Source organism: Perlabentimonas gracilis, assembly GCF_011174675.1.
In the GTDB taxonomy this organism is placed as follows: domain Bacteria; phylum Bacteroidota; class Bacteroidia; order Bacteroidales; family Tenuifilaceae; genus Perlabentimonas; species Perlabentimonas gracilis.
Genome location: NZ_JAANIG010000004.1, coordinates 115,344 through 170,095, shown reverse-complemented (window position 1 = coordinate 170,095; position 54,752 = coordinate 115,344). Strand labels below are relative to the sequence as shown.

48 protein-coding genes and 1 pseudogene (1 of these 49 only partly in view) are annotated in these 54,752 nt (G+C 42.6%); 38 read left to right on the top strand and 11 right to left on the bottom strand.

Translation table 11 applies throughout. The annotated features are described in order from the left end of the window. Window positions 1-210: 210 nt before the first annotated feature. A complete protein-coding gene (locus G8O23_RS03420) occupies window positions 211-480 on the bottom strand; it encodes a hypothetical protein (RefSeq protein WP_166361768.1) in 270 nt (89 codons plus the stop codon). A gap of 189 nt (window positions 481-669) precedes the next feature. On the opposite strand from G8O23_RS03420, the gene G8O23_RS03415 reads away from it, so the two are divergent. From G8O23_RS03415 to G8O23_RS03335, 19 genes and pseudogenes are all read left to right on the top strand, one after another. Then, the gene (locus G8O23_RS03415; protein ID WP_166361766.1) at window positions 670-1,551 is read left to right on the top strand and encodes a carbon-nitrogen hydrolase family protein; all 882 of its coding nucleotides are present in this window, start codon (window positions 670-672) and stop codon (window positions 1,549-1,551) included. 1 nt (window position 1,552) lies between these two features. Then, a complete protein-coding gene (locus G8O23_RS03410; RefSeq protein ID WP_166361764.1) occupies window positions 1,553-3,100 on the top strand; it encodes a hypothetical protein in 1,548 nt (515 codons plus the stop codon). 9 nt (window positions 3,101-3,109) lie between these two features. Next, window positions 3,110-3,832 (top strand): MBL fold metallo-hydrolase, encoded by a 723-nt coding sequence (locus G8O23_RS03405; protein ID WP_166361762.1) that lies wholly within the window; start codon window positions 3,110-3,112, stop codon window positions 3,830-3,832. A gap of 10 nt (window positions 3,833-3,842) precedes the next feature. Then, window positions 3,843-4,274 carry a DUF3795 domain-containing protein gene (locus G8O23_RS03400; RefSeq protein WP_166361760.1) on the top strand — a complete coding sequence of 144 codons (432 nt, stop codon included), beginning with the start codon at window positions 3,843-3,845 and terminating at the stop codon, window positions 4,272-4,274. A gap of 15 nt (window positions 4,275-4,289) precedes the next feature. Further along, window positions 4,290-5,183, top strand: a complete 894-nt coding sequence (locus tag G8O23_RS03395) for a CPBP family intramembrane glutamic endopeptidase (protein WP_166361758.1) — start codon at window positions 4,290-4,292, stop codon at window positions 5,181-5,183. Between the two features lies 1 nt (window position 5,184). After that, window positions 5,185-5,499, top strand: coding sequence for a YbjQ family protein (locus G8O23_RS03390; protein ID WP_166361756.1), 315 nt, complete (start codon window positions 5,185-5,187; stop codon window positions 5,497-5,499). A 1-nt stretch (window position 5,500) separates the two neighbouring features. Next, window positions 5,501-5,632: a hypothetical protein gene (locus G8O23_RS17525; RefSeq protein ID WP_262888052.1), complete on the top strand. Its 132-nt coding sequence runs from the start codon at window positions 5,501-5,503 to the stop codon at window positions 5,630-5,632. A gap of 2 nt (window positions 5,633-5,634) precedes the next feature. After that, window positions 5,635-6,366, top strand: coding sequence for a CPBP family intramembrane glutamic endopeptidase (locus G8O23_RS03385; protein ID WP_166361754.1), 732 nt, complete (start codon window positions 5,635-5,637; stop codon window positions 6,364-6,366). 28 nt (window positions 6,367-6,394) lie between these two features. Then, a complete protein-coding gene (locus G8O23_RS03380) occupies window positions 6,395-8,755 on the top strand; it encodes a TonB-dependent receptor (RefSeq protein ID WP_166361752.1) in 2,361 nt (786 codons plus the stop codon). 56 nt (window positions 8,756-8,811) lie between these two features. Next, entirely contained in the window at window positions 8,812-9,204 is a 393-nt protein-coding gene (locus G8O23_RS03375; protein ID WP_166361750.1) for a YybH family protein, read from the top strand. Window positions 9,205-9,216: 12 nt separating this feature from the next. Then, window positions 9,217-9,708 carry an isochorismatase family protein gene (locus G8O23_RS03370; protein ID WP_166361748.1) on the top strand — a complete coding sequence of 164 codons (492 nt, stop codon included), beginning with the start codon at window positions 9,217-9,219 and terminating at the stop codon, window positions 9,706-9,708. A 184-nt stretch (window positions 9,709-9,892) separates the two neighbouring features. Further along, complete coding sequence (locus G8O23_RS03365) at window positions 9,893-10,441, top strand: GyrI-like domain-containing protein (protein ID WP_166361746.1); 549 nt, start codon at window positions 9,893-9,895, stop codon at window positions 10,439-10,441. A gap of 8 nt (window positions 10,442-10,449) precedes the next feature. Next, window positions 10,450-11,025, top strand: a complete 576-nt coding sequence (locus tag G8O23_RS03360) for a class I SAM-dependent methyltransferase (protein WP_166361744.1) — start codon at window positions 10,450-10,452, stop codon at window positions 11,023-11,025. A gap of 16 nt (window positions 11,026-11,041) precedes the next feature. Then, window positions 11,042-11,689: a phosphoribosylanthranilate isomerase gene (locus G8O23_RS03355; RefSeq protein ID WP_166361742.1), complete on the top strand. Its 648-nt coding sequence runs from the start codon at window positions 11,042-11,044 to the stop codon at window positions 11,687-11,689. Window positions 11,690-11,733: 44 nt separating this feature from the next. Next, complete coding sequence (locus G8O23_RS03350) at window positions 11,734-12,198, top strand: hypothetical protein (RefSeq protein ID WP_166361740.1); 465 nt, start codon at window positions 11,734-11,736, stop codon at window positions 12,196-12,198. Between the two features lie 252 nt (window positions 12,199-12,450). Beyond that, window positions 12,451-12,675: pseudogene (locus G8O23_RS17680) on the top strand (DUF6544 family protein); the annotation flags it as partial. A 92-nt stretch (window positions 12,676-12,767) separates the two neighbouring features. Continuing rightward, a complete protein-coding gene (locus tag G8O23_RS03345; protein ID WP_166361738.1) occupies window positions 12,768-13,124 on the top strand; it encodes a VOC family protein in 357 nt (118 codons plus the stop codon). A 105-nt stretch (window positions 13,125-13,229) separates the two neighbouring features. Next, the gene (locus G8O23_RS03340; protein ID WP_166361736.1) at window positions 13,230-14,036 is read left to right on the top strand and encodes a helix-turn-helix domain-containing protein; all 807 of its coding nucleotides are present in this window, start codon (window positions 13,230-13,232) and stop codon (window positions 14,034-14,036) included. A 29-nt stretch (window positions 14,037-14,065) separates the two neighbouring features. Further along, window positions 14,066-14,671: a tetratricopeptide repeat protein gene (locus G8O23_RS03335; RefSeq protein WP_166361734.1), complete on the top strand. Its 606-nt coding sequence runs from the start codon at window positions 14,066-14,068 to the stop codon at window positions 14,669-14,671. Window positions 14,672-14,685: 14 nt separating this feature from the next. Here the strand turns inward: G8O23_RS03335 and G8O23_RS03330 are convergent, their stop codons facing one another. Both G8O23_RS03330 and G8O23_RS03325 read right to left on the bottom strand, forming a co-directional pair. After that, entirely contained in the window at window positions 14,686-15,462 is a 777-nt protein-coding gene (locus G8O23_RS03330; RefSeq protein ID WP_166361732.1) for a histidinol-phosphatase HisJ family protein, read from the bottom strand. 163 nt (window positions 15,463-15,625) lie between these two features. Then, window positions 15,626-17,470 (bottom strand): methyl-accepting chemotaxis protein, encoded by a 1,845-nt coding sequence (locus G8O23_RS03325; RefSeq protein WP_166361730.1) that lies wholly within the window; start codon window positions 17,468-17,470, stop codon window positions 15,626-15,628. 602 nt (window positions 17,471-18,072) lie between these two features. On the opposite strand from G8O23_RS03325, the gene G8O23_RS03320 reads away from it, so the two are divergent. The 4 genes from G8O23_RS03320 (at window position 18,073) to G8O23_RS03305 (ending at window position 23,127) form a co-directional block, all read left to right on the top strand. Continuing rightward, the gene (locus G8O23_RS03320; protein WP_166361728.1) at window positions 18,073-19,428 is read left to right on the top strand and encodes an exonuclease domain-containing protein; all 1,356 of its coding nucleotides are present in this window, start codon (window positions 18,073-18,075) and stop codon (window positions 19,426-19,428) included. A gap of 452 nt (window positions 19,429-19,880) precedes the next feature. After that, window positions 19,881-20,783, top strand: coding sequence for a sugar phosphate nucleotidyltransferase (locus G8O23_RS03315; protein ID WP_166361784.1), 903 nt, complete (start codon window positions 19,881-19,883; stop codon window positions 20,781-20,783). Between the two features lie 87 nt (window positions 20,784-20,870). Then, the gene (locus G8O23_RS03310; RefSeq protein ID WP_166361726.1) at window positions 20,871-21,554 is read left to right on the top strand and encodes a response regulator transcription factor; all 684 of its coding nucleotides are present in this window, start codon (window positions 20,871-20,873) and stop codon (window positions 21,552-21,554) included. A 193-nt stretch (window positions 21,555-21,747) separates the two neighbouring features. Next, entirely contained in the window at window positions 21,748-23,127 is a 1,380-nt protein-coding gene (locus G8O23_RS03305; protein WP_166361724.1) for a sensor histidine kinase, read from the top strand. Between the two features lie 93 nt (window positions 23,128-23,220). On the opposite strand, the gene G8O23_RS03300 is transcribed toward G8O23_RS03305, so the two are convergent. Further along, on the bottom strand, window positions 23,221-24,363 hold the full coding sequence (locus tag G8O23_RS03300) for an ATP-binding protein (RefSeq protein ID WP_166361722.1): 1,143 nt from the start codon (window positions 24,361-24,363) through the stop codon (window positions 23,221-23,223). 264 nt (window positions 24,364-24,627) lie between these two features. On the opposite strand from G8O23_RS03300, the gene G8O23_RS03295 reads away from it, so the two are divergent. From G8O23_RS03295 to nadB, 8 genes are all read left to right on the top strand, one after another. Then, entirely contained in the window at window positions 24,628-25,773 is a 1,146-nt protein-coding gene (locus G8O23_RS03295; RefSeq protein ID WP_166361720.1) for an efflux RND transporter periplasmic adaptor subunit, read from the top strand. A 123-nt stretch (window positions 25,774-25,896) separates the two neighbouring features. After that, complete coding sequence (locus G8O23_RS03290) at window positions 25,897-28,977, top strand: efflux RND transporter permease subunit (RefSeq protein WP_166361718.1); 3,081 nt, start codon at window positions 25,897-25,899, stop codon at window positions 28,975-28,977. Window positions 28,978-29,118: 141 nt separating this feature from the next. Then, on the top strand, window positions 29,119-30,372 hold the full coding sequence (locus G8O23_RS03285; protein WP_166361716.1) for a TolC family protein: 1,254 nt from the start codon (window positions 29,119-29,121) through the stop codon (window positions 30,370-30,372). Between the two features lie 110 nt (window positions 30,373-30,482). Further along, window positions 30,483-30,773 carry a LysO family transporter gene (locus tag G8O23_RS03280; RefSeq protein WP_166361714.1) on the top strand — a complete coding sequence of 97 codons (291 nt, stop codon included), beginning with the start codon at window positions 30,483-30,485 and terminating at the stop codon, window positions 30,771-30,773. Then, entirely contained in the window at window positions 30,763-31,368 is a 606-nt protein-coding gene (locus tag G8O23_RS03275; protein WP_166361712.1) for a lysine exporter LysO family protein, read from the top strand. The genes G8O23_RS03280 and G8O23_RS03275 overlap by 11 nt, the downstream gene beginning before the upstream one ends. A gap of 21 nt (window positions 31,369-31,389) precedes the next feature. Continuing rightward, window positions 31,390-31,923, top strand: a complete 534-nt coding sequence (locus tag G8O23_RS03270; RefSeq protein WP_166361710.1) for a phosphatase PAP2 family protein — start codon at window positions 31,390-31,392, stop codon at window positions 31,921-31,923. A gap of 21 nt (window positions 31,924-31,944) precedes the next feature. Beyond that, a complete protein-coding gene (locus G8O23_RS03265) occupies window positions 31,945-33,270 on the top strand; it encodes a S28 family serine protease (protein WP_166361708.1) in 1,326 nt (441 codons plus the stop codon). 240 nt (window positions 33,271-33,510) lie between these two features. Beyond that, entirely contained in the window at window positions 33,511-35,091 is a 1,581-nt protein-coding gene (gene nadB / locus G8O23_RS03260) for an L-aspartate oxidase (protein WP_166361706.1), read from the top strand. Between the two features lie 455 nt (window positions 35,092-35,546). Here the strand turns inward: nadB and tnpA are convergent, their stop codons facing one another. Then, the gene (tnpA, locus tag G8O23_RS03255) at window positions 35,547-36,032 is read right to left on the bottom strand and encodes an IS200/IS605 family transposase (protein ID WP_219932385.1); all 486 of its coding nucleotides are present in this window, start codon (window positions 36,030-36,032) and stop codon (window positions 35,547-35,549) included. Between the two features lie 583 nt (window positions 36,033-36,615). On the opposite strand from tnpA, the gene G8O23_RS03250 reads away from it, so the two are divergent. After that, on the top strand, window positions 36,616-38,997 hold the full coding sequence (locus G8O23_RS03250) for an ABC transporter permease (protein ID WP_166361704.1): 2,382 nt from the start codon (window positions 36,616-36,618) through the stop codon (window positions 38,995-38,997). Window positions 38,998-39,079: 82 nt separating this feature from the next. Here G8O23_RS03250 and G8O23_RS03245 read toward each other — a convergent pair whose 3' ends face one another. Further along, complete coding sequence (locus tag G8O23_RS03245) at window positions 39,080-39,283, bottom strand: DUF1858 domain-containing protein (protein WP_166361702.1); 204 nt, start codon at window positions 39,281-39,283, stop codon at window positions 39,080-39,082. Between the two features lie 185 nt (window positions 39,284-39,468). On the opposite strand from G8O23_RS03245, the gene G8O23_RS03240 reads away from it, so the two are divergent. Beyond that, window positions 39,469-40,869, top strand: a complete 1,401-nt coding sequence (locus G8O23_RS03240) for an MBL fold metallo-hydrolase (RefSeq protein WP_166361700.1) — start codon at window positions 39,469-39,471, stop codon at window positions 40,867-40,869. Here G8O23_RS03240 and G8O23_RS03235 read toward each other — a convergent pair. Continuing rightward, a complete protein-coding gene (locus tag G8O23_RS03235; protein WP_219932383.1) occupies window positions 40,866-41,396 on the bottom strand; it encodes an SRPBCC family protein in 531 nt (176 codons plus the stop codon). The two genes, G8O23_RS03240 and G8O23_RS03235, sit on opposite strands and share 4 nt — an antisense overlap. Before the next feature lie 135 nt (window positions 41,397-41,531). On the opposite strand from G8O23_RS03235, the gene G8O23_RS03230 reads away from it, so the two are divergent. Beyond that, window positions 41,532-44,582 (top strand): glycosyltransferase family 117 protein, encoded by a 3,051-nt coding sequence (locus G8O23_RS03230; RefSeq protein ID WP_166361698.1) that lies wholly within the window; start codon window positions 41,532-41,534, stop codon window positions 44,580-44,582. Window positions 44,583-44,605: 23 nt separating this feature from the next. After that, window positions 44,606-45,229, top strand: coding sequence for a polysaccharide deacetylase family protein (locus G8O23_RS03225; RefSeq protein ID WP_166361696.1), 624 nt, complete (start codon window positions 44,606-44,608; stop codon window positions 45,227-45,229). Here G8O23_RS03225 and G8O23_RS03220 read toward each other — a convergent pair. Both G8O23_RS03220 and G8O23_RS03215 read right to left on the bottom strand, forming a co-directional pair. Further along, on the bottom strand, window positions 45,180-46,286 hold the full coding sequence (locus G8O23_RS03220) for a glycosyltransferase family 4 protein (RefSeq protein WP_166361694.1): 1,107 nt from the start codon (window positions 46,284-46,286) through the stop codon (window positions 45,180-45,182). The genes G8O23_RS03225 and G8O23_RS03220 overlap by 50 nt on opposite strands. A gap of 61 nt (window positions 46,287-46,347) precedes the next feature. Then, window positions 46,348-47,526, bottom strand: coding sequence for a glycosyltransferase family 4 protein (locus tag G8O23_RS03215; protein WP_166361692.1), 1,179 nt, complete (start codon window positions 47,524-47,526; stop codon window positions 46,348-46,350). A gap of 15 nt (window positions 47,527-47,541) precedes the next feature. On the opposite strand from G8O23_RS03215, the gene G8O23_RS03210 reads away from it, so the two are divergent. Continuing rightward, entirely contained in the window at window positions 47,542-48,357 is an 816-nt protein-coding gene (locus G8O23_RS03210; RefSeq protein ID WP_166361690.1) for a glycosyltransferase family 2 protein, read from the top strand. On the opposite strand, the gene G8O23_RS03205 is transcribed toward G8O23_RS03210, so the two are convergent. Next, window positions 48,312-49,298, bottom strand: a complete 987-nt coding sequence (locus G8O23_RS03205; RefSeq protein WP_166361688.1) for a sulfotransferase — start codon at window positions 49,296-49,298, stop codon at window positions 48,312-48,314. The two genes, G8O23_RS03210 and G8O23_RS03205, sit on opposite strands and share 46 nt — an antisense overlap. Beyond that, a complete protein-coding gene (locus G8O23_RS03200; protein ID WP_166361686.1) occupies window positions 49,288-50,139 on the bottom strand; it encodes a sulfotransferase domain-containing protein in 852 nt (283 codons plus the stop codon). The genes G8O23_RS03205 and G8O23_RS03200 overlap by 11 nt, the downstream gene beginning before the upstream one ends. 198 nt (window positions 50,140-50,337) lie before the next feature. Here G8O23_RS03200 and G8O23_RS03195 point away from each other — a divergent pair, with 198 nt between their 5' ends. Continuing rightward, a complete protein-coding gene (locus tag G8O23_RS03195; protein WP_166361684.1) occupies window positions 50,338-54,282 on the top strand; it encodes a T9SS type A sorting domain-containing protein in 3,945 nt (1,314 codons plus the stop codon). Window positions 54,283-54,417: 135 nt separating this feature from the next. Beyond that, window positions 54,418-54,752: the 5' portion of a phosphoribosylamine--glycine ligase gene (gene purD / locus G8O23_RS03190; protein WP_166361682.1), read on the top strand. Its footprint extends 937 nt past the window's final position; 335 of the gene's 1,272 nt are visible here — the first part of the coding sequence; it begins with the start codon at window positions 54,418-54,420; its stop codon lies beyond the right edge, outside the window.

Here is a 54,752-nt window from a genome sequence, read left to right as displayed (position 1 = left end):
ATCGCCGTCGGTTGTTCCTTGCCGTTGCAAAGTTAGAAAAGAATGTTTATGTTTGTTTAACCATCTATACAAAAGTCCGATTGATAGGGGGCTAAACCAAGTACAAGTAAATGGGTGTTGAAATTTAGTATGAACACAAGAACCCAGAACGATACTATTGCCAACCAACCATTTATTTCGGTAATGTAATCGAAGGCACTCTTAGGCACGTTAACTCTTGGGCGATTGCTCATTTTTGAATTTCTTTAGCCCCTTTCGGTGGTTTGCCCAAATCCTAAAAATGTGAAATACAGCTAGGGCAAAAGCCAACACACCAAGCCCAATGGCTATGTATAGGAACCATTGCGTTGGGTTCTCGGAGTAAATTTTTTGATATCCCCAAAGCACTAGAGACATTGTAGCTGCAAGAATAAGCGATATGTACTTGGTGTTGAAACCTGAGTTTCGGTCGTAGCGGTTGGGTCGGCGGAGGTTTACCATGGATTTACTATTTGCCCCCAAATATAAGTTAAATTCAACGTTCACCAAAGGGGGTGTTCGTTTATGAACACTTTTTGATCGAATTTGAACAAATATATCCAAGTCAATATAGGGGCAATCTATTGTATTCCAACTACAAACGTTTTGTGGTATAAGATGTGAAGTGTGAGGGGCAAAACAAATATAATTATGCCATTCACAAAAGGAAAGCAAACATCTATTCTTCTCATCTTTCTAACGATTGCTCTATTGTACTCCTGCCAAAAGGACGATACCATTGTGCAAAGCCTTTTCGACCTGTCGGGTGCACCCCTACAATACGACGACAGCAATGCCTCAAGGCATTTGAATGTGGTGGCAGTAAGTATGATTTGCTCAAAAGATAAATCGGAAAACATTAGTACAGTTCGGCAAAAGGCCACTGAGGCCAAAGAGCAACACCCCAATGCTGAGCTAATTCTGTTTAGCGAATCGGTTCTAGGCTGGTATATCGACGATGATAACCCCGAGCCCTATCAGCGTAGCATAGCCGAAACTATACCTGGCCCAGCCACCGACAGCATTGCCAAAACAGCAAAAGAACTAGGATGTTACATAGGGCTGGGGTTAACCGAACTTAATACCGGAAACCATTACAACTCATTTGTACTAATTGATCCTAACGGTGAGATAATGGCAATACACCGTAAGGTAAATATTACTCCCGAGGATATTTTAAGCGGAATAACACCAGCCGCTAAGGTCGATTCGAGCGTTACGCTTGTTACCATTAACAACATAAAAATTGGGATGATTATCTGTGCCGATGTGAATGGGTTCTGGCTTACCAAGCAGCTCACCGATCGCAAGGCAGAGGTAATTCTTCACCCCATGGCATCGGAAGTTTCTATGTTTAAAATCGATGCAGTAAGCCGTCAGTTCAATGCCTGGGAGGTTTTTGCCAACCGTTACGGAACTGAACTCAACCGAAAGTATAGCGGCACAACGTTTATTGCCGATCCAGCTGGAACAATTCGTGTTGGCGATAGCCAGATGGAAGGGTTTTACTATTACAGAATAGGAGTGAACTAGCATGAAATACACAAACATAATATTTATAGTATTAGCCACGGTCATACTTACTATTGGTGTTAAGAACAATAATGCTTATGCTCAAAACAAAACTGATTATGGCACAGCATGGTATATTGGAACTAACCCAGTGGCCATTCCCCTAGGGTTTTCGATAAAGGATGAGGCAAAACGTTTTCTCCCCATAGCCGCAGGCAACGAGTATGGAGCAAATGTTGTGGGAGGCTACTTTTTTCGTCCCAATCAGAATATTGAGGGAAGGCTTTCGTTATCAAACATCCATCAGGTGGCATTTGTGGGGCAGTTTCATTTGGGCACAAATTATTACTTTCATAAGGGCAAAATCAACAATAGTAAAATGGGCTGGTACATTGGCGGCTTTGCCAAGTATTGGGATTTTTACAATAGACAAACCGATATTCACTTCCACAATATTTCACCATACATCGGTGCTGGATATACCTTTTCGGCTAAACGATTTCTGCTAGACTTACGAATTAACCAAACCCTAGCGGTATATTCCTGGTCTAGCCTTGAGCAAACAAAGGGCAATGCAGCCTGGATGTTCTCGCCATGGCCCGAGTTTATTCCTGTGATTCCTACCATTTCATTAACTATTTCATACAAACATAAAAAGAGTAAAGCTATGAACAAGCATATTTTTTTCGATAATCTAACAGCATCGGTTGGTGCTATGGTAGCTGGTAAGAAGAAGTTTTTTGCCAATAGTATACAAAGCCCAACCTTCGAGGAGCAGGTTGCAGCAGTAGAGCTTGAGTTTCCCAAAATTGCTGGCGAGGGCGTTTACGAAGTGCGCGCTAGAACCAAGGCGGGCGATCTCGATCCAGCGTTCTGTGTAGCTCAATGGAAAGGTCCCGATTTCCCAACCATTATCTACAACCATGGTAACAACGAGCGCCCCTTCGAGTTTAAAAAATCGGCAAAAAACACTTTCTACAATATCTTTATAAATACCAAGGATACCATCGAGGCCAATTTAATAGTTGTAAGGGCGCCATTTCATAATAGTTCGCTTAAGCAATATCAGGACACTATGGTTGACCTTAGCAACTTCACGGCTATGATTGCTACATCTGTAAAACTTAACGAAGAACTAGTCAAGGAAATTAGAAAGAATTCAACTGCTCCAGTAATTATTACTGGCATTAGTTTAGGTGGTTGGGTAACAAACATACACCGTGCAATATACAATACCTCAACAGCATACGCCCCACTAATGGCAGGAACGTATCTTGGAGAGCTATTTATTAAGAGTAAATACCGCAAAATGGCATCGGATATTGCATTGCACAACCCTCAAGAAATAAGGAGAGTGCTCAATTTTGATGATGATTTTAATAGGAGGGACACCCAGAACCTATTCCCTTTACTATCAAAGTACGATCAGTTTATTGAGTACGATATTCAAAAAGAGAGTTACAACGGTTATCCATTAAAAACAATTGAATGTGGTCATGTAACGGGTGCTATCAATTCAAGCGAGCTAAGGAATCATATCCTTTCTGTTTTAAGATCGATTGATAAATAGAATGCAGAGATGAAGAAGTGGCGGACAAAAAATGGTTACCATATTTTCCGTGTAGTTACCGGAAGGAGTAATGCTTACCTCGTTTCCTACGGGGGCAGGAACATCCTTGTCGACACTGGCACTTCTCCATACTATAATCGCTTAATTAAAAACATCAATTCGATTATAACTTATAGCGAGCATATTGATATGATTGTGCTAACCCATACGCATTTCGATCATTGTCAGAATGCCTCACGCCTCAGGCGCGATCATGGCAGCATAATTCTTGCAAGTAGGTACGAGTCGGAATTCGCTAAGAAAGGTTATACACCTATCCCCAAGGGAACTTGGGCGTATTCGAGACTCATATCAAAAATTGGTAGCCCAATTGGCTCTAGTTTTTTGGGCTATCCACTGTTCCCCATTGATATTGAGGTGGAAGATGAGTATGCCTTTAACGATTTTGATTTGAACCTGAAAGTTTTAAGCACTCCAGGGCACTCGGCTGGTTCAATAAGCCTAATTGTAGACAATGAGATAGCTGTAGTGGGTGATGCAATGTTTGGAATTTTTAGAAATTCCATCTTGCCTCCTTTTGCTGACGATAAACGTAAGATGTTTGAATCCTGGAAGAAACTTTACGCAACTGGATGCCGATTATTCCTACCCGGGCACGGTAAAAATTTTGAGAAAGGGTTGATATATCGCGAAATGAATAGATTCAATTTAGAACCCCTGAAAGCAGAATAAAACTTAGAATATGAAAGAACGAGAAAAACTAGTGGCTCCCTGCGGAATCGACTGCGGAACCTGCGAATTTTACTTAAGTAAGCATAACGAGCAAATTTTAGAATGCCTCGTTTCAAAAGGAATCCCCAAGAATATATTACCCTGCGACGGTTGCAGAAACATAGATGGGAAATGCCCAATAATGCCAACTGATTGTGCAACCTTTTCATGCACAAAATCAAAAGGTGTTGACTTTTGCTCCGATTGCAAAGATTTTCCCTGTAATATGCTTGCACCAGCAGCCGATAGGGCAAATACCTTACCCCACAATCTAAAGGTATTCAACCTTTGCACCATTAAACGCGATGGATTGGAAAGTTTTATTGGCCAATCGGGGAAAATCAAACTCTCATATTTTAAGGGGAGAATGGTTATTGGCAAAGGGCCTGAACAAGTTAATTAATCGAAGTTTTAAGTTATGAGAATTGGTGATAATAAGAAAGTTGGGCTATTTCTGGCCATAACATTTGGCCTTAGCTGGACAATGGCCATGGTTTACTGGTTGGTTGGTGGAAGCACCAATACGGCATCCACGCCCTACTTTATTATGACGATAACCTTTATGTTTACTCCAATGATTTCTGCGCTATTGGTTCAGAAATTAATTTTTAAGCAGGATATTAGAAAAAGCCTTGGGGTAAACTTTAAGTGGAATAGATGGTGGACAATTGCTTGGCTTCTGCCACTGGTTATTGCTTTGGCCACAATGGGTGTTGGACTGCTATTCCCAAGCGTTAGCTTTAGCCTCGGAATGGAGGGAATGTTCGATCGTTTTGAGGGCCTGCTCACCCCTGAGCAGATGGATGAGATGCGGAATATGGAGCTACCCGTGCATCCCTTTTTCATAACCCTAATCCAAGGATTAATAGCAGCCTTAACCATTAATGCAGTTGCAGGTTTTGGCGAGGAGTTGGGCTGGCGAGGTATTCTTTACGAAAGTTTAAAACACAAAGGATTCTGGAGAATGTCTCTGATTATTGGCTTGATCTGGGGCATTTGGCATGCGCCAATTATACTTATGGGGCATAATTACCCCGAAAATCCGATAACCGGAATTTTTATGATGATTGCGTTCTGCATTCTTTTCTCTCCAATATTTACATTAATCAGAGAGAAAAGTGGTTCTGTAATAGCTGCTTCCATTCTTCACGGTGGAATTAATGCGCTGGGAGGCACTGCAATTATGCTCCTAAAAGGGGGCAATGAGCTGCTTATTGGACTAACTGGTCTAGCTGGATTTACTGTTCTGATAATTTTTAACATAATGATATTAATCTACTTAAATAAATCTAACAAGCTAAAAACTAATTAGTATGATACTTTCAACAACACATTCGGTTCCCAACAGGGAAATTACAGAGATTCTAGGTATTGCCAGGGGCAGCACTGTACGTAGCCGCAATATTGGTCGCGATATTCTTGCTGGACTTAAAAACATTGTGGGTGGCGAGATAGAGGAATATACCCAGTTGCAAGCACAAGCTCGAGAACAGGCAATGCAGCGTATGGTTGACGATGCCAATAGGCTGGGCGCCGATGCCATTGTGGGAATTCAAATAACCACAGCTATGGTTACTAGTGGAGCCGCCGAAATTCTGGCATTTGGAACTGCTGTAAAGCTCCATTAGTATGAATGCGCTAAAAATTATTCTTGCAATTCAAATTTTTTCTGCCATTGTTGCACTTGGCGCTATAGTATACATGGCAATAAGAAGGAGCAGGCGTAAGGACAAGGAGTTCTTTGAAAAAAGAGATAATTAATTATGAGAAATAGTATAGAGAAACATTCGTTAAGTCAATCCATATTTCTGCATCTATTACCTGGAGCACTAGTCGGACTTTGCTATTTTCTCTTGGCGCCAATAGTTATAGAGTATGGATTTCCTAATGTAATGGCCTTAATAATTGCAGGAATTGTTGTGCTCCTCCCTTTTGAGTTGGGTTTCCTTCTATACCAGAAGAAAATATCAGGTAAAAAGTTTTTTGGAGGAATCGTCAAATATCACAAAAAACTAAAAGGTTGGCAGTACATCCTGTGGGTTGCAGTAATATTTGTTTTAACTGGCCTTGCTTTTAAAATATTTGCCTTCGCATCTGAGTACTTGATGCATTTATTTACCTGGATGCCTTCGACATATATGCTTGATATGGGTCTTGGTGGTGAATATTCCAGAATAAACTTGATAATTACTTACAGCCTTTTCTTTTTGTTCATGGTGTTGATTTTACCTGCCGTAGAGGAGCTTTACTTTAGAGGATACCTACTGCCCAGAATGCCCAGCAATCTTAAGGGTTGGGTAGTTCCAATACATAGCGCACTCTTTGCGCTATATCATACTTGGACACCCTGGTTATTTATTACCCGAACCATAGGCGTGCTACCTCTAATTTATTTGGTAAAGCGAAAGGAAAACATATACATAGGGATTATTGCACATTGTATTATAAATTCTATTGATTTAATAATTGGTTTAGTATTAATTATGAACCTATAGAATAAAATGAAAGATATTTATACTGATTATGAAACGCTTAGTTGTTTTTACTTTACTTGCTTTTAGCATTTTCACGAATTGTTTCGCCCAAAAACCCACCCAAACCATTCGAGGGGTGATTTACGATGCTGTAACCAAGGAAACACTTCCCGGGGCAAATATTATACTTATTAATGAAAACATAGGGGTTACTTCCGATTTGGATGGCAAATTTCTACTAGAGAAGGTTGAGGTGGGTCGCTATAACCTACAGGTTAGCTTTATGGGGTACGAACCACTAATAATACCCGAACTGCTTGTTGGATCTGGTAGAGAGGTTGTGCTCGATGTTGCATTGGAGCAATCGGTATCGGAGCTTGAGGGCGTAGTGGTAAAGGCAACCATACGCAAGGATAAGCCCATAAACAGCATGGCAACCGTTAGCGCCCGCACATTCTCGGTTGAGGAGGCAAGGCGTTACGCTGGTGCGCTCGACGATCCGGGTAGAATGGCCGGTAACTTCGCTGGGGTTACTCCTGTTGCCGCTCACCAAAATGCCATTGTGGTAAGGGGTAATGCACCAAAGGGATTGCTTTGGAGGTTGGAAGGGGTCGATATTCCTGTGCCAAGCCATTTTTCAGGATCAAATATTGCGGGTGGCGGTGGATTAACAATATTTAGCAGCCAGCTTTTGGCCAACTCCGATTTCTACACCGGCGCTTTCCCCGCCGAGTTTGGAAACGCATCGGCCGGTGTTTTCGAGATGAGGCTACGGAATGGCAATAGCCAGAGGTACGAGTACGCTTTCCAAGTTGGTATTCAGGGAATTGAAGCCGCTGCCGAGGGGCCATTTAAAAAGAATCACGGCAGCTCATTCCTCATCAACTATCGCTACTCAACCATGGCGCTAATCTTCCCTCTTCTGCCCGAGGTGAAGGGAGCCAATGAGCTGCCAATTTATCAGGATTTATCATTCAAAATACATTTGCCAACGGCAAAGGCTGGTCAATTCTCCATTTGGGGTGTTGGTGGGCTAAGCGAAAGCAGCATGAAGGGCTACAACGAGGTTGATGAGTGGATATACCCCGAAAACAGGGTGAAAATGAAGTTCAACTACAGTATGGGCGTTGCAGGGATTACCCATACCCAAGGCATAAACTCAAAAGCACACCTAAGAACAACCATCGCCTTAAATTCAGGGCAACATAAGTACAAAGAGGAGGCCAGGCTATTTGAGGATACTCCCTCTGTCTTGCATCCTCTGTTTTATGTTGAGAGTACCGAGGGGATGGCTACCCTAAACTCAACGGTATCCACAGCCTCATCATCCCGATTAAGTTTTAAAACTGGCATTGATGTCAACCTGCACTACTACTCACTAAATGGCGATTCAAGAGATTTCCAAACTGGCGATTACGGAAACTTTTTAAGTGGTGATGGAACAGGTGCGGTTGTAAAGGCATTTGCTCAGGCAAAGTATTCGGTAACTCAAAACTTCTACTGCAACGCCGGGGCAAACGTGTCGTGGTTTGAACTGAATAATGAGCTGCGGGTTGAACCGCGCCTATCTGCCAGCTGGCAGGCAAACCCGCAAAATCGCCTATCCGTTGGATACGGCAACCACAGTCAGATAGAGCCACTATTCGTTTACTTCGTATCGAAAACCAATGCCCAAACGGGCGAATCGTACTTCCCCAATATGAACCTGAAAAGAATGGGGGCGCACCATTTTGTGCTGGGTTACGATTTTTCTCCAACTCAGCATCTTCGCATTAAGGTTGAGCCATACTACCAGTACCTGTACAATGTTCCGGTTGTTGATGGGGAAATATATTCGATGATAAACTTTATGAGCGATTGGACCTTCGATAAGGTGCTAGTAAATAAAGGTACAGGTGAAAATATTGGGATTGACTTAACCCTTGAGCGATTCCTAAAGGATGGGTACTACTACCTTATCACCTCATCGCTATACAAATCGCAGTACACCGATGGTGATGGTGTTAAGAGCAAATCGCGCTATAGCGGTGGGTATGTGATTAATCTTGTTGGAGGTAAGGAATGGACAATCAAAAAAAGAAATCTGCTGGGCATAAATGCCAAAGTAGCTTTTTTTGGTCCCTACTGGCACCAACCCGTTGATATTGATGAAACAAAGCTAAGAGGAGATATTGTTTACAACGAGCAAATGCCATTCACGTATCGGCATTCAAATCTCGAAACCATATCCGATTTAACGCTTACTTATCGCATCAACCACCTGGGGGCATCCTCGGTGTTTGCCTTACAGGTAAAGAATATTATTGGTAGGCAGTACTTGGGAAAGAAGTATAATTTACAAACCCAAGAGGTTGAGGACGATTTTTTTACTAGTCCAGTGCCCTTTATTAGCTACAAAATAGAGTTTTAGTAAATCATACTAATTAAAATGGTTAAGGTTTAAATTGTCTGACAAATAAAAAATTGATGATGAGTGAAATTGCAGAGGTTATAATTAAAATGGAGGTAGCTGCCCTTGAACGATGGAACAATGGCGATCCCAGCGGATTCCTCGATATCTCAGATGAGGACGTTGTTTACTTCGACCCGATGACAGAGCTACGAATTGACGGGTTGAAAAACCTAACGGCATTGTACGAAAGCATAAGAGGGAAAATATTTGTTGATAGATACAAGATGCTAAACCCCAAAGTACAAAGCCTCGATAGGATGGCCGTACTAACCTATAATTTAGAATCATACATTGAGAACAAGGTTATAAAGTGGAACTGCACCGAGGTTTATCAACTTGCGAAAGATAATAAGTGGAGGATAATACAAACGCATTGGTCGTTAACAAAAGCTGTTGAAGCGCTTTAAAACAAATAGACAATGAAAGCATTACTGGTAGTTGATATACAAAAAGGGCTAACAAAACGTAAAGGTTTTTACAATACCGATCTGTTCTTCAGAACAGTAAATTCTGCCATTAAGCAATACAGCAGCAACGGTTTGCCCATTATTTACATTCAGCATATTAACAAGATGCTAATTCCCAACACCACCGATTGGGAAATTGATGACCGGGCAATAATATGTTCCCAAGGAATCGTTCTCCAGAAAAATCACGGGAATGCGTTTACGAATACCGATCTTGATAGTATATTGTCATCAAAAAACGTTGATGAAATTTTGGTTTGTGGCCTCTCAACGCAGCACTGCGTAAAGTTCACCTGCCTAGGTGGAGTGAAGAATGGTTTCTGCGTTTCAATTCTAAAAAATGGGCATTCTAACTGGGCAAAGAATGCCGAGGAGCTGGTTAATAAAACAGAGAATGAGCTCACCTCGATGGGCGTGAAAATATTTGATTTGCTGTCCCGTTAGGGACATAATATGGGTAAACATAAACGTAAAATAATAACACCGTGCCGTTAGGTACGAAATATTCTGTACCTTTTATCTTGCCTAAGTCACCAGATAACAGACAAGCCAAACTGCACCGTGAAATCGATTTGTATAGTAGTATTTAACCACATAACAATCAATAAAAACTCAAATTATATCCATTATGAAAACTTTTCAAATCATCATCATTGTTGTTGCAGCAATAGTTGCAATTGTTTTAGGCTTTGCAGCCTACTGGGGTGCTTTTAAAAGCATCCAGTTTAGCGTGGTTGAGCAGGGTGGCGAAACCCTTGTTTACGAAGAGATGACAGGCGATTACCGCCAAAGCGGGGTGGTTATGGATAGGGTTTACTACTCGCTGCTAAACGATTACAAAATCGAAACCTTTAAGGGTTTTGGTATCTACTTCGACAATCCGCAAAAAGTGGAAACCAGCAAGCTGCGCTCTGAGCTTGGATGCATTCTCGAGGAATCGGATATTCATCGGCTAAGCGAGCTGAAGGGCAACTTCAAAATCAAAACCTACCCCAAGGGTAAGTACATTGTTGCAGAATTCCCCTACAAGGGAAAACTCTCTGTAATATCTGGTATTATGAAGGTTTACCCTGCGCTAAACAAATTTGTAAAGGTGAAAGGATACGATGAGGAGGGTGCAATTATGGAGATTTACGATACGCCGGGGAAGAAGATTATTTACAGGAAAGAGTTATAAAGTAAGTTATGGAGAAAAGCTTAACATCCAAAGGCATCTTCCCTAACCAATGGGCGTTTACCCTTCTGTTCCCATTGCGCAAAATATTTATTTCGCCCAAGCAGCTAATTGAGCGAATGGAGCTGGAAGAGAACCATACCGTTTTGGAGTTGGGCCCTGGCCCTGGTTTCTTCAGCGTTCCCGTAGCCAAAATATTAAAAAAAGGGAAGCTTGTCCTTGCCGACATCCAACAGGAGATGCTTGATTATGCCAAGAAGAGGATTGAAAGGAGAAAGTTAACCAATGTAGATTTTTATCTGTGCAATGGCAAAAACTTCGCTTTTGACGATGAATCCTTCGATAGAATCTTTATGGTTACCGTTCTTGGGGAGGTGGAGAACCAAGATGAATATATACAGGAGTTTTACAGGATGCTAAAGCCCAGCGGCATTCTCTCTGTGTCGGAGCAGGCTGGTGATCCGGATAAAATGACAGCAGAGCAAATAAGAAAATTAGCAGAAAGGCACAACTTTTCGTTTTGTCGAGTATATGGAAGCCGAAGGAATTTTACGGTTAATTTTAAAAAACGAATCAATATTATTTGAAATTATAATAGAAGAGATGGACGTTAGAGTAAAAATTTGCTGCATAAGCAGCATTGAGGAGGCTAACCTGGCCATAAAGTATGGTGCCTCGGCCTTGGGGCTGGTGGGTAAAATGCCCAGCGGGCCTGGCGTAATTGATGATAATTTGATAAGAAAGATTGTTGAGACCGTTCCACCGCCCATATCAACCTTTCTGTTAACCAGCGAGACCAACGCCAACGATGTAATTGCGCATTACCAACGAGTTCACACCTCTACCATCCAAATGGTTGATAATGTTGACCACCAAGAGTATGAAAAAATACGAACTGCGCTACCTCACGTAAAGTTGGTTCAGGTTATCCACGTTATCGACGAGGAGTCGGTTGCCGAGGCCATAGAAATTTCCGAGTATGTGGATGCCCTACTCTTGGATAGTGGGAATCCAAATCTACCAATCAAAGAGTTGGGTGGCACCGGTAGGGCACATGATTGGAACCTAAGCAAGAAAATCTGCGAGTCGGTTAGTATTCCGGTTTTTCTGGCGGGTGGAATTTGTAAGGATAATGTAAACAAGGCAATCGAGGTGGTAAAGCCCTTTGGCGTTGATCTATGCAGCAGCGTAAGGACTAACGGGGCTTTGGATGAAAATAAGCTAAGAGAGTTTTTTGAAACAATAGGATAAGGAAGTAAATTGTATTCACTTACCTAGTCTGTAAATGTATTGAAATGAGTTTGATCTTTCATATTCTAATTTACTTAATAACCCTATCCGTTTTCATCTATGTCTCCTTATTGCTTAAACCTCGAATTTGGCTACATCGGATGCCCCCTGCGGTTAGGGCTAAGGTAAATGGAAAAACTCCAGAGGAGAGAAGATGGTTTGTTATACTGGGAGTTCCTTTGGGGCTAGTATTCTTTTTTTATCCCATTGCTATTACGGCACTAATGTACAATCAGCTTCATCATATTTTGCTCAGCTTATTTGCCTTTACTGCTGGGTTTGCCATATGGGACACGCTAATTCTCGACCTACTTATCTTTTGCGGGATAACGCCAAAGCCAATGATTATTGAAGGAACAACCAAGCACGACTATAAAGACAAAATGTATCATCTAAAATCGGGGGCTAAGGGTTTGGTAATGGCTATTGTTTATTCGGTCGTTATGGGGTTATTAGTCTATTGCATATAATCAAAAATGATGGACATTAATATTGAAAAAATCAATTGCAAAACGGCCCTCAATAAGCTGAAGCGAAAAATCCCATACGGATGGGATCTCAATATTTACAGGGGCTGCAAAAATGGGTGCAGGTATTGCTATGCTTAATACTCGCTTTAGGTTTTGGGCGAGAATTAGTTTTCTACCTTGAGATCAGATTAAATCGCTAGTTGTAAAACAACTAAGACAAACCAGAGTACAACAGGTTAGGGCACCTTCTCCTTTAATCAGCAGGGCGATTTTGTAAAATATTGCGCGCTGCGCTACAACGGCAACGCCCCCGATGCCAAGTGCTATGATTGGGTGATAGATTTAGATGAGTATGCCGAGTTTGACGGTGTTAGGATCCCCTCAAAATGCCGTGCCACATGGAAACTTGAGGAAGGGGACTGGACTTGGTGCCAGATTGAAATTACGAAGATAAAATACAATATCGACAGTTTATAGTGTTTAAAGATGTCTCTTTTTTCCAATTTTACCAACTTCGCTCGGAATACTTTTGCCGTGTCAATTATTTGTTAAATCAAAAAAAAACAAAAATGGAAAAATTAATCTCATGGGTAGAGATACCCGCGGCAAATTTCGACAGGGCAGTGGATTTTTACAACTCGGTATTCAAGTTAGACCTTCAGAAACAGGATTTTGAAGCGGAAAAAATGGTCTGTTTCCCAACGGGTGAGGGGGCAATATCGTTCGCACCTGATTTTAAACCATCGGAGAATGGAACATTGGTTAGCTTTAACGCACCCGACAGCATTGATGAGACACTGGCACGGGTTGAAAAGAATGGAGGTAAAACCATAATCCCCAAAACCAAAATTGAGGCCGAGGGGCGCGATTACTTTGCAACTTGCCTCGATTCCGAAGGGAATAGGATTGGGCTTTACGGAAAGTAAAATCTCAATGCAAGAAAGTGCAAGGCCTTTTAAGCGCCTTGCGCTTTTGCTACCCACACCTTTGTTGGCTAATCCTTTAAAAACCATTAATTTTGCCCAATGGCAATGAGCACTTCAAAACCAGCGTCAATTCTCGAACCCTACATTAAGCAGTATTGGGGTATCGAGAATGTATTGCCAAAAGGAGAGCAGTATGTTCACCGCATTATCCCTTGCGGTTTATCCGAGCTGATGTTCTACTTTGGAGAAAGACCCCTTGTTCTTGACTCAAGAAAAAGCTTTAACGAGAACGTTGTGCTTAATGGCCATCAGAAGGAATTTTTTGATATTCAGATAGCAAACCAAATATCACTTTTCTCAATTGCATTTCAGCCCCAGGGACTAATGAAGTTCTTTAATATTCCGATGAACGAAGCGTATAACCAGAGTATCCCGCTAAAATACATTGACCGGGTTCTCGAAAAGGAGCTTTTCCCCAGATTGCAAGACGCTGAAACATTTGAGCAAAGGGCTGAAATTGTGAATTCTCATTTCACTACTCTTTTGGCAAAGAATTACGCAAATTTTGAATTTCAGCGTGTAAGACATATTGTTAACACCATCAAATCCTCAAAAGGATTAATTGGTGTTGATTCTCTTTCGAGTGAAGCATGCCTTAGCCGTAAGCAGTTCGAAAGGGTTTTTACAAAGCATATCGGTTCAACGCCCAAGCAATACCTAAAAACGGTGAGGTTGCAACACTCTTTGCATTTAAAGAGTAAAGATAAGGACAAGAGCCTAACCCAACTGGCCTACGATTGTGGTTACTACGACCAGTCGCATTTTATTAACGAGTTCAAGCAGCAAACCGGATATACACCCAAGCAGTACTTTGGTAATTACGACTCCTACTCCGATTTTTTTGATGGATAGAATTGTAGTAAAATGACTTTGCCATAAAAATGAAAAAGTTTTGGATTATCCTGTTTTTTGCATCACTCGTTACAGCCCTTAATGCACAGACAATTGATAAAGACTTTATTGAAGCTGTGGACGCTTTCTCTCGTCGTGATTACCCTCGTGCAGTTAAAGGCTTTAGCAAAGCCATAGGGGGTGATTCAACTAATGTTAATGCATACTACAACAGGGCTAACTCCTATGCCGAGCTAGAGGAGCACGAAAAAGCCATTGCAGATTTTAACAAAGCCATTGAGCTGCAGCCTCATTTCTCTCGAGCATACTTTGAGCGGGGAACTGCTTGGCAAACTCTTGGCAACTTAGCCGCTGCAATTGATGACTATTCAAAATCTATAGAGTTAGAACCTACCTATGCAAGAGCATACTATGAGCGCGGACTTGCCTACCATTCGCTTGATAGCCTAAACTATGCCATTGCCGATTACACTATGGCCATCGAATTAAACCCTAAAATATCGCGAGCCTATTTTAATAGGGGCATAGCCTATGCAACTGTTGGCGATATGGTAAAGGCCTGTAGCGATTGGGAAAAGACAGCGAATTTGGGATTTGACGATGCTGCCAAAATGCTAATGGAATTCTGTAAGTAGTTTGATTTTTCTGTTTATATCCTCACCATCTCCCTTTTACGATTTGTGAAACGGGCGATCTCCTTATAACCAAGCGCCTTAATTTCGGCAATGGCATCAGCGAAGAATTGGCCAACATTCTGCTCCACGTGGGCATCGGAGCCAAGGGTTATGGGAACTTTGTAGTGGGCAAGTCGCTCAAGGAACTGCGCCGAGGGGTAAAACTCTTCGCAGGGCTTAATGCGGCCGCTGGTGTTTATCTCCACCACCACATCGGCCTTTTTAAAGGTTTGGGCGGCTTCGTCGTAAAGGTCGTCTAGGGGAAAGGTGGGGTAGTAGGCAAACTTTTTGGCTAGGTCGCAATGGCCAATAATATCGAATAACTTCGACTTGGCCGACTGCTGCACAGCCTTAAAGTACTGGCGGTAAAAGCGGTTGATATCAATGGTGTCGTACTCCTTAACATCAGTATCGAAATTCCATTCATCGATAAAATGGACGGAACCAATTACGTAGTCGATGGGTAGCTTAGATAGTATTTCCTGTATCTGCTTCTCCATTCCGAAGAAGTAGTCCATTTCCACGCCAAACTTTACTTTTACTCCCTGCGTGTCGCCAGTCTGCACATCCTTAACCCGGGCAATCATCTCATCAATACGCTCAATGGGCAAGGCCCAGCCTACCGGTTTTAGGCTGATATGGTCTGTAAATCCAATCTCACTAATTCCCTTAAAGGCTGCAGACGCCACCATTTGCTCGTGCGTGTCGCGCCCATCGGAGAGGTAGGTGTGCATATGGTAATCGAGGAGCATATCCTGATTTTAATTGGTAAACAACTCTATCTCCAAATAGTTTTAAAGTGGAGGTTAGTATGCGCCAACCCCGTATTGAGGTTACTCGTAATTAATTGTCTAATATCGTTATGTTAAGGAATAAATTGACCTTAAACCAACCCGTTGGAGTTATCCCTATTTGTTAAAAGGTTGTGTAGCCACCACCGTCCTTTTCCTCCTTGTCCATCACAAATTTAAACCCCCCATCACCATTACTTTGGTTTGCTGGGGTTTTAGGTAGATTTATCTTTTTAGGCAATACAGGTGCTTTTGGCTTTTCGTAGCCTTTTCTTTTAAAGTTTACAGTTTCAGCGATTTTAAAGAACGATATGGCCTCGGCCAGCTTGTCGGATTGGCTCTTCACTTCCTGTGCGCTCGAGGCCAGCTCTTCGCTCATAGAGGCATTCTCCTGTACCGTTTTGTTGAGGTTCTGTATGGCGTTGTTAACCTGCTCGGCGCCGGAGGTTTGCTCCATGCTGGAGGATGTAATTTCTTGGATAAGGGTAAGGTTTTCTTTCACCTTTGGGATAACCGCTTTGAGTTTCTCATTCGCCTGATCAGAGGCGTTTCTGAGTTTGTTCGCCATAGCCTCTATATCCTGTGCCGAGGCTGCCGAGCGTTCAGCCAGCTTGCGAACCTCTGCAGCAACTACAGCAAAGCCTTTGCCATGCTCGCCAGCTCTTGCCGCTTCAACAGCTGCGTTTAGGGCAAGTATGTTGGTTTGAAACGAAATATCCTGAATAATTCCAATTTTCTCGCTAATCTGATTAACAAGTTGAAGCGCTTCGGTAGCAGCAGTTACCCCGCTCACAACCCCGCTCTCGGTATCAACGGCCACCTTCTCGGCGCGTCGCGAGTTTTCCGATGTTTGGTCGATATTGGCCGCCATCTCCTCCATGCTCGATGAGATCTCCTCAGTGGAGGAGGCCTGATCGTTGGCTCTTTGCGATATTTGCTGGCTACTGGTGTTGAACAGAACGCTGGCCTCGGCAATGCTTTCCGATCCCTGTACAATGCTGTCGGTAATTTCCTTAAGCACATCGCCCATGTTGTTCAGGCTACGGGCCAAATCGCCTATCTCATCATGCTTTACAAGAAGGTCGTTATCGAGTTTTACCGTTAAGTCGCCCGAAGCAATGATTTCGGCAAACTTTACCCCCCGCTTAATGCTGCTCGATAGGTTTTTGCTAAACACAACCGATACACCAGCAGTTCCTACAATAAGAATAAATAGAATGGTGATAATAAAGATTATGTTCCGGCCACGCTGCTTGTTGAAAACCACCGTACTGCTTTCAATAATCCTATCTAAATTAGCTTTCAGGTTTGTTGCCACCTGGTTTATGCCAATGTAAATCGCTTGTGTTTCGCCAATTGCACCCCAGCATTCTTTGCCAAGGGCAATGTAACGGCCTACCTGTTGACTTAGTTCTCCGTCAGATGCCTCCGCCTGAAACTGATTAGCAGCACGCTCCCATATATCATAGTCGGACTTGTTGCCAGTGGCAATGAATCGTTGCCCTAAAAACCGAACCCGATATGCCTGTGCGCTGTAGTTGGGGTGGGAGGCAATTATTTGGTCGGTAATGCCATTGGCCTCCCCAAGAATTCTTGCACGTTTTTGGTTTATCTCGTTGAGCTTAGCTGTTGAGGTTTTGTATTCCGTAACCTCCCTGAGCATCTCGTTAATGATGGGCACGTTGGAACTTTGCAGCGGGTTTTCTCTAAAATCATTGAGGACTTGATCCACTTCCTGTATACTTTTCTCAAGCCGCCCCAGCGTTTCGTAATCTGGGTTACGCATAAAGATTAAGAAGTTATTGTCGGCCGATATCCGTGCCTTGTCGGCTATATGTAGGTCTAAAATTTTTGCTCTAATGCCATTGATTTGGTTGAAGCTAAGAAATGTAGCGCCAGCAGCAAGCAGAGCAATGGTTGATAACGAACCAAATATTAGGGTTAGCTTGGTTCTGATTTTTAGTTTCAAGAGGTTCATTTTGGGTTTACTTCGGGTTATTACCTATTTGCTTTAGTTATAAAAGTAGTAACTAAATCTAAATGTACCAAACGGAAAATTTACAAAGCATCTCTACAAATAGTTTCTTTTATAATTATCTGTTAGGTTTATGATTCCTAAAATTTTCTGCACTGCCGGTTGGATTTGATAAGCAGCAAAATACTGGTTTGGATAGTAATCGTAAATTTTTTTTAGATGAATCCAATTAACGGTATAGCCCCCATCGAGAGGCAAGTTCTACACCATGAGCCAAGAGCAGTGCTGCCCATTGTAAAGATTTTACGTAAAGTTGGAATGTGCAGCATTAGCAAAAGGTTATGCCCGTGCTAACAAAAGATGGCCAACCCGAATGCCAGTATCTGACAGATCGATTTTTTTTTAATGTAGTAGTTAAAAGCGACAATTCATTTTGTAATTTTTTCGCATTCAATGATAGTTCACACAAATTGCTGCGCTTTATCGATTCATACCAGAGATTAACCGAACCCCGTAATTTTCACTATCTTTACACAAAAATGTAATTACACTTTTGCCCTTGGGTTAAAGCCATTCAACAATTAATACATCTTCTAGTGTTTGCCATTGTAGATATTGAAACCACAGGCGGAAGCCCTGTAAGCAGCCGAATTACCGAAATTGCCATCTTCCTTTTCGATGGGAAAAAGATTGTAGATGAGTACACTACTCTTATCAACCCCGAGTGTTACATCCCACCAAATATAACCCGCCTAACGGGCATTAGCAACGAGATGGTAGCCAATGCGCCCCGTTTCTACGAGGTGGCTCGCAGAGTTGTGGAGATTACCGATGGAGCCACCTTTGTAGCGCATAATGTTACGTTCGATTATAAATTTATCCAAACGGAGTTTAAACGGTTGGGGTTCGACTATAATCGTCCTACCCTTTGCACCGTGAGGCTTTCGCGCAAGCATTTGCCAGGCTACCCGTCGTATAGCCTTGGTAATATCTGCGATAATCTGGGAATATCTATAAACGGAAGGCATCGTGCGGCTGGCGACGCTCTGGCAACTGTAAAACTTTTTCAGGAGTTACTGCAGGTCTCACCCAACTTGGCCACCGAGGGGCAGGATATTTTATCCTCACTGGCTCCTAATCTTAACCCTAAAACCATTGCCGATTTGCCCGAAGCAACAGGTGTTTACTACCTTTACGATGCCGATGGGGTTATTATCTACATAGGCAAGAGCGTAAATATACGCAAACGGGTACTCGATCATACGGCCCGGCCCAAAACCAAGCGAGCTACCGAAATGCTATCGCAGATTTCTGATATAGGATACGAACTAACTGGTAGCGAACTTATTGCCCTGCTAATGGAGGCCGATGCCATTAAGGAGCACCTACCCAAGTACAACAAACGTGGTAGGCGCAGGAACTCCCAGATGGGTGTTTTTCAGAAGACCGATGCAAAGGGATATATCAACCTAAGTATCGAAACTATCTCAAACGATGATGAGATTCCAATTGCTAGCTTCGATAACCAAGCCGAAGCACAAGCATACCTTTACAGAATAGTTGACGATTACTCACTTTGTCAGAAGCTATGCGGGTTATACAAGTCGGCTAATGCCTGTTTTCATCATCAAATTGGCCAGTGTCATGGCGCCTGCATTGGGCTGGAGTTGCCGCATGACTATAATCTTAGAGTGCAGCAAGCATTGGATAGCCAAAGCCTCGGCAGCCGAAGCTTTATTATGGTAGACGACGGACGACACCCCGATGAGCGCTCATTTATTAAGGTGATGAACGGCAAGATTGAGGGATTTGGTTATTTTAATCCCGAGTATATCGATAATTCTATCGATTTGCTGAAAGAAACCTTAACGCCCTGTGGAAACCATCGCGAGGCGGTGATGTCGGTTAGAGGGTATATGGCGAAGGCGGGTGTAAAGGTAGTAGACTTTTAAATGATATTCAGCCACCACTTTTTTGATTTTTTTTGAAACGAAGTATTACGAGGGGTGGTTGTACATTGCGAGATGCAAAATGACCTGACAGCGTTTGAAAAACCTGTCAGCGTCATATATGTTTGTATAATTGAAGGTAATCGTAACGACTTTCTATAGAAGAAAACTGGGTGCGAAACTCCCTGCAATGGGCAGGTTAACTTTCATTGTTAGGCTTTAAAGAATCCGCTATGACAGATCTCTTCATTCAGTCAATAAACGGCTGACTTATCTAGTCAACTATAGCTTATCTCCTATGCTATAGCATAGGAGACAAGCTGAGACACGACAACCGACAACATTCCCCCAAAACATCCCCAGCAATGCGTAGTAACAAAAACGTTGTCATCCATTTTTTTTCTTCGGCCTTTTCTCCCATTTTTGTATTCAATTTTTTTAAAATGAATTTGATGATGAAACCTACACTTATAATTCTGGCTGCCGGAATGGGCAGCCGTTACGGCAGCCTTAAACAGGTTGATGCCGTTGGTCCTAATGGCGAAACCATAATTGACTACTCCGTTTTTGATGCGCTCCGCGCTGGATTTGGTAAGGTGGTATTTGTTATCCGCAAGGATATTGAGAAAGATTTTCTTGAAGTATTTGGCAAGCGATTCGATGGCAAGGTGCCATACGAAATTGTTTTTCAGGAGCTCGATATGCTCCCCGAAGGCATTGCATGTCCGCCCGATAGGGTTAAACCTTGGGGTACAGCACACGCCGTTTGGGTTTGCCGCAATGCGGTAAAGGAACCTTTTGCTGTTATCAATGCCGACGATTTTTATGGAGCCAATGCTTTTAGCGTGCTTGCCAAGGCGCTAGCCAACGGATCGTTACAAGAGGGCGAGTACTTTATGCTTGGATATCATCTTAAAAATACATTAAGCGACCAGGGCTCTGTATCGCGAGGCGTTTGTAGTGTCGATACCCAATCGTTCCTTAGCGATGTGGTGGAGCGTACGCACATTGAACGAATCGACAATGTGGTAAAGTTTAAAAACGAGAACGGCGAAATGGTTACTGTGGATGAAAATTCGTTGGTATCGATGAATTTTTGGGGATTTACCCCCAACTTCTTTGGTCATATCGACTCAATGCTTAGCGAGTTCCTGAGCGGTTCGTTGGCCAATCCCAAGGCCGAGTTCTACATCCCAACGGTGGTAAATCATCTTATAAAGAATGGCAAGGCAACCTGCAAGGTGCTACCCACCACCTCGCAATGGTTTGGTGTTACCTACCCCGGCGATAAACCCGTGGTGATGAGCAGCCTAAAATTGCTGGTTGAGAAGGGCGAATACCCATCGCCATTAACCTAAGTTGCTCTTGGTGTAGATCGTTTTGCTGGCTCTACTTTTTGATTAATATGCTCTAAGTATCTTTTTGGAAGTTTACTTATTGTTACAATGAATAAGATTTTAATCATAGAAGACGACCTTCGGGTGGCTGAGCTAATAAAGCGAGGCCTCGATGAGCAGGGCTTCAAAACCACTCTTGCCTACGATGGACTGTTAGGGAAAAAATTGGCTCTGAGCAATGAGTTTGACCTAATTATCACCGATATTATTCTACCAAAAATCGATGGGCTTGAGCTTTGCAAAGAAATCCGCAGGGCAAAACCGAGCACCCCAATTATTATGCTTACAGCATTGGGCACCACCGACGATAAGGTTGAGGGATTCGATGCAGGTGCCGACGACTACCTTGTAAAACCCTTTGAGATGCGAGAGCTGGTGGTGCGCATAAAGGCTCTGCTCAACAGGGCATCGAGGAGTGTGGAAACAAGTCCGATAGTTCGCTACGCCGATCTAGAGTTGAACCAAAATACTAAGCAGGTAACTCGGAATGGAGTCGAGATTGACTTAACCCCAAAGGAGTTCAAACTACTTGAATACCTCATGCTAAACCCCGAACGTGTGCTATCGCGAGCCGAGATTGCCGAGAAGGTATGGGATACCCACTTCGACACTGGGACAAATTTTATTGATGTGTACATTAACTACTTACGCAAAAAGGTTGATAAGGAGTTTGATAGTAAGCTAATACATACAAAGTCGGGGATGGGGTTTGTGTTGAGAATGGAACAATAATGGGATATAGAACGCAGATGACGCTGATTTAAGGGGTTTTCGCAGATAAGGATTTGAAAATAGAACACAGATGACGCAGACCCGCCTGCCGCGGGCAGGTTAAGCGTATAAACGCTGATAAGAGAGATTTGAAATAGAAAAATCCGTGTGTGTCTGCTAGATCTGCGTCATCAGCGTTCTAAAAAAAGAAACCATGAAATTAAGAACCCAAATAACAATCCTCTTCACCCTGATAACCGCCACAATTCTATTGGCATTCGCATCGGTGGTGTACTACTCTTCGAAGCATAGCAGGGAAAGAGAATTCTTTAACCTGTTAAAGGATGAAGCCATTACCAAAGCCAACCTCTTTTTCGAAGCCAATGTGGATACGTTAACTCTGCAAAGCATCTACCGAATGAATCGTGAGGTGATAAACGAGGTGGAGGTGGCAATTTACGATAGGCGCTTCAAGCTACTGTATCACGATGCTGTTGATATTGATATAGTGCAGGAAACCGAGGAGATGATAAACCAAATTATGCAGAACGGCGAGTTACGATTCATGCAAAACGATTGGCAGGTAATTGGCATAACCTATACAAATAATCAGGAAACCTACGCCATCACTGCGGCTGCTTTCGATGGTTATGGATACACCAAACTACATAATCTTAGGCAAACGCTTTTCGTCCTTTCATCCCTATCCATAGTGGTGCTTTACCTCTTGGGATTGTTTCTTTCAAAAAGAGCCTTTGCACCCATAAAGGAGGTAATAAGCAATGCAAAATCTATCACTGCAACCAACCTCGACCTTAGGCTAAAATCGAGCGAAAAGAAGGATGAGCTATCGGAGCTGTCAAATACTTTCAACGAGATGCTCGACCGTCTTGAGAACTCCTTCGATGCGCAAAAGCAGTTCGTTTACAACATATCGCACGAGTTACGAACACCGCTTTCAGCCATAATTGCAGAGTTGGAACTCTCGTTAGGCAAGGAGAAAAATACTCAGGAGTATAGAACTGCCATTGAGAATACCCTTAACGATGCCCGCAAGCTGGTTAAGTTATCTAACAGTCTGCTCGATCTAGCCAAAGCCAGCTACGACCCCACCGAGATAAAGTTTAAACCTCTAAGGGTTGATGAGCTGGTTCTAGATGCCCGTCATCAAGTATTACGACTTAACCCTACATATTCTATCGATATCCGCTTTGAGCAAAATTTTGACGATGACCAGAAGCTAACCATTAGCGGCAACCAATATTTGCTAACCGTGGCATTTGCCAACCTGTTGGAGAACGGATGCAAGTTCTCTGAGGATAGCCGGTGTATGGTTTCAATTGAGGTAGATAAAAGTGATGTAACATTAAAGTTTATTGATAATGGCGTTGGAATCTCCGAAGAAGAGTTGGAAAATATCTTTACGCCATTTTACAGGGGGGCTAACAAGTCAATCTCGGCTGGATATGGAATTGGGTTGCCTTTAACTCAAAAGATTGTTCAACTTCACAAAGGCTCAATCAGGGTAAAATCGGCCCAAGGGCAAGGCGCCGAATTTTGCGTAATTTTCGAATGCTTGCCTAGCACTCTGTGAAGAAAGATGGTGGAAGAACTGAGCAAACAGAACCTCAAAGGAGAATTTAAGCACAAACACGGTATTCTTGTGGTACTTGCAAAACTGACAGGTTCATATAATTATTCGCCCACTCCAAAGCTCTTTTAAGAAGAACGCATAGGGCATAATCTCCACATCTTCCATTTTCCGATAGTATTTATCGTTGCTAACCACAATTAGCCTTTTGGGCTTAAACTCATCGGCAAATTGCTTTAAACTTTTAATATGTCTTGAACTAATCATTTCTGTTGCTTTTACCTCTAGGGCAATTTCGGCATCGCCCAATATAAAGTCAACCTCTATTTGGCTTGCAGTTCTCCAGTAGCTAATGTCATAATTCAAATCGCTATACCTGCTGTGAGCAAATAATTCGAGATAGATAAAATGCTCGAAAGCGCTCCCAAAACTTTCACTCCTAAAATCAATATTATGCCTTTTCAGTAAAAAGTTCGCAATGCCGATATCAAAAAAGTAAAATTTGGGTGAGCTTATCACTCTTCGTTTCGCTTTTTTGGTGTAAGCAGGCAGGAATCGTCCTATCAAGGTGTCTTCAAGAATTTGAAAATATTCCTTAACCGTTACGGAGCTTACCCCGCAATCGGTGGCAATATTTGAGTAGTTGACAATTTCGCCGTTGGAGAATGCTGCACTTTCTAAGAATTTTGCAAAGGCATTTATATTCCTTAGCTTGGCCTCAGCACTAATTTCATCCTTTAGGTAGGAACCTATGTATGCTGATATTAATTTTTTGGGATTTGCAGAAAGATAATGCCTAGGTATTAGTCCGAAATTTAGGGCTTTTACTAAGTCAAAATTCTCTATCTCATTAAAAACAAAAGGGTAAAGTTCATACCTCAGCGCTCTTCCGCCAAGCAGATTAACCCCTGATCGAAGAATGTTTCGCGGACTAGAGCCACTTAAAATAAATTGAACCGATTTGTTTGTTATAAGCCAGTGAATCTCGTTAAGAAGCTGCGGTATGCGCTGTATTTCATCAATTATAACAGGTTTGTTAGTTTGGTTCACTTCAACAATCTGACTCAATAAGTCTTGATTTTGTGTGAAACGCAAAAACTCTGAGTTCAGAAGCAAGTCGATGTAGATTGAATCGGGAAATAGATGCTTTAACAATGTGGTTTTCCCTGTTTGCCGTGCTCCCCATAAAAATGCAGATTCTCTCCCTATCCCTTCGAATGTTTGTAATCTTATATACATGATAATATAAAGTATGTATTTAAATATACGCAGTAAATATAAAGTATTAAATTATTTTCACCTAATTATTCTCATTTTATTTTGATCGAATGTCGCATTTGGTCAATTTAATTCATTTAGTTGAAAAATTAGTTTGAGCAAATCAAACCCCAAACTCTAATGATTTTCTAATAACTTTCTAATAATCCTCTAACAGCCCCCTAAGCGGGGCTTTTGTAGTTTTGTGCCTCAATTTTTTCGGCAAATCAATAACACCAAAATACTATGACTAACAATCCCAAAAAGAGCAAAGCTGCTCGTAACCGAAACATCATCCTTGGTGTGGTGATAATCGCTCTATTGGCAGTGGTGATTATCCCACAGCTAAGAAGGGTGGCACAAGAGCCCGATGCTCCAGCGCAGTTCGAAAGGGTTAACGGGAAGATTTTCATCCCCGAAACATCGCCCATTCGCGAAAGCATTAGGGTTGGGAATGCCACCAGCAAGATCATAAGGCGCGAGGTATCAGCCCCGGCAACGGTGGTGGCAAAGCCCTCAATGAGAGCCAACATCTTTCCGCCAGCGGGTGGACGCATTGTGCAGCTATTTGTAAATATGGGGCAGAGCGTTCGAACAGGCCAATCGCTATTCGAGATCTACTCGCCCGATATCGCCGAGGTGCAAACCGAATTCATTAGCGCAAGAAGTGAGCTAACCCAAGCCGAGAGGCAACTCCGCCGAGTGGAAGATTTGCATCAACGAGGAATTGCCCCGCTCCGTGAGGTTGAAGAAACCCGCACCGAGTTTGAGATAGCACAAAGCGAGATGGAGGGAGCATCACTCAAAATGAAGATCATGGGCATTGATGAGGACAAGATTGGCAAGCCTCTTCTAGTGCGTTCACCAATCAATGGGCGTGTAGTTGATCTTGATGTTGCCCCAGGCGAATTTATTGCAGAGCCTGAAGAGCCACTAATGATAATTGCCGACCTGAGTAAGGTATGGATAACGGCTAGCATTCAGGAGAAGGATATCAGGTTTGTGAACCCTGGAGCCGTTGTTAATGCTCGATTCGCAGCATATCCTGGCGAACTCTATGAAGGAACGGTTCTGTTCGTAAACGACATTCTCGATGAGGAAACCCGCACAACCCGCGTAGTTATTGAGTTCGACAATCAGGACCTTAAGCTAAAACCAGGTATGTTTGCATCCGTTCGTTTCCTTTCTGAGCCAACATCAGCAATTGTTCTTGCGTCCACAGCCGTTCTTCAACGAAGGGACTACAACTACGTGTACGTTCAAACCGAGCCATTCACTTTCGAAATGAGAAAGGTAAAAACCGGTGAACTGGTAGATGGAAAGCTTGTCATTCTAGATGGCCTGCACGAAGGCGAGATGATAATAACCCATAATGCTATGATGCTACCTTAAGAAGTTGGAAGACGGAAGTCCGAAGTCGGAAGTTGGAAGACGGAAGTCCAACAGACTACCGATAACCGATAACTGATAACTGACAACTGATAACTGATAACCGACAACTGGTAATAAGAAACTATGCTAATAGAAAAATTCATAAGATATTGCCTATCCAAGCGCGGGATAATGGTAGCACTCTTCGCCATGCTGGGCGTTTTTGGCTACTACTCCTTTACTCGCCTTGAGATTGATGCTTATCCCGACATTGCCGATGTTACATCGATGGTGGTAATCCAGTACCCTGGTCATGCCGCCGAAACCATTGAGGAGCAAATAACCATTCCTCTCGAAAGGGCGCTAAACGGTATGCCCGGGCTAGTGGTAATGCGCTCTAAGAGCACGTTCGGGCTATCCATGATAACCCTCGTTTTTGCCGATGGCATGGACGACTACTTTGCCCGTCAGCTAATACGCGAAAGACTTATTGAGGCTGAACTTCCCGATGGTGCAGAGCCTGAGCTTGAGCCGCTAACTAGTCCAACTGGCGAGATATACCGCTACACCCTTCACTCCGATATCTACAGCCAAAGAGAACTACGTGAGTTGCAGGATTGGGTTGTGATACCAAAACTCCGAGAGATTTTCGGCGTTGCCGAAGTGGTAACGCATGGTGGCGAAACCACGCAGTTTCAGTGTGAACTAGACCCAGAAAAATTGCAAAAGTATGGTCTTTCGCTGGAAGATGTGATTGAGGCCGTTGAAGATAATAACTCAAACGCTGGAGGTGGACGAGTAAACAGGGGCGATTTAGCCTATGTTATTAGGGGAATAGGCCTTGTGCGTTCCCTAGAGGATTTGGGCAATGTGGTGGTAACATCCATTGGCGGAACGCCAATTTTCCTTCGCGATTTGGGTGAGCTGAAGCTGGGTGCCATGGAGCGAAACGGCATGCTTGGGCGCGACGATGATGACGATTTGGTGCAAGGTATCGTAGTGCTGCTTAGGCATCAGGACCCATCGCCCGTTCTTGCCAATGTGAATAGAATGGTGGATGAACTCAATAATAAAATCCTTCCCGATGGTGTTTGGATTGACCCCTACTACGACCGCACCGAGCTTATACAGCAAACCACACTTTCAGTATCGTTTACTTTGCTTCAGGGCATTGGGCTGGTTGTGCTAATCCTGCTACTTTTCATGGGCAGCGTAAAATCTGCGCTAGTTGTAGCGTTGGTGATTCCATTTGCTATGCTGGTATCGTTCGCGCTAATGTTCGTTACAGATATTCCTGCAAACCTCCTATCGCTTGGTGCGCTTAGTTTTGGGATACTCGTTGATGCGGCCATCGTTATTGTTGAGGCGCTGCAGGCAAGGCGAGAGAAGAACCCAAACGAAACCTTCACCGAGGAACGGGTGGCTGAGAGCACCCTTAGGGTTGCCAAGCCCATTTTCTTTGCTGTTCTTATTATTATCGCTGCTCACATCCCGCTATTTGCATTTGAGCGAATTGAGGCAAAGTTCTTTATACCAATGGCATACACCGTTGCATATGCACTAGGTGGTGCTTTACTATTCTCTCTTGCTGTAATCCCAGGATTAATGCTTTGGGCATACAGGAAACCATCCAAAGTGTTTGTGAACAAGCCCTTGGAGTGGCTCAAAAGAAAATATAACGCATTAATGTCGTTCTTGCTCAACTACCCACGCTACGCCATTATTCCTGCTATTATGGCTGTGGTGCTTACTGGTTTTGTTTTTAACCGCATTGGGAAAGAGTTCTTACCCTACATCGACGAGGGTTCCATTTGGCTTCAGGTAAAACTACCAGTAGGCATATCCATGGAGAAGGGGACCGAAATGGCAGCTGAACTTAGAAGGGTTGTACGGGAGTTTCCAGAGGTGAAGCATATAGTAACCCAATTGGGGCGAAACGATGACGGCACGGACCCTTTCACCCCTTCGCATATCGAATCAATGGTTGTACTACACCCATACAATACTTGGCAGCCAAGACGAAGCAAGTTGGAACTCATTGACGAGATGGACAAGCGTTTTCAGCAAATACCTGGGATGACGGTTGGGTTTTCGCAGCCCATGATTGATGGCGTGAACGATAAGGTGGCTGGTGCTCACAGCGAACTGGTTGTGAAGGTGTTTGGCGAAGATTTTGTTGAAACCCGCCGAATTGCCGAGGACATTCTTGCCGTGCTGGAAACCGTTGAGGGAGCCGTTGACCTTGCCATCGACCAAGAACCTCCACTACCTCAGATGCAAATTGTTATCAACAGGGAAGCAGCAGCTCGCTTCGGCCTTAATGTTTCACAAATTTCTGAACTCATTGAGGTGGGTATTGGAGGACAGCCCGTATCCGAGATATTCCTTGGACAACGCCGCTACGATGTGATTCTCCGCTATCCCGAGCATATGCGCAACACACCCGAAAAAATTGGGAACCTAATGCTTACCTCGCCCGATGGAGCATCGGTGGCTCTTTCGCAGGTGGCCGACATTGTATTGACAACTGGTGAAAGCACCATATCCAGAGAGATGAACCGCAGGAACACCACCGTGAAGCTGAACCTTCGTGGGCGCGATTTCTCCCATTTCTTCAGGGAGGCACAGATTGCAATTGAGGAAAAAGTTCATTTCGATAGGGATTTATACTCCCTTGAATGGGGCGGGCTGTTCGAGAATAAGGAACGTGCCGAGGGACGTGCGCTCATAATACTTGCAATGGTACTGGGAATAATATTCCTACTCCTTTACTCCGAATTTGGAACGATAAGGCATCCCTCCATCATTCTCGCCTCACTACCCCTTGCCATCCTTGGCGGTTTGCTTGCGTTGCAATTCAGGGGAATGACTGTAAACGTGGCAAGTATTGTGGGTTTCATAGCCCTATCGGGATTGGCTGTACAAAACGGGGTAATCCTTATATCCAACATCAACAGGGTTAAGAACAAGATGGATAGAAGTATAAAAGATGCCGTACTTGAGGGAGCAACCCAACGATTACGCCCAGTACTTATAACCGCCACCACCACGCTGTTTGGTGTACTGCCAGCTGCATTCGCCTTTGGCGTGGGAAGCGATATCCAACGACCCCTAACCACAGTTGTGATGGGAGGACTAATATCAGCAACAATACTAACAATGATTGTGCTACCGGTGATATACTATTTAATAGAGAAAAGACAGAACGCAGATGACGCAGATTAGAAGATGAACTCAGATGGGTTTGTAGCTGGTTTTTGCTTGCATAGTGAACTTCGAGAGCCTCAGTGCCCGAACCTTTTAAAAATCAAGCAACCCTGTGTCTCTGTGTTTCACCATATCTGCATACCATAAATACTAACTACCATGAAAAGAATACTTATAGCTATTTCCATATTAGCGTTTACTAACGCGCTGCTCGCACAACGTCCAACTCAAGAACTTCGCTTCAATGATTTTCTAAGAATAGTGCTAGCCAACAACCTCGACCTGATAATTGAGCAGTACGAGGTATCGGCTGCTGAGGCTGCCCTTGCAGCATCTAGGGTTTTTGAGGACCCTGAGCTGGAGATGATATCGCCCATGTTCGATAATGACGATTTTTCGGGTTTCCCCCGAAATATATCCTTTGAGCTGGAGGTTCCCATTGAGCTGTTTGGCAAACGAAGATATCGTATCCGTCAGGCAAGGGCAGAGAAGTATGCCGCCGAGGCAACCTTCGACGATTTTCTTCGTCACCTAAGGGCCGAGGCTGCCACAACCTACATCGAGGTGCTGGCGCACCAGCGAATAGTTGAGCGGATGAACATCACCCTTGAGCAGTTAAACCAGCTTATCGACATAAACAAAGCGCTTTACGAGGTGGGCGAAATTGGCGAAATCGATTTGATTCAAACCCGCATTGAGGCCCGTAACCATCAGGCAGAGCTTTTCGATGTACTAGCCGATTATACCGAACTACTAGGCGATGTTTACTTCCTAATGGGACGACGCACAACCGACTCGCTGGTTTTTATGGGCGACCCTGTTATGAAGGCTACCATAGCCAACTTCGACGATTTGCTGAATCAAACCATTACCACAAGGTCCGATATTCTGGCTGCACAGCACAGGGTTAACGCTCATGAGTTCGCCATTCGGCTTGCCCGTGCCGAGCGATTGCCAAACATTTCCCTAATCGCAGGCTACCACAACGAGGAGGCCCTGCGACCATCACCTGGCTTCCCCGTGATGTATGCTGGAGTGGTTATCCCGCTTACCTTTTCGGGGTTTAATCGGGGAGAATTTAGGCTAAGCCAAATTGAGTTCGAGCAGTCGCAAACCGAACTCAAAGCCACCATTCTCGATGCCGAGGTGGGGTTGCATAGTGCTTGGAACAAGCACCGATTGCTTTCGCAAAAACGCCTTCTCTTCACCGAGAGCATCTTACAGGATGCCGAGAAGGTTCGCGATGCCATTGTTTACAGCTACCAACGTGGCGATGTATCGCTACTTGAAGTGCTAGAAGCGCAACGCACCATGAACGAAACCTATATGAATTACTACGAAACGCTATCGAATTACGCCAAGTCGCTTACTGAACTATCTAAGGTGTCGGGGCAGTGGTTGATTGATTTTTAGATAATGTTCTACAGCATTTCTTTAACCATATGGATGGACAAATTGAGAGAATGACCATATTTGCATATGAATACTAATGTTATTTTCTTTAGTTTTATTAGAGAGTACATATGGTCACCGTAATCATAATAATGTGCTTGGGTATTGTGTTGGGCTACCTAATCCGTAACCGTAAGCTATGGGTTAGGCTGGCCGACAAGCTCACCATGTGGGCCATATACCTGCTGCTTTTTTTGCTTGGCATTGCCATTGGTACCAACGAGGTGATAGTAAAAAATTTGCCCACGCTTGGCCTAAAGGCATTGCTAATTTCGATGGGTGGTGTGATGGGAAGCGTATTGGTGGCCTGGCTGGCATATCGTTTATGGTTTGCACCTAAAGACAGCGAGCATGAAGGGTAGCCTTATAATCTTATCGTTTTTTGCAGCGGGTGTGCTGCTGGGACTATTTCAATTTATACCCGATTTGCTTATTCACAACGATTTTAGCCACTGGGCGCTTTACCTGTTGATGTTTTTGGTGGGCACTGGCATTGGTGCCGACCCGAACTCGCTTAAAGCCCTAAGCCAGTTCAATTTTAGAATATTGATGGTGCCGCTAGTTACAGTGGTTGGCACCACGCTTGGCGTTAGCGGGGTGTACCTGTTGCTATCGGATGTTAATTTCTACGATATACTGGCCGTTGGCTACGGTTTTGGCTACTACAGCCTGTCGAGCATATTTATAACCGAGCTGCGGGGCGAGGAGCTGGGCGTTGTGGCACTACTTGCCAACGTAATGCGCGAGGTAATAACCCTTTTGGCTGCGCCAATATTTGCCGTGCTGTTTGGTAAAATTGCGCCCATAGCCTCGGGCGGAGCAACCAGCATGGATACCACCTTACCCATTATATCTAAGGCATCGGGTAAGGAGTACGCTATGGTGTCGCTATTTCATGGCATTGTACTTACCATACTGGTACCATTTTTGGTAACTTTGGTGCTTGGTGGGTTTTAGATACTTTTTAATATTTTGTGGATGAGACATATATTACCAATCATTATTTTTCTGCTTGCTACAAACCAAGTTAAAGCCCAAACCGATTGGGTTGAGCTATCGGGCGATATTATGCACCTGGCTCTGCCCGGTGCTGCTTTTGGTGCCACAATTGTTTGCCCCGAGGAGAAACTAGCCGGAAGCAAGCAATTTATTTGGGCTGCAGGAGTTTCAACGGTTGCTACCTACGCCCTAAAATATGCAGTAAACAAGGAGCGTCCCAATGGCGAGAGCCACGCTTTTCCATCGGGGCACGCCTCGCGGGCCTTTATGGGGGCCGAGTTTATCCGCCGTAAGTTTGGGTGGAAAGCGGGAGCACCAGCATACCTGCTGGCCGGATATACGGGTTACACAAGGGTGCACGCCAATAAGCATGATTACTGGGATATTCTTGGCGGCGCAGCGGTAGGCATTGCCAGCTCGTATATCTTTGCAAAGCCATTTACCCAAAAGGTAAACCTTAGCTTTGGTCGACAGCGCGAAGCATACACGTTAAACTTTAGTATGGTATTTTAGCAAATCTTAAAAAGTATGTCTATGAAAACTAAATTATTAAAACTGCGCTTATTCCTATTGCCTATTGCGCTGGTAGCGCTAATGCTTGCAGGTTGCACCCCCAAGCCCGAGTCGGTTCACGATGTGCTTTCGCGCATTTCATCTATCGACAGCCTAAAGCAAATTGAGGGCGATACAACCCTGTTTGCCGAAACGTGGGAGCTGTGGTTCTCTATGCCGCTCGATCATAAAAATCCTGAGGCAGGCAAATTCCCTTTGCGGGTGGTTTATAATCATAAAGATTTTGAAAGCCCTATGGTGATTGCCATTGAGGGTTATAAAATATACTCTCATCGGCCAACCGAGCCCGCCAGACTGCTAAAGGCAAATCAAATTAATATTGAGCACCGCTTTTTTGAGAATAGCCGTCCAAAGGATAGTATCCCTTGGAAGCACCTAAACATATACCAGGCTGCCACCGATCATCATACGGTAATAAAATCTTTTAAACCCTACTACACCAATAAGTGGGTTGCCACGGGTATAAGCAAAGGCGGTCAGGCAACCATTTACCAAAGGTACTTTTATCCCAACGACGTTGATGTTAGCATCCCGTATGTGGCGCCCCTAAATTCCAGTAGTGAAGATCCTCGGGTGTACTCGTTCTTAAGGACAGTGGGCACTCCAGCCTGTCGCGAGCGTGTCATGAGTTTTCAGGAGGAGCTCTTTAAGCGTAAGGATAAGCTTATGCCCTTGCTTGAGCAGCACGCAACAGAAAAAAACTACACTTTTGGCTTTGGCCTAAGCCGTGCCTACGACGTGAATGTTTTGGAGTACAGCTTTGCCTTTTGGCAATGGGGTGTTTTGGAGTGTACTCAGATTCCTTCAACCCAAGCAAGTGATGCCGAACTGTTTGAACATTGGGTTAGAGTGGCTCCTTTCAATTTTATTGAGGATAATGGCGTTGATGCCATCAGACCATACTTTTATCAGGCTATGACCCAAATAGGCTCATACGGCTACGAGGTGGAGCCGTGGAGTGAGTATCTTGACGACACCACAAATATCACCTTCGACTTTACAATGCCAAAGGGGCATTTGGCCCAATTCGACCCCGAGCCTATGAAGGATGTAAACCGATGGATTAGCACAAAGGCTAACTATATGCTTTACATCTATGGCGAGTACGATCCGTGGAGCGCCACAGCTGTAGAACCCAGTCCAAATACTAATTCCATAAGTTTTATCAATCCTATGGGCGATCACCGAACCCGAATTCACAACTTCCCCGATGATATGAGGCAGATGATATACGAAACGCTTGAGGAGTGGCTTAGGGTTGAAATAGAAGAGCAGCCCAAAAATTGATGTTGAACATTTTGTAAACTATCTTTGTGAAAAAATAGTGGAAGATTAGTATAGGGGTAGGGTTGAGGTTGAGGAGACCCTACCTTTGCCTACCCGCCTGACCACGTTAGTCGGGCAGGCAGGCTGACAGCGTGCGAAGCCCTGTCAGCGTCTGGGGTGATTTATTGACCTGCCTGCCTTCGGCAGGCAGGAACAACCTATAACTGACAAAAAGCAAAAGGTTATCAAAAAAATAATAATATGGCCACATACACCTGCGATTATCTTGTAATAGGTTCGGGCATTGCCGGACTTAGCTTTGCCCTTAAGGCTGCCGAGCAAGGCACGGTTATGCTAATTAGCAAGGCCGATATTGAGGAAACAAACACCCGCTATGCACAAGGTGGAATTGCAGCAGTAACTTACGAGCCCGACAGCGTGGAGAAGCATATAGAGGATACGTTAATATGTGGCGATGGGCTATGTAACAAGGAGGTTGTGCGGATGGTGGCCACCGAGGGTCCAGCCCAAATTAACCAACTTATACAGTGGGGCGTTAAGTTCGATAAAAGAGCAACAGGAGAGTACGATTTGGCAAGGGAGGGTGGTCATTCAGAGCATCGTATTCTGCATCATAAGGATAATACTGGAATCGAGATTCAACGGGCACTAACCAGCAAGGTTAAAGATCACAAAAACATAAGGGTTTTCGAACGCTTTTTTGCTGTCGAAATTATTACCCAGCACCACTTGGGCGAAATGGTTACACGCCACAAAACCGATACAGAGTGCTACGGTGCGTATGTGCTCGATTTAAGAACTCAAAAGGTTGATACCTTTTTGGCCAAGAGTACCATTATGGCTACGGGTGGCGTGGGCAATATTTACCACACCACAACCAATCCCATTGTTGCCACTGGCGATGGAATAGCTATGGTTTATCGTGCCAAAGGGAAGGTAGAGAATATGGAGTTTATCCAGTTTCATCCGTCATCCCTTTTCCATCCTGGCGAGCGGCCATCATTCCTAATAACTGAGGCCATGAGAGGTTTTGGCGCCATCCTAAAAACCGCCGACGGCAAGGAGTTTATGCATAAGTACGATAAGCGGGAGTCGCTGGCCCCGCGCGATATTGTGGCTCGTGCCATTGATAACGAGATGAAAATTAGCGGCGACGAATTTGTGTACCTCGATGTTACCTTTAAGGATGCTGCCGATACCAAGAATCACTTCCCAAATATCTACGAGAAATGCCTATCGATAGGAATTGATATTACTAAGGAGATGATTCCTGTTGTGCCTGCTGCTCACTACCTATGCGGTGGCATTAAGGTGGATATGAACGGCGAGAGCTCAATTAAAAATCTGTACGCCATTGGCGAATGCTCATCAACCGGGTTGCACGGTGCCAATCGCCTGGCATCGAACTCACTGATTGAGGCTGTTGTGTATGCCGATAGGGCGGCTAAGGATGCCGTTGCCAAATCGAAGAATATCAAAATTAACAACCAAATTCCGGCGTGGGATTACGAGGGAACTACTCACAACGAAGAGATGGTGCTTATTACCCAAAGTTACAAAGAGATGCAGCAGGTGATGAGCAACTACGTGGGCATTGTCCGCTCAAACCTTAGGCTTGAGCGTGCGCTTACTCGGCTCGGAATACTTTACAATGAGACCGAAGAGCTGTACAAAAAATCGATACTTACCCAAAACCTTTGCGAGCTGCGCAACATGATTAATGTGGGCTATTTGATAATAAAAAATGCCCAGAACATGCGCGAGAGCCGTGGGCTACACTATTCGCTCGATTACCCCAAGAGTAAGGGCAGTGAGTTTTAAGTTATACCATTATCAAGGTATTTCTAGTCAGGGTTTGACTTAAGGTCAAGCCCTGACTTTTTAGCTTTAGCATTCTTTGCTTTGGATAATGTTTAATACTTTGTAGTGGTGTAACTATTGATGCCCTAGGTGACACATAGCGATAACAAAGCATCGAAAAGAATCTCCTCGCCCCGTGGGGCTTGCCTGCTGCAAGCAGGGCGAAATAGCGATAGAACTCAATTAGCAGAATTTGTCTAGCACCCCAGCGGGGTGCTATAACAAACCCGAAACATTCCTCCACAACCTATTGCACCCCTGTCGCCGACAGCAGACAGGGGTGCAATAACAAAACCAAAACATTTACCCATAACCTATTGCACCTTGCTTGCAGCAGGCAAGCCCCACGGGGTGCTATTCCCGTTCATTTGCTTTTTCAATCGCTATCTACCCTCTAACGAGGGGTGCATCACCAACTACTCAAAAAAATCAAAAACATATTTGGGACTATACTCAACGCCAAACTCTTTCAAAAAATCCAAATACTCCTCCCTGAATAAAAACTTTTTATGATGCTCCTGTTGATTGTCAATATAATTAATCACATTAGAGCGTTGTGACATGCTGTATGAGAACAAACCATACCCTTCCTGCCACTGAAATTTAAATTTCGACAATTTCTTTTCATTTACAAATGTTGATGAATCTGATTTAATGTCGCGAATTAACGCTGGAATATCGCATGGATGCATCCCGAAAAATATATGGATGTGGTCTGGCATCGAGTTAATTGCTAGCGGTTTATGCTTCTGGTTTACTAGAATGCCCCCAATGTACCTATGTAAGTCCTCTCTAAAATCCTCTTTTATGAGTGCATCACGGTGTTTTACAGCAAAAATAAGTTGCATTGAGATTTGGTAGTAAGGGTTTGCCATGGGAATATGGTTTTCGTTTATATCCAAAGTTATTGAATTTTTGTATTATACGATAATAGTCCCGAGTTCTCGTAGGTGAAAATTAGCTTTGGAATCGCCTCAGAGAGGCGAAATAGCGATAGAACTCAATTTGCAGGGGATATCTAGCACCCCGTGGGGGTGCAATACCAAACCCAAAACATTTACCCATAACCTATTGCACCCCCACGGGGTGCTAATCTCGTTCCAATCCTAATGCTATCGCTATCGTACCCCTCTGGGGTACAGCACTTGCCTCCGTAAGTGGTACATATCGATAGGGCAACTCAATTTGCTTTGTCCATCTCTGGCTACTAATCAACAGAAATGGGCAAAATATCAATTTTTAACACTAAAATTTTGATTTTTCCAACAGCATCCCTACTTTAGTTTTTAACCTTTAATGGGTTCAAAATCGCACATATGTGTTCACAAACGTACAGAACAGCAAAATACAAATGATGCTTTAACAGGCAGACTACCAATTAATAAAAATATATGGCATATGTATTGACAATTGTATTAAGCTGTTTTTTGCTTAGCAAATAAGCGCTATAATGCAATCCCTATGTTTTAGATACATATAATCATTATGCTAAAATCCTTTTTCTTGCTTGCATACAGGAATATTATTAAAAATAAGTTTTATGTGCTTGTTAATATTCTTGGGCTAGGAGCGACCCTTGCCTGCTGTATAGTTGCCTATTTAAACCATAGATTCGAGGCCGATTACAACAAAACCCACCAAAATTTAGAAAAGATTTATAAGGTCAATATTTTTCGAGAGGTTAATGACCGACAGCAACGCTATGGGATTTCGCCAGCTTCGTTAGCACCAGCTTTGGGCACTAGTGTGGCAGGGGTTGAATCTGTGGTCAGGTACACGTCAAATCAACTATCGGTAAAGTCGGGTAATGAGGCTGATTCGAAAATTTTCTCAAAAAATGTGGCATTTGCCGACGATAGTTTTTTCGACCTTTTTACATTTCCAGTGAGCAGGGGAAGCATCTCGAGTTTTAGTGATGTGAACAGCATAGTGATTAGCAATGAGACTGCAGAGCAGTACTTTGGCAGCCAGAATGCTATTGGCGAAAGTCTAACTCTTTTTGCTGAAAATGGAGAGCCGTTAGAGTTTAAAGTAATTGCGATTTTGGAGCATATCCCCGAGAATGGTATGGTGAACTTTGATGCAGTTACCATCTTCAAGAATTTTTTCAACCTTTATCAGGTCGATGAGATGGATTGGAAACGATGGATTGGCGCAACTTTTCTTTCAATACCCAATCCAGAGGATATCCCAGGTATTGAGTCAATGCTCAACGGGTTTCTCGAAATACAACATCGCGCTCGTGAAGACTGGCCTATAACTAGGTTCGAAGTTATGAGCCTTAAGGAGTACACCAAGATTAGTCGTGATGTTTGGGCCAACTGGCTGTGGATAAATCTTCATCCAGCGCAAATTTACGCACCCCTAATAATGAGTATTCTAATTCTTCTGTTGGCCGGGTTTAACTATATGAACTCCTCTATTTCAATTGCCAATACAAGATTAAAAGAGATTGGTGTGCGCAAGGTGATGGGTAGTAGTCGTGGGCAGCTTATAGCCCAATTTCTGGGCGAGAATGCATTGGTTTGTTTTATCGCGCTTTTAGTGTCCTTGCTTATTGCCATTTTCCTTATTGATGAATACAATAAGATGTGGCCTTATATGAATTTAGAGATGACCTTTGCCGGAAATGTGGGTTTCTGGTTATTTCTACTTGGCCTTTTACTTTTTACATCAATCTTAGCTGGGTCATACTCCGCATTTTATATTAGCTCGTTTAGGTCGGTTGATATATTTAAGGGATCGTATAGGCTTAAGGAGGGAGGTTGGTTAGCAAAGGTTTTGCTCTGGTTTCAGGTAACCGTTTCGGTTGTGGCCATTATTGCTAGCCTTGTATTTGCTCAAAATGCAAGTTTTCAGCAATCGGTAGATATGGGTTACGACATGAATAAGATCCTAGCCATTCCTTTGGCATCAGGTGTCGATAAGAATGCCTTAGAAGCTGTTTACGAAAGCCATCCCGATATTAGTTCCATTGCCTACACCAGTCAGCATATTGGTTGGGGAGGATACTCCAGAACAATTGAATTAAGCGAGAAGAAAACCGAGGTGAGAGTTATGGAGGTTGGCACTAATTATCTCGAAACTATGGGCGTGAGGTTTCTTGAAGGGCGTGGTTTCTCAAGCGAATTTGAGTCTTCGGATATTGCCAATTCGGTTGTGCTCGATAGGAGAACGGCAGATGAGCTGGGGATTCAGGATCCCATAGGGCAGGTAATTAGGCTTGATACACTTAGACTCAAGATTGTTGGCGTAACCGACTATTTTCATATGAGCTTTTGGAGTAAACCTATTCCAATAATTTTTTGGATGCGTAATCCAGAGCCCCAATCGCTTATGGTGATAAGGACTACTGCTGCCGATCAAACACAGCTGCTGAATCAGCTTAAATCAGAATGGGAACAGCTAGTTCCTTTTATACCCTTTTCGGGATTCGAGCAGGTTAAAATCGATGAGGAAGCCCAGGATGTGAATAAAAACATTACCTCTATAAATATGTTTTTGGCCATAATAGCCATTGTGCTATCATCAATTGCCCTTTACACGTTGGTTTCGCTAAATATATTAAAGCGGATAAAAGAAATTGGCGTACGTACGGTTTTGGGATCGAGCAAAATTGGGATTAACTGGTTAATAAGCAAGCCCTTTATAATTATCGTAATCCTTGCATCGGTGGTTGGTGGTTTGGGCGGTTACTACCTGTCGAGCCTACTGCTAAATAGCCTTTGGCCAGTTAGAATTGCCATAGGTATTGGTAGCATTGCAATTCCCGTTCTTGCAGTGGTAGTGTTGGCCTATCTGATAATGAGCATAATAATACTTAGAACAACCTTGAAAAACCCAGTTGAATCGCTAAGGTACGAGTAAATTCATAGAATTAGCATATCATTTGGTACTACTGCTTTATTTGTGTACCCAATTATTTGATGATATGCCCTGCCAGTTGAAACTAGTTGTTCCTTAGTCGATTCAGCTGCACAACAACCTCATCAATCTGGTCATCGGTAAAGTTTTTCGACTTGGCCAGCTCATTTAGCGTGCCCCAAACGGGTTCGCCGCACAGTATGCAAACCAGCCCCCTTTCGCGAAGAAAAATCACGGAGTCGGGTAGTTCCTCCACCAGGTCTTCAACTAGTATATCCTTTGTAATCATTGTTGATATGCTTTTACCCCATAAACATTCAACCCCGCCAAAGGTTTAAACCTAACCTGGCAGATAGGTTTTTAAAACTTTTTATAGCTAAACTTAACCTTTTTGCTATGGTTTTGGCGGTTAGCTTTGCGATGAAATTTGCTACCTTTAGGTTTTCTAATCCACTACAAACACATCGCAATAATATGGAACTACAGTTTAACGGAGCCGTCCGTGAGGTTACTGGCAGCAAACACCTGATTACCACCAATAGCGGCAAAAAAATATTACTCGATTGCGGGATGTATCAGGGCAAAGGTCTTGAGACCGATGAGATGAACCGCGACTTGGGTTTCGACCCCAAAGATATAGACCATATCATACTAACGCATGCTCATATCGATCACTCTGGGCTTATTCCCTACTTGTATAAGCAGGGGTTCGATGGGTCGGTAATTTGCACCTCGGCCACCCGCGATTTATGTTCCATCATGCTGGTCGATTCGGGCTTTATTCAGGAGCGAGATGTGTTGTATTTCAATAAGAAGAGGGCACGTAAGGGCTTAAGCCCTGTCACGCCGCTTTACACAAAGGACGATGCTGCCCAGTCAATGCAGCTATTCATAGGGGTTCCTTACAACCGTAAGTTTAGTATCGATAACAATATCAAAGTAAAATTTACAGATACCGGCCATATGTTGGGTAGCGGCGTGGCTAACATTGAGATTACCGAGGATGGTGTTACCAAGCACATTGCCTACACGGGCGATATTGGCCGACCCGAGAATCGCATTCTGCGATCGCCTCAACCGTTTCCCCAAACCGATATCCTAATTTGTGAATCGACCTATGGCGATAGGCTCCACAGCGATAGCGATAGGGGTGAGGAGGATTTGCTAGCCGTTGTAAAGGAAACGTGCGTTGATAAGGGCGGTAAGCTTATTATCCCTTCGTTTAGCGTAGGGCGAACCCAGGATCTGGTTTACTCGCTCAATAATTTTTACAACCAGGGTCGCCTGCCCAAGATCGATATCTTTGTTGATAGTCCGCTAGCCACCAATGCTACCGATATTTTTAGGATGCATCCCGACTGTTTTAATAAGGATATCTTGGAGGTGATGGAGACCGATCCCGACCCCTTTGGCTTTAACACCTTACGTTACACTAAGAGCGTTGAGGAGTCGAAAGCCCTTAACACTTACGATAAGCCCTGCGTAATCATATCAGCATCGGGGATGGCCGAGGCAGGTCGGGTAAAGCATCACCTAGCCAACAATATCAGTAATCCTAAAAATACCATTCTATTTGTGGGGTACTGTGCTCCTGCCACGCTGGGTGCTCGCATTATGGATAAACCCAAAACCATCTCAATACACGGGTTTGAGTACCCTGTAAATGCCGATATCCGTCGAATTGAATCGTACTCGGGCCATGGCGATTACAAGGAGATGATTGAGTTCCTCAAGTGTCAGGATTTTAAGGCAATTCGTGAAACCGTGCTGGTGCATGGCGATTTAAAACCCATGGAGTTCTTTAAGCATAAGCTAAAGCAGGAGGGCCTAAACAGTATCCATATTCCCAACAAGGGCGATACTTTGTTCTTTTAGCTAGCGCTTGGGATGTTGCCGAACTTTTTTTGAAGCTTGGCTCTCCTAAATTCAAAAATCTGATCAAGCCGCTTTTTTATGAAGAGCGAATTGGCCACTCTGCCAATTATTCCCATTGGAGGGAGGTAGAGGACAGTGTCCTCCATTACTACCCCTTCTTCAATGGGGATAATTTTATGGGTATGATGCCAAAATTTGTAGGGGCCAAACCTTTGTTCATCAATAAAGTACTTCCCCTCTTTTACCTGGGTAATTTCTGTCACCCAGTTCGTTTTAATGCCCATTATTGGCCTTACTTGATATTCGATAATCATTCCAGGGTAAATACTTTGTTCTTGGTTGTCTGAAATAATATCAAAACCCATGTAATCGGGGGTGATATCTTTTAAGTTTTTTGGCGATGAAATAAAGTCCCAGAGTTTATCACTGGTTGTTTGAAATCCTTGCGTTGTTTTTAAAATGTATAATGCCATTTTTTTGATATTAAAAAGTGCTGTGTTTAACGTTATATTCTGTATTGTAAACAAAACAGGTGCGATAAAGCTTAAAAATGTGCAATATATTTAGGTTTATTAATATCTATTGAGTTGGTGTTAAGTTTTTTTAATGGGGCTAGTTGCATAAAAAGTAGTAATTTTGTGTTTCAATATAAATATAAACCAATGAATCAGTTTACTCTTAAGCATTTCCAGAAGTACAATATTATCACTGGGTGGATAGCCTTTGCCATTGCGGCAATCGTTTACATATTAACCCTTGAGCCTACAGCCAGCTTCTGGGATTGTGGCGAGTTTATAGCCAGCGGCTACAAGCTGGAGGTGGGGCATCCACCGGGGGCTCCATTCTTCATGCTGCTCATGCGGTTCTTCACCATGCTGGCTCCAACCACCGAGCTAATTCCGGTTTTTGCCAATGCAATGTCTGCCCTAGCCAGTGCATTTACCATCCTTTTTCTTTTTTGGACCATTACTCACTTGGCCCGCAAGCTGGTTGATGTAAAGCACAACGAGTTTTCTGCTACTCAGCTTATACTTATTCTGGGTTCGGGAATGGTGGGCGCTTTGGCCTACACTTTTTCTGATACTTTCTGGTTCTCGGCGGTTGAGGCTGAGGTTTACGCCACCTCATCGCTATTCACCGCATTGGTTTTTTGGGCCATCCTTAAGTGGGAAAATGTCTCCCATGAGCCACACTCGAACCGTTGGCTTGTGCTAATTGCATACCTAATGGGGCTTTCCATAGGGGTTCACCTGCTAAACCTGCTGGCTATTCCGGCCATTGTTATGCTGTACTACTTCAAAAAGTACGAGGTAACTCCTTGGGGGATAGTAAAAGCTTTAGGTGTTAGCGTAGTTCTTCTGCTGATAATGATGTATGGCATTATCCAAGGGTTCATTGTGCTAGCCTCTAAGTTCGAGTTACTATTTGTTAATGGATTTGGATTGCCCTACAAATCAGGGGTGTTCTTTTACCTGTTGGCAGTTGCTGCGCTAATTGTATGGGGAATTATTTATACACACAAGCATGCCAAGCCAATACTTAATACCATTCTGGTTAGCTTTGCTGTGGTACTAATGGGTTACAGCACGTTTGCGCTTATAGTTATTAGGTCGTCGGCCAATCCTCCAATGGATCAGAATAGCCCCGACAATATGTTCTCGCTGCTTTACTACCTCAACCGTGAGCAGTATGGCGATAGACCTCTGGTTATTGGCCAATCTTTCGATGCGCCAGTTATTAATCGTAAGGAGGGGAAACCACAGTATATACAGAAAGACGGTAAGTACGTGGTGGCTACCCGAAAATCGAACTTGGAGTTTGATAATCGATTTAAAACCCTCTTTCCACGTATGTACAGCGCCGATCCCAGGCATATTGAGGCGTACAAGGAGTGGAGTAATTTTAAGGGACGACCCATTAGGGTGTCGGGCCGTGGTGGCGACTCGGAGGTGCGGCGTGCTCCAACATTTAGCGAGAATCTGCGATTCTTTTTCTCGTACCAGATGGGCCATATGTACTGGCGTTACTTTATGTGGAACTTTGCCGGTAGGCAAAACGATTTGCAGGGGCACGGCGAGGCTGTGAAGGGCAACTGGATAAGCGGAATCCCCTTTGTTGATACACCCCGACTAGGCTCACAGGCAGATCTCCCCGCAACCTTTAAAAATAAAGCCCACAACCGATACTACATGCTACCGCTACTGCTGGGTATGGCGGGTTTGGCGTTTCAATACATACGTAACCGCAAAGATTTTTGGGTGGTTACCCTGTTGTTTGTGCTCACAGGTATAGCCATTGTGGTGTACTTGAACCAAACTCCTTATCAGCCTCGCGAGCGCGATTATGCCTATGCTGGTAGTTTCTATGCTTTTAGCATATGGATTGGACTGGGGGTGCTGGCGCTATACCAAGGTATTCGAAAGGCTTTCGATAAAGCTCCCGGTGCAGCCATAGCAACTGGGCTTGGGTTGGTGTTTGTTCCGGGCCTAATGGCGTTCGAAAATTGGGACGACCACGATAGATCCAACACATTTATCTCTGTTGATTTTGCATACAATATACTTGAAAACCTCGAGCCCAATGCCATTGTCTTTACCTACGGCGATAACGATACATTTCCTCTTTGGTATGCTCAGGAGGTTGAGGGGGTACGAACTGATGTAAGGGTAGCCAACCTTAGCTATCTGCGTGCCGACTGGTATATCAATCAGATGCTGCGTAAGGCATACGAATCGGAACCGCTACCCGTTAGCATGGCCAAGGAGCAGATAGAGCTGGGCAGGCGTGAGGTGGTAATGGCCACCGACAGGATTAGCCAGCCAGTGCACGTGAAGCAGGCTGTTGATTTTATGCTGAGCGATAATCCTAGCACCAAGATGAACTCGCCCTTCGAACGCAATCAGACCATCGACTTTTTCCCCTCGCGCAACCTGTTTTTACCCGTCGACAGGGATGCGGTTGAGCGTAATACAGTGGTACGACCCGAAAGGATGGATATGGTGGTTGACACTATGCGCTGGCGAATCCCCACAAACTATGTGTTTAAAGATGGCCAATTCCTGATGGATTTGATGGCTCACAATAATTGGGAGCGACCAGTCTACTTTGCCATCACGGTGAGCACCGACACCTATCAGAATCTCGATAAGTTTTTTCAGATCGAGGGGCTTGCCTATCGCATTGTACCCATAGAGGTTCAGCGGGTAGGTGGTCGTTACGGTAATGTAGACTCTGAGATTATGTACGATAATCTAATGAATAATTTCCAGTACAGGAGCTTGGCTGACCCCAAGGTTTACATCAACGAGAATAGTACTAGGATAATATCAAACTACCGCAATATTTTTGGGCGCCTTGCCCGAACACTTAACGAGGAAGGCAAGCACGATATGGCCATTAAGGCGCTCGACAGGTGTATGGAGGTGGTTCCGCCCGAGACCGTTCCCTTCAACTTTTTTGCCCTATCGTTGATTGAAGGCTACTACCGTGCAGGAGCTATTGAGAAGGCTGCGGAGTACTCGCGAATATACATGGAGCAGAGCGCCGACGAGCTGGTGTATCTTTTATCACTCCCTGAGAGGTTAGCCGGGTCGGTAAGAGGCGAGACAGAGCTTAGCCTTTACATTTTGCAGGAACTCTACAAAATGGCCAACAGCTTTGAGAAGGGAGAACATCTGAATGAGCTTGAGGAGCTGTTCGATGCCATTGGATAAATAAATGATATTGACCAAAGGGAATGATAAACTTAAGTCCACCCAAGCTATTTACTAAGTGTTTCCCCGGTTTCGTTTGGAGCATTCCCAACGATAGCAATAGGCTGTACCTAACCTTCGACGATGGCCCCACCGAAGAGGTTACTCCCTGGGTGCTCGATACCCTTAAGCAGTACAACGTAAAGGCCACCTTTTTTTGCCTGGGCAAAAACGTTGAGATGCACCCCGATATTTTCCAGCGCATAATTGATGAGGGGCATACCGTGGGCAATCACAGTTACAGCCACCTTAAGGGATGGGAAACTCCCACGGGGCAGTACGTGCAAGATGTGGATTTGGCCAACGACTTGCTAAACACCACCTTGTTCCGCCCTCCCTATGGCCGTATTAAAAAAAGCCAGTCGCGCCAACTCCGCCAGCGCTACAAAATTATTATGTGGAATGTGCTTAGCATGGACTACAGCCGATGGGTTACCCCCAAACGCTGCGCCAATATAGTGCTAAACAACCTCCGCCCTGGCGCCATCATTGTATTCCATGACTCGGTAAAAGCCGAGGCGAATATGCGCTACGCGCTGGTAAGGGTTTTGGAAGAGTCTAGGAGTAGAGGGTTGGAGTTTGGGGGGGTGGGCAAGTATCCTTTATGATTCCTATGTTTCTTTGGATAAATAAATCTTCATTAAAATATCTTGTTCTTTTTAATGCATTATTAGACATCCGCTCATAAAGCAGCCTGTCTTTTAATATTTCATTAAGAAACCCATTAAGTTTTTTGAAATCCTTAGGGTTTACTTGAAAACCATTGTAATTATGCGTAACTAATTCTGTAATTCCTCCAACATTTGGAGTAATAGCAGGTAAGCTATAAGCCATACCCTCCAATACACTTAGCCCAAAAGTTTCAATCCACCTATCGGGGAACGACAAGTTAACTACTATATCAGCCCATTGATAATGTTCGTAAAGTTGAGGGCTAGCATAAAAGATTTCAAGGTTGGTCGGGAGAGTGTTTTTAAAATATTTTCGACCTTGTTTTGTTGTGGCATTTAAAACGAGTCGAAATGAAAATTGAGGGTTTTTACTTGTAAGCGAAAGAAATATATCGACGCCCTTGTATTCTTTTAAAGATGAAATCATTAGTACGTTTTTTGGGACTTTTTCTAATCTTAAATGAAACTTCGCATTTTCAACAAAGGTTTGTTCGAGAGCGTTATGCAAAACATGAGGCTGGTTCTGCCCATTATGTTCAAGTTTTAATAGAAAATCCGATACGTATATTGAGTCCGTGGAACATATTCTTGAGATATAGAAGAGAAACTTTTTTAAAAACACAGGCCTTATAGATGTCTCATGAATATGGTTTATTACTCTACAACCCTTAATCTTTCCAGCAATTGAAGCAGCAAAGGGCAGTACAGTATTCACATATACTATATCAGATTTTTTGAGAAAAACCAATGCCCTTATAAAAATTATCAATTGACTAATGCAAAAAGCTATCAATCTAAGGAATACATTATTAAAATATATATAGTGATGGTTATGATATATAACTCCTTCAATATTAGATAAAAAACCAGCACTGTTAGTTGATGTTACTATGCATACCTTAAGTCCATTATTAACCCAGCCCTTTGCCAGCTGCATAAGCACCTTAGGACTGCCGCTATAATCATTAAGTAAATGAAATGCATAGATTTTCATAGAAAAGGCCATTAATATATGAAGATTGATTTAGAATTTTACTAAATGCTTTTAAATTTTTTTAGGGATCAAATCTACTCAAAAGGTCCGATGTAATTCTAGAGATGTTGAATAGTTCAACTGCACATTTGTGAGCATTTTGACCCAGAGTCTTTCTTATGTTTTCATTTTCAAGAAGGCTGACCGTTTTTTTCTCTAACTCAAGCCAGTTGCAAGCAAACAGACAATTCTCATTATCGATAAGAAAATAATTTAAAACCCCATCAATTGGCTTGACAACCATTGGAATTCCACATGCCATAGATTGTAGCATAGCATTTGATAATCCTTCGGAATTAGAAAAATGCAAAAAAACATCGGATACTTTCAAAAAATCCTGTGGATTATCAACAAGCCCAAATAGAATTATTCTTTCATTAAGATTACTATATAGAATATTTTTCACTGTTTCTATTTCATTAGCATTGGATTTCTGTCCCCAAAGCAAAGGGTCTGCCTCCTTTATGCCAAGAACAATGTAAATGAAAGGATTTTTTATTCTTCCTAATACCAAAGCAATGCTATCATATCCTTTTCTGAAGCATAAATCACCGATAGAACATATAATTAATGTGTTCTGAGGCAATCCAATTTTATCTTTAAGAATTGTTTTTTCAAAAGTTGATGAGGGGCTAAAAGTGTCTATATTAATCCCAGAAGGTTTTTGGAATATTTTATTGGGTGGTAATCCTATGCTGGTCCACCGATTTCCAAAAGATGGGGTGGTGGCATAGTATATGGTAATATTTTTAAAAAGGAAGTGGCTAAACCTTTTTGATAAACTATCTCCAACACAAAGTGTTTTGGGATCGTCAAAGTCCATCAATGTTGACCTAAATACAATTCTTTTTCTTAACAATATGGATATTAATAATGTAGAGGTAAACCCTAACATTCTTCCAAAAATTATAACGGTATCAGATTTTAAGATTTGAAAAAATACAAAAGTTATGTAAAGCAAACGAGATAGGACTTTTCCAATAAAAGTTGATTTGTAATAAGGCGTCCTATATACTTTAACCCCATCTAGATAAGTCCTATTTTTTAGGGTATTTTTTGGATTTAGGCTTACAATTGTTACACTATGACCTTTTGAAACAAATTCTGATGATAGTGCCATTGCATTGTTGCCATCGCCTGATATTATAGGATGTACAAAAGAAACACATACTAGGATATTATATACTTTTTGTACTTTCACAAAAAATGAATTTATATGGTATCAGTTGTAATGACAGTTTTTAACGGAGAAAAGCACTTAAAATATTCTATCGAAAGCGTTTTAGCTCAAAGTTATAGAGATTTTGAGTTTATTATTGTTAACGATGGTTCTACAGATTTAACTGCCGATATCATTTCATATTACGCAACCAAAGATAATCGAATCAATCAAATTGACAATTCCCGATTAGGAATTCCTTTATCTGCAAATATTGGCATTAATCGAGCCAAGGGTGAATTTATTGCAAGGATTGATCATGATGATGTATGGGTTTCTAAAAAACTTGAGTACCAAGTTGAGTTTATGAACAAGTACCCTAATATTAAACTTCTTGGGTCTTCAGTAGTGCCCATTGACGAAGTGGGAAGAATGATAGAAAACATTAAAATGTTTAACGATTATAAAACCATAGATAGCCTGAAGTTTCGAAGGGAGATAATGAAGAATTGTCTTTTATGTCACTCGTCCTCTTTCTTTTGTAGGCGCACTTTCATTGAGCTAGGTATGTACAATCAATCATTCAGAACAAGTTTAGATTATGAATTGTGGACTCGATTTGCTGTAAAATATGACTGTTTTGTTGATGAAGTAATTTTAGTACATTATAGGGTATGGAATCAGAATATTTCTTCCACAAGAAAAAAAATGCAATTATTAAATTCTTTTAGGGTGAGGTTATTAATATTTTTAAGACTAGGCTTTAATTTCAATAATATCAAATTGTTTTTTAGGTTTATAATTCTTGTTGTATTAAAAGCATTTTTTTATTGGTTATTAGTAAAGCCGACAAAACGTATCTTTCTAAGATAAACAATTAACCGCCATTTTAAATTGCTTACAAAATGATGCAAGTGAAATTTTATAATTAAGGAAGCATTATTTTTCTTATAGTTGTTATAGGTGATATAGCCAAATGTTTGCATTTTTTTTCTAGTTTCTCTTTCAATATATGTAATCTCGAACAAAGAGAGATCGGTCTTCCAGGCATCAATTCTTTCAAAATGAGGCGGATGACCTACTAGAGAATGTTTGATAGATTCTTTTTCTAAGAAAAGTTCAAACTTTTCAGATTTATGAAAGTCTTTTCTTGATTCAGAAAGCAAAGGGATAAGTTGTTGTAGAATTGAGTTAATTGTTATTTCGCATTTATTGATCAAATTCTCATATTTAACCTCTATTATTTTCTCCTTGTTTCGTCTAAGAGTATGCAAATTGAAAATAAATGAGTTCCATTGTTTAGTAAATGTAACTGGGTTAATTGCTAATGGTTTATTCCTGTATGAGTTGTATGCTTTTTTTTGGGACAGAAATACCGCTCTTGGATCTCTTATTATAGCTAAAAAATTGCTATTAACAGGATAACTTTCTAAGATTTTCTTGTAGTGTAAAATACTTCTTTCTTTAAAAACAATTAATGAAGTTTTTCTGTTTTCATTTTTAGAAAACTGTATGAGTAGTTTGAAGAATAGGTCTAATCTTGTTGTAAGTTTTTCATTTAAAGGTGATAAATCCCATAATCTAAGTTTTGGGTCGGTTTTGCAAATAGAGTTGAATTTTCTTAGAAATATTGGAGAAACATTTTTTGATGGGTTTTTTAATAATAACCGAACTAAAACATCTGCTTCTGGACAAACAATAACACCCTCATAATTGCTAAGTTCTTTCAAAAGGAAGGTTGATCCAGAACGATCACAATATCCTATGAAAAGGAAAGAAACTTCACAGTGACTTTTTGTTAATTCAAATCTCATATCTGTAGTCTCTTAACAATGGATGTTTGCTCATTCTTTCATAAACATCCTCCACAATCTTTTGAGGCCAGAAAATGGAGTATCGAGTGATTTTTGGCTCAGTGAACACAATTCTACTGCAAGAATTCAAATACTTAGATGAGGCCTCAACTCCAATGAATGAACATAGTTGTGCTAGATGTAATCTAGGGTTTTTGATAAAATCCTCATGCTTTAAATCAATTAAATCTACATTAGGATCGTCTCTGAGTATAGATACCATATCAGCACTTTCAAAATATTGATCAACAACTCTTAGTAGATTTCTCTCATCGACCACATTTTTCTTTCTATTTCCCCCTCTGGCCCATGTTGTAATATTATCAAATGGGTTTCTGTAGATATGGATATACTTTATTTTTATTTTTATTTTTGTATTTAAAAGAAACCTTAAGTCAGAATTTGCTTGTAGAAGTAAAGAGGATGCCCATCCTTTTTTATCACCAATAACGCTTAGTTTATTGAATTTGCCCTGATGTTGCTCTTGTACAACATAGGAATAACCTGTGGATTGACGACCCTTGTTTGCGACTTCTTTAGAGTTTTTTATTAGCAGAGAAAACACCTGTTCTTTTGAAAACCCCTTTGTAAAGTATTGTAAGGCATTCAATTCTTGAGCTATAATTACATTTGGGTGAGCGTCAAGTAAAGAGCCAATTAAGCTGTGTCCACTTCTTGGATACCCAACGAAAAGTATAAAACATCTAATATCCCTAAAGTAGCTTCTTAAGAAAACAATAGCCAGATAGGACCATAAATAATCCTTTGCAAGCCGTATTAAAACCCTGATCCTCTTACCCATATATTTTGCTAAACCCCTTTTTTACAATAGAATATATTTAACACAAGAATATGTTTTCTTTCGTTCACCTATTATTTCAGACAGTTAATCAAAATAAAAAACATTTTAATGATTGCGTCAGTAAAGTTAATATGTTAACTTTATATTTTTACCAGGTATTTAGTAGATTAATAATTATTATCACAAAATATTACTTTGATGAGAACAGTGAAGATTATTTCCATTATAATATTTATATCTGTTGTCCAACTTTGTAGCATAACTGCTCAAAACTGGGAGTGGGCAAGGCATGTGACAGGCTCTGGTAATATTTTCAATCAGATAACAGCTATTGATGATATGGATAATATAATAGTAGCAGGAGCTAAGATCAGTACAACTACTTTTGTTGGATTCGATATTGAATTATACTCTATGGCCAATACTCCTTTCCTAGCAAAGTATCTTCCTGGTGGTAGTTTAGATTGGGTAGTCGGAATAGGTAATAATGATTTAACAAATATTAAGGGACTTACAGTTGATGCTTCAGGTAATATTGTTATAACTGGGTTGTTTCGCTCTGATACTGACGGCTTATGTGAATTTGAGAGTATCAACCCGTCAGATAATCAGTTTATTACAAGTTCTGGGGCGCAGGATGTCTTTCTTGCTAAATATGATAATAATGGGAATCTTATTTGGGTATATAATATTGCTCAGGGTACAGGTGATGATAGGGGGTTTGGTGTTACTACAGATGAATTTAACAATATATTTATTGGGGGTTACTTCAATAGCCCAACCCTCACATTAAAAAGCACTGGAGAAATCACTCCTGATCCAATAAATAAAACATTTGGGAATAGCTCTGGTGACGGTTTTCTTGCTAAATATGATAAAAATGCTGAATATCAATGGCACATTCATTTTGCATCAACAAAGTATGCCAGAGTGCTGGGTGGCATTTGTACAGCTGCAGACAACGGTGTCTACCTTGGCGTAGACTTCACTACCGATATTAACATACCAGGAGCTTCCGTTAGTGCTACTGCATTAGGGAATAAGGCTGTGGCAATTTTTCGTATCTTATCTAACGGTACAGTCTCTTGGGTAAGAACCGTTCAGGGTATGGAGGGGGGAGGAGTTAACATAACTCAAGGAACTAGGTTTTCTTCTGACGAAGAAGGAAGTCTTTATGCTGTTGGAGAAGGAAACACAACTATTTCATTCTCTAATGGCGATAAAGAAGAAGTTGTTAAATCTGCTTTTGGTTATGATGGTTGGATTGCAAAGTATATATCAAATGGAGACATTGAATGGGTTGAATTGGTTGGTGGAACTGGTGGAGATAAGATTAGGGATGTTTACACTCGTAATAAAGTTGTAAGTGTAGTGGGGAAGTTTAATGCAGATATACATATACCAAATTCAAATAATCCAGTTGATACACTCGTATATACTGGAGGTTTGGATGTTTTTCTTGTTAACTACTCGTCAAGTGGCCAATATCTTAGTTCAACATCACTTGGTGGTTATAATAATGAGGATGATGCGTCTGTCGTTTTAAGTAGTGCTGGTAATTCGTTCATAAGCGGTTCATTCACCTCTGAATACCTAAACATTCCAGAAATCGCTAGTTTTGTCAATGGTGGTGGCAAGGATATGTTCCTAGCCAAACACATCAATATCCACATCCTACCCACAGTTTCCGAAATCTCATGCTCCGAGGGGCATGATGGAACGCTTGGGCTTGAGGTTTTTGGCGGAGGTCAGGAGCCCTACTCATACGAGGTTAGCCTAGTTGGGGGCGATGAAATTGATGCCGGTGTATACTCCGCTCCTCTAAGCTATGACAATTTGGAGGCAGGGGTATATAAATTTACTGTTACCGATGATTTGGGCAGAACGGTTACCAAGTTTTACCACCTAATTGCACCCGACCCCATCGATATAAACGGAGTTGTAACCGATGTAACCGGTTGCTATGGTGGTGAGAATGGTGGGATTACCTTAACCGTTACCGGAGGTGTTGGTGAGTACACCTATTTCTGGGATACGCCTGATGGGTATGGGGTTGTTCCTACTTCACAAAACCAAAGCTCATTAACTGCAGGAACCTATGTGGTTACTGTTACCGACGAGAATGGTTGCTTTGCAACCGAAACCTTTGAGATAAAACAACCACTCCAAATCCATTTTGATGGGTCCATTATAACAGGTAACACGAGTTCAACACCAGCAAGTCCTAATGGCTCAATCGATCTTATGGTTAATAATGGAAGTGAACCGTATACTATAATATGGAAAGGTCCCAATGGTTTTGAATCTACTGATGAGGATTTGTTTGGCATACGTGGAGGAACCTACATTCTTAGTTTGTATGATGCAAATGGTTGTTTCAAAGACACAAGTGTTAATGTTGATGATAAGCATCTTTTTAATGCGAGGATAGTAGAGACCGTTAATCCTAAGTGTAAAGGTGGAAGTGATGGATTTGCTTCCGTAGACTTTTTTAACTCAACCGGTGGGGTAACCATTGAATGGAGTAGTGGGCAAAGCAATGTTATTACTGCAACAAATCTATCTGCAGGTGAGTACTCTGTTACCCTAACCGATGATATGGGGACTCCCTCAGACGCTAGCGATGATATTTCAATATCGCTTATGCCCGTACTTATTGGCGAACCCGCATTTGCATTAAGCGCAACACCTACAGTAACAAAAACTACCTGTCCAGCCGATAACGATGGTTCAATACAGCTAACCGTGAATGGCTGGTCGCAACCATACAACTTTAATTGGTCAACGAGCAGTGGCAGTGGTTTGGTCAACGAGCAAAAGGATCAATATAACCTAACCGTTGGTTCATACACATATTCAGTAACCGATAAGTATGGTTGCGTTGTGGGATCCTCAGTAAACCTTTCATCTAGCTACGCTGCACCTTCATTTACAGTTGATGTGAGCCCTGACACTGACGTTTGCGAAGGTACTGAGATTCTCGTTACTGCATCTTCAGGGTTTAGTTATCAGTTTTTTGTAGATGAAGTACAGCAAGGCGAGTTTAGTACAGTGAACACTTTTACTATACCAAACCCAACCAATGGAATGGTGGTGAAAGTTGTTGGGATGAATACGGCCGGATGCACAAGCCAAAGTGATGAGATTACAATTGCTGTAACACCCAATGTGGGTGAGCCAAGCTTTACTTCAGGTGCTTCAATGCTTTGTGCTGGTAGCTCCGAGGTTTACCTTGCTACAGCAGAGAACGCCGAAACTATCGCTTATTCTATCGAAAGCGGAACGGCTACCGTTAACCCTACCACAGGAGAGGTCTCTAGTGCTGATTCCGATTTCATCATTAGGGCAACGGCTACTGGAGTTAATGTTTGTGGCGAGAAGTATGTAGACTTAGCTGTTACCGTCAACCCCATCCCCTCGCCAACAATTAGTACCAGCGATCGCACAGACTGGACCGAAGGCGAGGAGGTTAGCGTTACCTTTACCGTTGATATTACCGATGCTGCATATCAGTGGCAAAAGGATGGTGCCGATATAGCCAATGCCACCAACGCAACTTATACTGCAACTTCACAGGGCGAGTATAGCGTTTTGGTTACCAAGGCTGGGTGCACTGGCGAGAGCAACAAAATTTCCGTTAACGTAACAAGCATTCCCACCTATACGGTTACCTTTAATGTTAAGGATCCGGGTCAGCAGCCAATTGAAAACGCACAGGTAAGCGTTAGCGGGTTTAGCCCGGTTGTAACCAATGCATCTGGTGTGGCAACAATTGACGCTGCCGATGGTACATATAGCTATACAATAACAGCTACCAACTACATTGACTACCAGAGTACCTTTACCGTTAATGGAGATAATGTGCAGCTGGCTATTAATATGGTTGCTGTAAGTGCTGACCTGAACGAAATCTCTGATATCAAGCTGTTCCCCAATCCGTTTACCAACGAGATTCGAATTTCCGATTCGCATAAGGTGAAACGTGTAGTTATCACCAATATCGCTGGTCAAAAGGTGATGGAGGTTCAGCTCGATGGCACCGACAGGATTAATACCCAATCGTTATCCTCAGGAGTTTACCTCTTGCGTATTGTATCGCATGATGGCGAGAGCGCCATTTACCGAATGGTAAAGGATAACTAATATTAGTCACGTTTATTGAAGCCCCGATTTTTTCGGGGCTTTCTTTTTGGTGTTGCCCCAAATGAGCTTGCTCAAATCTTTGGCAATTGAAACTATTGGCCTATTTTTACACCAACCAAACAACCCTTTTAAATCATGAATGTACTTTTACTCGGTTCGGGAGGCAGGGAGCATGCCTTGGCATGGAAACTTAGTCAGAGCCCAATCCTTAGCAAGCTATTCATAGCACCCGGAAACCCAGGAACTGCTACGCTGGGAGAGAATGTTGATGTTAACCCTGTAGATTTTGCCGCTATCAAGCAGCTGGTTATTACCAAAAGCATAGAGATGGTGGTGGTGGGACCCGAGGATCCTTTGGTTAAGGGCGTTCATGATTTCTTTTTGGCCGATGATGATCTCAAACATATCCCAGTAATAGGGCCAACCCGAGCAGGTGCCATGCTCGAGGGGAGCAAGGATTTCTCCAAGGG

What these genes read in the sequence shown, in the direction of transcription:
- G8O23_RS03400 (WP_166361760.1), top strand. Translation starts at nt 3,843, where the DNA reads ATGAAAGAACGAGAAAAACTAGTGGCTCCCTGCGGAATCGACTGCGGA.
- G8O23_RS03415 (WP_166361766.1), top strand. Translation starts at nt 670, where the DNA reads ATGCCATTCACAAAAGGAAAGCAAACATCTATTCTTCTCATCTTTCTA.
- G8O23_RS03245 (WP_166361702.1), bottom strand. Translation starts at nt 39,283, where the DNA reads ATGATTACAAAGGATATACTAGTTGAAGACCTGGTGGAGGAACTACCC.
- G8O23_RS03295 (WP_166361720.1), top strand. Translation starts at nt 24,628, where the DNA reads ATGACTAACAATCCCAAAAAGAGCAAAGCTGCTCGTAACCGAAACATC.
- G8O23_RS03265 (WP_166361708.1), top strand. Translation starts at nt 31,945, where the DNA reads ATGAAAACTAAATTATTAAAACTGCGCTTATTCCTATTGCCTATTGCG.
- G8O23_RS03360 (WP_166361744.1), top strand. Translation starts at nt 10,450, where the DNA reads ATGGAGAAAAGCTTAACATCCAAAGGCATCTTCCCTAACCAATGGGCG.
- G8O23_RS03280 (WP_166361714.1), top strand. Translation starts at nt 30,483, where the DNA reads ATGGTCACCGTAATCATAATAATGTGCTTGGGTATTGTGTTGGGCTAC.
- G8O23_RS03275 (WP_166361712.1), top strand. Translation starts at nt 30,763, where the DNA reads ATGAAGGGTAGCCTTATAATCTTATCGTTTTTTGCAGCGGGTGTGCTG.
- nadB (WP_166361706.1), top strand. Translation starts at nt 33,511, where the DNA reads ATGGCCACATACACCTGCGATTATCTTGTAATAGGTTCGGGCATTGCC.
- G8O23_RS03290 (WP_166361718.1), top strand. Translation starts at nt 25,897, where the DNA reads ATGCTAATAGAAAAATTCATAAGATATTGCCTATCCAAGCGCGGGATA.
- G8O23_RS03205 (WP_166361688.1), bottom strand. Translation starts at nt 49,298, where the DNA reads ATGAGATTTGAATTAACAAAAAGTCACTGTGAAGTTTCTTTCCTTTTC.
- G8O23_RS03305 (WP_166361724.1), top strand. Translation starts at nt 21,748, where the DNA reads ATGAAATTAAGAACCCAAATAACAATCCTCTTCACCCTGATAACCGCC.
- G8O23_RS03355 (WP_166361742.1), top strand. Translation starts at nt 11,042, where the DNA reads ATGGACGTTAGAGTAAAAATTTGCTGCATAAGCAGCATTGAGGAGGCT.
- G8O23_RS03395 (WP_166361758.1), top strand. Translation starts at nt 4,290, where the DNA reads ATGAGAATTGGTGATAATAAGAAAGTTGGGCTATTTCTGGCCATAACA.
- G8O23_RS03335 (WP_166361734.1), top strand. Translation starts at nt 14,066, where the DNA reads ATGAAAAAGTTTTGGATTATCCTGTTTTTTGCATCACTCGTTACAGCC.
- G8O23_RS03220 (WP_166361694.1), bottom strand. Translation starts at nt 46,286, where the DNA reads ATGAAAATCTATGCATTTCATTTACTTAATGATTATAGCGGCAGTCCT.
- G8O23_RS03300 (WP_166361722.1), bottom strand. Translation starts at nt 24,363, where the DNA reads ATGTATATAAGATTACAAACATTCGAAGGGATAGGGAGAGAATCTGCA.
- G8O23_RS03240 (WP_166361700.1), top strand. Translation starts at nt 39,469, where the DNA reads ATGGAACTACAGTTTAACGGAGCCGTCCGTGAGGTTACTGGCAGCAAA.
- G8O23_RS03340 (WP_166361736.1), top strand. Translation starts at nt 13,230, where the DNA reads ATGAGCACTTCAAAACCAGCGTCAATTCTCGAACCCTACATTAAGCAG.
- G8O23_RS03375 (WP_166361750.1), top strand. Translation starts at nt 8,812, where the DNA reads ATGATGAGTGAAATTGCAGAGGTTATAATTAAAATGGAGGTAGCTGCC.
- G8O23_RS03380 (WP_166361752.1), top strand. Translation starts at nt 6,395, where the DNA reads ATGAAACGCTTAGTTGTTTTTACTTTACTTGCTTTTAGCATTTTCACG.
- G8O23_RS03270 (WP_166361710.1), top strand. Translation starts at nt 31,390, where the DNA reads ATGAGACATATATTACCAATCATTATTTTTCTGCTTGCTACAAACCAA.
- G8O23_RS03370 (WP_166361748.1), top strand. Translation starts at nt 9,217, where the DNA reads ATGAAAGCATTACTGGTAGTTGATATACAAAAAGGGCTAACAAAACGT.
- G8O23_RS03200 (WP_166361686.1), bottom strand. Translation starts at nt 50,139, where the DNA reads ATGGGTAAGAGGATCAGGGTTTTAATACGGCTTGCAAAGGATTATTTA.
- G8O23_RS03210 (WP_166361690.1), top strand. Translation starts at nt 47,542, where the DNA reads ATGGTATCAGTTGTAATGACAGTTTTTAACGGAGAAAAGCACTTAAAA.
- G8O23_RS03405 (WP_166361762.1), top strand. Translation starts at nt 3,110, where the DNA reads ATGAAGAAGTGGCGGACAAAAAATGGTTACCATATTTTCCGTGTAGTT.
- G8O23_RS03385 (WP_166361754.1), top strand. Translation starts at nt 5,635, where the DNA reads ATGAGAAATAGTATAGAGAAACATTCGTTAAGTCAATCCATATTTCTG.
- G8O23_RS03365 (WP_166361746.1), top strand. Translation starts at nt 9,893, where the DNA reads ATGAAAACTTTTCAAATCATCATCATTGTTGTTGCAGCAATAGTTGCA.
- G8O23_RS03250 (WP_166361704.1), top strand. Translation starts at nt 36,616, where the DNA reads ATGCTAAAATCCTTTTTCTTGCTTGCATACAGGAATATTATTAAAAAT.
- G8O23_RS03195 (WP_166361684.1), top strand. Translation starts at nt 50,338, where the DNA reads ATGAGAACAGTGAAGATTATTTCCATTATAATATTTATATCTGTTGTC.
- G8O23_RS03350 (WP_166361740.1), top strand. Translation starts at nt 11,734, where the DNA reads ATGAGTTTGATCTTTCATATTCTAATTTACTTAATAACCCTATCCGTT.
- G8O23_RS03420 (WP_166361768.1), bottom strand. Translation starts at nt 480, where the DNA reads ATGGTAAACCTCCGCCGACCCAACCGCTACGACCGAAACTCAGGTTTC.
- G8O23_RS17525 (WP_262888052.1), top strand. Translation starts at nt 5,501, where the DNA reads ATGAATGCGCTAAAAATTATTCTTGCAATTCAAATTTTTTCTGCCATT.
- G8O23_RS03330 (WP_166361732.1), bottom strand. Translation starts at nt 15,462, where the DNA reads ATGCTCCTCGATTACCATATGCACACCTACCTCTCCGATGGGCGCGAC.
- G8O23_RS03315 (WP_166361784.1), top strand. Translation starts at nt 19,881, where the DNA reads ATGAAACCTACACTTATAATTCTGGCTGCCGGAATGGGCAGCCGTTAC.
- G8O23_RS03225 (WP_166361696.1), top strand. Translation starts at nt 44,606, where the DNA reads ATGATAAACTTAAGTCCACCCAAGCTATTTACTAAGTGTTTCCCCGGT.
- G8O23_RS03310 (WP_166361726.1), top strand. Translation starts at nt 20,871, where the DNA reads ATGAATAAGATTTTAATCATAGAAGACGACCTTCGGGTGGCTGAGCTA.
- G8O23_RS03345 (WP_166361738.1), top strand. Translation starts at nt 12,768, where the DNA reads ATGGAAAAATTAATCTCATGGGTAGAGATACCCGCGGCAAATTTCGAC.
- G8O23_RS03230 (WP_166361698.1), top strand. Translation starts at nt 41,532, where the DNA reads ATGAATCAGTTTACTCTTAAGCATTTCCAGAAGTACAATATTATCACT.
- G8O23_RS03410 (WP_166361764.1), top strand. Translation starts at nt 1,553, where the DNA reads ATGAAATACACAAACATAATATTTATAGTATTAGCCACGGTCATACTT.
- G8O23_RS03390 (WP_166361756.1), top strand. Translation starts at nt 5,185, where the DNA reads ATGATACTTTCAACAACACATTCGGTTCCCAACAGGGAAATTACAGAG.
- G8O23_RS03285 (WP_166361716.1), top strand. Translation starts at nt 29,119, where the DNA reads ATGAAAAGAATACTTATAGCTATTTCCATATTAGCGTTTACTAACGCG.